At 68.8% G+C, this 57004-nt stretch carries 53 protein-coding genes (2 of these 53 cut by a window edge); 22 read left to right on the forward strand and 31 right to left on the reverse strand.

The window, feature by feature from the left end; genetic code table 11:
* Together ppc and ACFVAV_RS29350 are read right to left on the reverse strand one after the other, a co-directional pair.
* On the reverse strand, positions 1-2202 hold the 5' portion of the coding sequence (gene ppc, locus ACFVAV_RS29345) for a phosphoenolpyruvate carboxylase (protein ID WP_379038792.1). Its footprint begins 570 nt before the window's first position; 2202 of the gene's 2772 nt are visible here — the first part of the coding sequence; its start codon is at positions 2200-2202; the stop codon falls past the left edge of the window.
* A gap of 67 nt (positions 2203-2269) precedes the next feature.
* Complete coding sequence (locus tag ACFVAV_RS29350) at positions 2270-2806, reverse strand: sugar O-acetyltransferase (protein WP_379038864.1); 537 nt, start codon at positions 2804-2806, stop codon at positions 2270-2272.
* Between the two features lie 93 nt (positions 2807-2899).
* On the opposite strand from ACFVAV_RS29350, the gene ACFVAV_RS29355 reads away from it, so the two are divergent.
* The 6 genes from ACFVAV_RS29355 to ACFVAV_RS29380 all read left to right on the forward strand — a co-directional run bounded on the left by ACFVAV_RS29355 (position 2900) and on the right by ACFVAV_RS29380 (position 9111).
* On the forward strand, positions 2900-3544 hold the full coding sequence (locus ACFVAV_RS29355; protein WP_379038865.1) for a LysE family translocator: 645 nt from the start codon (positions 2900-2902) through the stop codon (positions 3542-3544).
* 45 nt (positions 3545-3589) lie between these two features.
* On the forward strand, positions 3590-4231 hold the full coding sequence (locus ACFVAV_RS29360; protein ID WP_379038794.1) for a TetR/AcrR family transcriptional regulator: 642 nt from the start codon (positions 3590-3592) through the stop codon (positions 4229-4231).
* A 79-nt stretch (positions 4232-4310) separates the two neighbouring features.
* Positions 4311-5696: a lipase family protein gene (locus tag ACFVAV_RS29365; protein ID WP_379038796.1), complete on the forward strand. Its 1386-nt coding sequence runs from the start codon at positions 4311-4313 to the stop codon at positions 5694-5696.
* Positions 5697-5857: 161 nt separating this feature from the next.
* Entirely contained in the window at positions 5858-6484 is a 627-nt protein-coding gene (locus ACFVAV_RS29370) for a hypothetical protein (RefSeq protein ID WP_379038798.1), read from the forward strand.
* Positions 6485-6498: 14 nt separating this feature from the next.
* Complete coding sequence (locus tag ACFVAV_RS29375; RefSeq protein ID WP_379038800.1) at positions 6499-8016, forward strand: hypothetical protein; 1518 nt, start codon at positions 6499-6501, stop codon at positions 8014-8016.
* A 597-nt stretch (positions 8017-8613) separates the two neighbouring features.
* On the forward strand, positions 8614-9111 hold the full coding sequence (locus ACFVAV_RS29380; RefSeq protein ID WP_379038801.1) for a hypothetical protein: 498 nt from the start codon (positions 8614-8616) through the stop codon (positions 9109-9111).
* A gap of 10 nt (positions 9112-9121) precedes the next feature.
* Here the strand turns inward: ACFVAV_RS29380 and ACFVAV_RS29385 are convergent, their stop codons facing one another.
* From ACFVAV_RS29385 to ACFVAV_RS29420, 8 genes are all read right to left on the reverse strand, one after another.
* Positions 9122-9667, reverse strand: coding sequence for an ATP/GTP-binding protein (locus tag ACFVAV_RS29385; protein ID WP_379038866.1), 546 nt, complete (start codon positions 9665-9667; stop codon positions 9122-9124).
* A 40-nt stretch (positions 9668-9707) separates the two neighbouring features.
* Positions 9708-10148, reverse strand: a complete 441-nt coding sequence (locus ACFVAV_RS29390) for a DUF742 domain-containing protein (RefSeq protein WP_379038803.1) — start codon at positions 10146-10148, stop codon at positions 9708-9710.
* On the reverse strand, positions 10145-10573 hold the full coding sequence (locus ACFVAV_RS29395; protein WP_379038804.1) for a roadblock/LC7 domain-containing protein: 429 nt from the start codon (positions 10571-10573) through the stop codon (positions 10145-10147). The genes ACFVAV_RS29390 and ACFVAV_RS29395 overlap by 4 nt, the downstream gene beginning before the upstream one ends.
* A gap of 31 nt (positions 10574-10604) precedes the next feature.
* Positions 10605-13346: a nitrate- and nitrite sensing domain-containing protein gene (locus ACFVAV_RS29400; RefSeq protein ID WP_379038805.1), complete on the reverse strand. Its 2742-nt coding sequence runs from the start codon at positions 13344-13346 to the stop codon at positions 10605-10607.
* Between the two features lie 379 nt (positions 13347-13725).
* Entirely contained in the window at positions 13726-14748 is a 1023-nt protein-coding gene (locus ACFVAV_RS29405; protein WP_379038807.1) for a hypothetical protein, read from the reverse strand.
* Between the two features lie 46 nt (positions 14749-14794).
* A complete protein-coding gene (locus tag ACFVAV_RS29410; RefSeq protein WP_379038808.1) occupies positions 14795-15301 on the reverse strand; it encodes a PspA/IM30 family protein in 507 nt (168 codons plus the stop codon).
* Positions 15302-15310: 9 nt separating this feature from the next.
* Positions 15311-16081, reverse strand: coding sequence for an alpha/beta hydrolase (locus ACFVAV_RS29415; RefSeq protein ID WP_379038809.1), 771 nt, complete (start codon positions 16079-16081; stop codon positions 15311-15313).
* Positions 16078-17253, reverse strand: a complete 1176-nt coding sequence (locus tag ACFVAV_RS29420) for a TerD family protein (protein ID WP_379038867.1) — start codon at positions 17251-17253, stop codon at positions 16078-16080. The genes ACFVAV_RS29415 and ACFVAV_RS29420 overlap by 4 nt, the downstream gene beginning before the upstream one ends.
* 147 nt (positions 17254-17400) lie before the next feature.
* On the opposite strand from ACFVAV_RS29420, the gene ACFVAV_RS29425 reads away from it, so the two are divergent.
* Both ACFVAV_RS29425 and ACFVAV_RS29430 read left to right on the forward strand, forming a co-directional pair.
* Positions 17401-18291, forward strand: coding sequence for a ribonuclease Z (locus ACFVAV_RS29425; RefSeq protein ID WP_379038811.1), 891 nt, complete (start codon positions 17401-17403; stop codon positions 18289-18291).
* Positions 18292-18474: 183 nt separating this feature from the next.
* Positions 18475-19323, forward strand: a complete 849-nt coding sequence (locus tag ACFVAV_RS29430; RefSeq protein WP_379038812.1) for a tyrosine-protein phosphatase — start codon at positions 18475-18477, stop codon at positions 19321-19323.
* A 67-nt stretch (positions 19324-19390) separates the two neighbouring features.
* On the opposite strand, the gene pheT is transcribed toward ACFVAV_RS29430, so the two are convergent.
* Positions 19391-21892: a phenylalanine--tRNA ligase subunit beta gene (gene pheT / locus ACFVAV_RS29435; protein WP_379038813.1), complete on the reverse strand. Its 2502-nt coding sequence runs from the start codon at positions 21890-21892 to the stop codon at positions 19391-19393.
* 18 nt (positions 21893-21910) lie between these two features.
* Positions 21911-22972, reverse strand: a complete 1062-nt coding sequence (gene pheS, locus ACFVAV_RS29440) for a phenylalanine--tRNA ligase subunit alpha (protein ID WP_378851818.1) — start codon at positions 22970-22972, stop codon at positions 21911-21913.
* Positions 22973-23461: 489 nt separating this feature from the next.
* Here pheS and ACFVAV_RS29445 point away from each other — a divergent pair, with 489 nt between their 5' ends.
* A complete protein-coding gene (locus ACFVAV_RS29445; protein WP_379038815.1) occupies positions 23462-23899 on the forward strand; it encodes a hypothetical protein in 438 nt (145 codons plus the stop codon).
* Positions 23900-23951: 52 nt separating this feature from the next.
* Here ACFVAV_RS29445 and ACFVAV_RS29450 read toward each other — a convergent pair whose 3' ends face one another.
* A complete protein-coding gene (locus tag ACFVAV_RS29450; RefSeq protein WP_379038816.1) occupies positions 23952-25385 on the reverse strand; it encodes an MFS transporter in 1434 nt (477 codons plus the stop codon).
* A 123-nt stretch (positions 25386-25508) separates the two neighbouring features.
* On the opposite strand from ACFVAV_RS29450, the gene ACFVAV_RS29455 reads away from it, so the two are divergent.
* Positions 25509-26066 (forward strand): TetR/AcrR family transcriptional regulator, encoded by a 558-nt coding sequence (locus ACFVAV_RS29455; RefSeq protein ID WP_379038818.1) that lies wholly within the window; start codon positions 25509-25511, stop codon positions 26064-26066.
* Between the two features lie 7 nt (positions 26067-26073).
* On the opposite strand, the gene ACFVAV_RS29460 is transcribed toward ACFVAV_RS29455, so the two are convergent.
* From ACFVAV_RS29460 to infC, 4 genes are all read right to left on the reverse strand, one after another.
* Positions 26074-26871: a TrmH family RNA methyltransferase gene (locus ACFVAV_RS29460; protein WP_379038820.1), complete on the reverse strand. Its 798-nt coding sequence runs from the start codon at positions 26869-26871 to the stop codon at positions 26074-26076.
* A gap of 35 nt (positions 26872-26906) precedes the next feature.
* Positions 26907-27293, reverse strand: coding sequence for a 50S ribosomal protein L20 (rplT, locus tag ACFVAV_RS29465; protein WP_019046423.1), 387 nt, complete (start codon positions 27291-27293; stop codon positions 26907-26909).
* 111 nt (positions 27294-27404) lie between these two features.
* Positions 27405-27602, reverse strand: coding sequence for a 50S ribosomal protein L35 (gene rpmI / locus ACFVAV_RS29470; protein ID WP_218716546.1), 198 nt, complete (start codon positions 27600-27602; stop codon positions 27405-27407).
* Positions 27603-27634: 32 nt separating this feature from the next.
* Positions 27635-28315, reverse strand: coding sequence for a translation initiation factor IF-3 (gene infC / locus ACFVAV_RS29475; RefSeq protein ID WP_189034132.1), 681 nt, complete (start codon positions 28313-28315; stop codon positions 27635-27637).
* 358 nt (positions 28316-28673) lie between these two features.
* On the opposite strand from infC, the gene ACFVAV_RS29480 reads away from it, so the two are divergent.
* Positions 28674-29015, forward strand: coding sequence for a DUF1844 domain-containing protein (locus tag ACFVAV_RS29480; RefSeq protein WP_379038824.1), 342 nt, complete (start codon positions 28674-28676; stop codon positions 29013-29015).
* 520 nt (positions 29016-29535) lie between these two features.
* Here the strand turns inward: ACFVAV_RS29480 and uvrA are convergent.
* Positions 29536-32511: an excinuclease ABC subunit UvrA gene (uvrA, locus tag ACFVAV_RS29485; protein WP_379038825.1), complete on the reverse strand. Its 2976-nt coding sequence runs from the start codon at positions 32509-32511 to the stop codon at positions 29536-29538.
* Positions 32512-32739: 228 nt separating this feature from the next.
* On the opposite strand from uvrA, the gene ACFVAV_RS29490 reads away from it, so the two are divergent.
* Positions 32740-33372, forward strand: coding sequence for a response regulator (locus tag ACFVAV_RS29490; RefSeq protein ID WP_379038826.1), 633 nt, complete (start codon positions 32740-32742; stop codon positions 33370-33372).
* Positions 33373-33376: 4 nt separating this feature from the next.
* Here ACFVAV_RS29490 and ACFVAV_RS29495 read toward each other — a convergent pair whose 3' ends face one another.
* Positions 33377-34156 carry a sigma 54 modulation/S30EA ribosomal C-terminal domain-containing protein gene (locus ACFVAV_RS29495; RefSeq protein ID WP_379038827.1) on the reverse strand — a complete coding sequence of 260 codons (780 nt, stop codon included), beginning with the start codon at positions 34154-34156 and terminating at the stop codon, positions 33377-33379.
* Between the two features lie 143 nt (positions 34157-34299).
* Between ACFVAV_RS29495 and ACFVAV_RS29500 the strand changes: the two genes are divergently transcribed.
* A complete protein-coding gene (locus tag ACFVAV_RS29500) occupies positions 34300-36126 on the forward strand; it encodes a GAF domain-containing protein (RefSeq protein ID WP_379038828.1) in 1827 nt (608 codons plus the stop codon).
* A 9-nt stretch (positions 36127-36135) separates the two neighbouring features.
* Here ACFVAV_RS29500 and ACFVAV_RS29505 read toward each other — a convergent pair whose 3' ends face one another.
* Positions 36136-37329, reverse strand: coding sequence for a beta-ketoacyl synthase N-terminal-like domain-containing protein (locus ACFVAV_RS29505; protein ID WP_379038830.1), 1194 nt, complete (start codon positions 37327-37329; stop codon positions 36136-36138).
* A gap of 84 nt (positions 37330-37413) precedes the next feature.
* Here ACFVAV_RS29505 and ACFVAV_RS29510 point away from each other — a divergent pair, with 84 nt between their 5' ends.
* The 3 genes from ACFVAV_RS29510 to ACFVAV_RS29520 are packed head-to-tail and all read left to right on the forward strand — an operon-like array spanning position 37414 to position 41380.
* Positions 37414-38751: a diguanylate cyclase domain-containing protein gene (locus ACFVAV_RS29510; RefSeq protein ID WP_379038832.1), complete on the forward strand. Its 1338-nt coding sequence runs from the start codon at positions 37414-37416 to the stop codon at positions 38749-38751.
* 13 nt (positions 38752-38764) lie between these two features.
* A complete protein-coding gene (locus ACFVAV_RS29515; RefSeq protein ID WP_379038833.1) occupies positions 38765-39076 on the forward strand; it encodes an antibiotic biosynthesis monooxygenase family protein in 312 nt (103 codons plus the stop codon).
* A 42-nt stretch (positions 39077-39118) separates the two neighbouring features.
* Entirely contained in the window at positions 39119-41380 is a 2262-nt protein-coding gene (locus ACFVAV_RS29520) for a HelD family protein (RefSeq protein WP_379038835.1), read from the forward strand.
* 61 nt (positions 41381-41441) lie between these two features.
* On the opposite strand, the gene ACFVAV_RS29525 is transcribed toward ACFVAV_RS29520, so the two are convergent.
* The 3 genes from ACFVAV_RS29525 to ACFVAV_RS29535 all read right to left on the reverse strand — a co-directional run bounded on the left by ACFVAV_RS29525 (position 41442) and on the right by ACFVAV_RS29535 (position 43540).
* Entirely contained in the window at positions 41442-41894 is a 453-nt protein-coding gene (locus ACFVAV_RS29525; protein ID WP_379038837.1) for a universal stress protein, read from the reverse strand.
* A 269-nt stretch (positions 41895-42163) separates the two neighbouring features.
* Complete coding sequence (locus tag ACFVAV_RS29530; RefSeq protein WP_379038839.1) at positions 42164-42595, reverse strand: hypothetical protein; 432 nt, start codon at positions 42593-42595, stop codon at positions 42164-42166.
* A 129-nt stretch (positions 42596-42724) separates the two neighbouring features.
* Positions 42725-43540, reverse strand: coding sequence for a DUF6597 domain-containing transcriptional factor (locus tag ACFVAV_RS29535; RefSeq protein ID WP_379038841.1), 816 nt, complete (start codon positions 43538-43540; stop codon positions 42725-42727).
* 80 nt (positions 43541-43620) lie between these two features.
* Between ACFVAV_RS29535 and ACFVAV_RS29540 the strand changes: the two genes are divergently transcribed.
* Positions 43621-44088 (forward strand): VOC family protein, encoded by a 468-nt coding sequence (locus ACFVAV_RS29540; protein WP_379038843.1) that lies wholly within the window; start codon positions 43621-43623, stop codon positions 44086-44088.
* A gap of 128 nt (positions 44089-44216) precedes the next feature.
* On the opposite strand, the gene uvrB is transcribed toward ACFVAV_RS29540, so the two are convergent.
* The gene (uvrB, locus tag ACFVAV_RS29545) at positions 44217-46397 is read right to left on the reverse strand and encodes an excinuclease ABC subunit UvrB (protein WP_379038845.1); all 2181 of its coding nucleotides are present in this window, start codon (positions 46395-46397) and stop codon (positions 44217-44219) included.
* A 402-nt stretch (positions 46398-46799) separates the two neighbouring features.
* On the opposite strand from uvrB, the gene ACFVAV_RS29550 reads away from it, so the two are divergent.
* Together ACFVAV_RS29550 and ACFVAV_RS29555 are read left to right on the forward strand one after the other, a co-directional pair.
* Complete coding sequence (locus ACFVAV_RS29550) at positions 46800-47420, forward strand: DUF402 domain-containing protein (RefSeq protein ID WP_379038847.1); 621 nt, start codon at positions 46800-46802, stop codon at positions 47418-47420.
* A gap of 59 nt (positions 47421-47479) precedes the next feature.
* Complete coding sequence (locus tag ACFVAV_RS29555; protein WP_379038868.1) at positions 47480-47980, forward strand: DUF402 domain-containing protein; 501 nt, start codon at positions 47480-47482, stop codon at positions 47978-47980.
* A 56-nt stretch (positions 47981-48036) separates the two neighbouring features.
* Here the strand turns inward: ACFVAV_RS29555 and ACFVAV_RS29560 are convergent, their stop codons facing one another.
* Both ACFVAV_RS29560 and coaE read right to left on the reverse strand, forming a co-directional pair.
* Positions 48037-48468, reverse strand: coding sequence for a hypothetical protein (locus ACFVAV_RS29560; RefSeq protein ID WP_379038849.1), 432 nt, complete (start codon positions 48466-48468; stop codon positions 48037-48039).
* A gap of 119 nt (positions 48469-48587) precedes the next feature.
* Positions 48588-49793: a dephospho-CoA kinase gene (coaE, locus tag ACFVAV_RS29565; protein WP_379038850.1), complete on the reverse strand. Its 1206-nt coding sequence runs from the start codon at positions 49791-49793 to the stop codon at positions 48588-48590.
* Positions 49794-49953: 160 nt separating this feature from the next.
* Between coaE and ACFVAV_RS29570 the strand changes: the two genes are divergently transcribed.
* The gene (locus ACFVAV_RS29570) at positions 49954-50166 is read left to right on the forward strand and encodes a hypothetical protein (RefSeq protein WP_379038852.1); all 213 of its coding nucleotides are present in this window, start codon (positions 49954-49956) and stop codon (positions 50164-50166) included.
* A gap of 57 nt (positions 50167-50223) precedes the next feature.
* Here ACFVAV_RS29570 and ACFVAV_RS29575 read toward each other — a convergent pair whose 3' ends face one another.
* The gene (locus ACFVAV_RS29575; RefSeq protein ID WP_379038853.1) at positions 50224-51765 is read right to left on the reverse strand and encodes a phospholipase C; all 1542 of its coding nucleotides are present in this window, start codon (positions 51763-51765) and stop codon (positions 50224-50226) included.
* Positions 51766-51891: 126 nt separating this feature from the next.
* Positions 51892-53361 carry a 30S ribosomal protein S1 gene (gene rpsA / locus ACFVAV_RS29580; protein WP_379038854.1) on the reverse strand — a complete coding sequence of 490 codons (1470 nt, stop codon included), beginning with the start codon at positions 53359-53361 and terminating at the stop codon, positions 51892-51894.
* A gap of 285 nt (positions 53362-53646) precedes the next feature.
* Between rpsA and ACFVAV_RS29585 the strand changes: the two genes are divergently transcribed.
* Positions 53647-54501 carry a class I SAM-dependent methyltransferase gene (locus tag ACFVAV_RS29585; RefSeq protein ID WP_379038855.1) on the forward strand — a complete coding sequence of 285 codons (855 nt, stop codon included), beginning with the start codon at positions 53647-53649 and terminating at the stop codon, positions 54499-54501.
* Here the strand turns inward: ACFVAV_RS29585 and ACFVAV_RS29590 are convergent.
* Together ACFVAV_RS29590 and ACFVAV_RS29595 are read right to left on the reverse strand one after the other, a co-directional pair.
* A complete protein-coding gene (locus ACFVAV_RS29590; protein WP_379038856.1) occupies positions 54498-55052 on the reverse strand; it encodes a hypothetical protein in 555 nt (184 codons plus the stop codon). The two genes, ACFVAV_RS29585 and ACFVAV_RS29590, sit on opposite strands and share 4 nt — an antisense overlap.
* Before the next feature lie 87 nt (positions 55053-55139).
* The gene (locus ACFVAV_RS29595; protein WP_379038857.1) at positions 55140-55433 is read right to left on the reverse strand and encodes a hypothetical protein; all 294 of its coding nucleotides are present in this window, start codon (positions 55431-55433) and stop codon (positions 55140-55142) included.
* A 102-nt stretch (positions 55434-55535) separates the two neighbouring features.
* Here ACFVAV_RS29595 and ACFVAV_RS29600 point away from each other — a divergent pair, with 102 nt between their 5' ends.
* Entirely contained in the window at positions 55536-56570 is a 1035-nt protein-coding gene (locus ACFVAV_RS29600) for a response regulator transcription factor (RefSeq protein WP_379038858.1), read from the forward strand.
* A 51-nt stretch (positions 56571-56621) separates the two neighbouring features.
* On the opposite strand, the gene ACFVAV_RS29605 is transcribed toward ACFVAV_RS29600, so the two are convergent.
* Positions 56622-57004: the end of an SDR family NAD(P)-dependent oxidoreductase gene (locus tag ACFVAV_RS29605; RefSeq protein ID WP_379038859.1), read on the reverse strand. Its footprint extends 526 nt past the window's final position; the window shows 383 of its 909 coding nt (coding positions 527-909); its start codon lies off the right edge, out of view — the gene reads right to left on this strand; it ends in the stop codon at positions 56622-56624.

Here is a 57004-nt window from a genome sequence, read left to right on the forward strand (position 1 = left end):
GCCGACCTCGGCGACCGGGGTGGACTGGCGGAAGTACTCGACGAAGCCCGGGGTGTCGTGCACCAGGCGCGCGTAGGCGGCGCGGGCGCGGGCGGCCAGGTCGTCGAGCAGTTCGTAGGCCGGTTCGGCGTCGTCGCCGAGGCCTTCCACATCCAGCAGGGTCGATTCGAGCGTGCCCGCGATCAGTGACTCCAGATTGCGGTGTGCCGCACCCTGTTCGGAGTATTTCGCGGCGATCACCTCGCCCTGTTCGGTGAGCCGCAGCGAACCACGCACCGCGCCGACGGGCTGGGCCAGGATGGCGTCGTAGCTGCGTCCGCCGCCGCGACCGACGGTGCCGCCGCGACCGTGGAACAGCCGCAACCGGATTCCCGACTTGCGGGCCACCTCGACCAGATCCAGTTCCGCCCGGTACAGCGCCCAGTTCGCGGCGAGATACCCGCCGTCCTTGTTCGAATCGGAGTAGCCGAGCATCACTTCTTGCCGCATGCCCGCCGCCGCGACGAGCTCGCGATACACCGGAACCTCCAGCACCTCCGACAGGGTCGCGGCGCCGGCGCCGAGGTCCTCGATGGTCTCGAACAGCGGGACGATGCCGACGGGGCTGCTCGGCGTGCCCTCGGCGGTGCCGGGATCGAGGATGCCCGCTTCCTTGAGCAACAGGGCCGCTTCGAGCATGTCGCTGACCGAGGTGCACATGCTGATGATGTAGTTCGGGATGGCGGCGGCGCCGAAGGTGTCGATCACCTGCTTGGCTGCCCGCAGCACCCCGAGTTCCTTGGTGGCGAGTTCGCTCAGCTGCGCGTGCGGGCCGAGCAGTGGCCTGCGGGTGCGTAGTTCGTTCGCGAGCAGGTCGACGCGGTCGGCCTCGGACAGGCTCGGATAGTCGGCATGCACGCCCGACCAGGCCAGCAGTTCGGTGACGACCTGCTCGTGCACCTCGGAGTTCTGGCGCAGGTCCAGGCTCTGCAGGTGGAACCCGAAGGTCTCGATGGCGTGGCGCAGGGCGGCGAGGCTGTCGTCGGCCAGCAGCGCGTCACCGCTGGCGCGCATCGAGGCGTCGACGGCGTCGAGGTCGTCGAGCACCGCCTGTGGGGTGGCATACGGCGCGGCCGTGGTGGCCAGGCCGCTCTCCGGCAGTTCGCCGAGCGCCAGTTCCGCGGTGGCGCTGAGGCGGGCCCGGATCGCGTGCAGCGCACGGCGATACGGCTCGTCGGCGAATACGGCGGGATCGGGATAGCCCGCCTCGGCGAGCGCGGCGACCGCGGGCGTCACCGGCACGAGCCGGGCGGACAGGGACAGCGTCTTCTCCAGGTCGACCAGCTCGTCCAGATACCGGCCGAAGGCGTAGGCGGACGCCTGCCCGGCCGCGGTGTGCACGACTTCCGCTGTCACATACGGGTTTCCGTCGCGGTCGCCACCGATCCACGAGCCAGGGCGCAGGATCGGGCGCGGCAGCAGCTCGGCATCGGGCCAGCGCGAGCGCAGCGCGGCGCGCACCTGCGCGTTGATCGCCGGGATCACGTCGTAGAGGGTCAGGTCGTAGTAGCGCAGGCCGACCGAGATTTCGTCCTGAATCCGCAAGCGCGCCAACCGGATCAGCGCGGTCCGCCACAGGGTGAGGACTTCGCGGCGGATCTGGCGCTCGGAGTCACCGAATCCGGGGTCGCCCGGCTCGAGCCTGCGCCGCAGCCGCATCAGCTCGGTGATCTTGGCCTGGACATCGAAGACCGTGCGCCTGCGGGTCTCGGTCGGATGCGCGGTGATCACCGGCGAGACGAGGGCGTCGGTGAGCAGCTCGGCCACCGTCGAGCCGTCGAGGGCGGCGGCGTCGAGCTTGTCGTAGGTGGCGGCCAGCGAGGAATCCTGGGGCGGCTCCCCCGCCGACACGTGGGCGGCACGGCGACGGTCACGCTGGATGTCCTCGGCGAGGTTGGCCAGCAGCACGAAGTAGCTGAACGCCCGGATCAGCGGAATCGCGACCTCGGTCGGGGTGCCGTCGAGCATGTCGGCGACCGCGCTGCGCTCGACCTCCTCGCGGCGCACCCGGAAGGCCTCGATACGCACCCGCTCGATCAGGTCGAAGACCTCGGGACCCTCGTGGTCGCGGATGGTGTCGCCCAGGATGCCGCCGAGAAACCGGATGTCCTCGCGCAGCGGCCGGGTCGCTTCCTGCTCCTGCACGGTTCGCGAATCGCCCATGGAAAGACAGTATTGCCGCCGTCCCCGTGGCGCGACCCGGCGACGCGCCCCGCGCGAGTGATCAGGCCTACAGTCGCCGGATCACCCGCGCCGGGTTGCCCGCGGCGAACACCCGGTCCGGCAGGTCGCGGGTGACCACGCTGCCCGCGCCGACCACCACGTCGTCGCCGATGGTCACCCCGGGGCACACGATCACGCCGCCGCCGAACCACGCGTTGTTCCCGATCCGGATCGGCGCCGCGGATTCCCACCGCTGCCTGCGCTTCTCGTGATCGTCCATGGGGTGCAGCGCGGTCAGCAGCTGACAGCGCGGGCCGATCGAACAGTCGTCGCCGATGACGATCGGCGCGCAGTCGAGCAGGATCGCGTCATAGTTGAGGAAGCTGTTGGCGCCGATCTCGATGAGATAGCCGTAGTCGCACTGGAATCGCGGCATGATCCACGACCCCTCCCCCACCTTGCCCAGCAGCTCGCCCAGCAACTCGAACCTGCGCCCGGTCTCGTCGGGACCGGTCCGGTTGAACTCGTCGCACAACCGTTGCGCCCGTTGCCGTTCGGTCACCAGTTCGGGATCGCTGTCCTTGTACAGCTGCCCGCTCAGCATCCGCTGCTTCTGTTCACCCACTGCGCCGAGTGTAGGGCGACCGGTGTCGCCGAGGCGTTGCCTGCCGGTGGTCCGGTGGATACGTTGGTCGGCATGGTGTCGATGACGCATCTCGCGTCCTTCGCGGGACTGTCCTTCCTGCTTGTCGTGGTTCCCGGCCCGAGCGTGCTGTTCACGATCAGCCGGGCGCTGACGGTCGGCAGGCGGGCGGCGCTGTTGACGGTGGCGGGCAATTCGGTCGGGGTATACGTGCAGGTAGTGGCGGTCGCCATCGGGCTCGGCGCCCTCGTCGCCACCTCGGCGGCGGTGTTCACCGCCGTCAAACTGGTCGGCGCGCTCTATCTGGTCTATCTGGGAGTCCAGGCGATCAGGCACCGGGCCGACCTGGCCAGGGCACTCCAGCCCGGCCAGACCACGCCGGGTTTCTCCACCACGGCGGTGCTCCGCGACGGGTTCGTCGTCGGCTTCGCCAATCCGAAGACCATCGTCTTCCTGGCGGCGCTGCTGCCGCAGTTCGTCGACCCCACCCGGGGCTCGGTCCCGCAGCAGATGCTGGTGCTCGGCATCTGCATCCCCCTGTTCGGGATGGTGTTCGATTCGCTGTGGGCGCTCGCGGCGGACTCTGTGCGCAGCTGGATCGCCCGCACTCCGCGCCGCCTCGCCGCGGTGGGCGGCACCAGCGGGCTGGTGATGATCGGTCTCGGGGCCTCGCTGGCCTTCACCGGACGCAAAGACTGAGCACCGTGGACGCGTCGGCGACGGCGTGAAAGTAGGGTCGGAGTGGTGACGACAGCGCGGACCCGACACAACTACACCGGTACCTCGGTCGCCGAACGGCAGATCGAGCGGCGGGCGCTGTTCATCGAGGCGGGGCTGACCGTGTTCGCGGAGAAGTCGTTCGCCAACAGTTCGCTGACCGATGTGTGCGCGGCGGCGGGGTTGTCGCGGCGGCAGTTCTACGAGCAGTTCGGCGGGCGCGAGGAATTGCTCGTCGCGGTGTACGACACGGTGCAGGGCAAGGCCAGGGACGCGGTGGCCACGGCGCTGGCGGCGGCGGAGACCGACGACCTGCGCGCGCTGATCGACGCCGCGGTGCGGGCGTACACGACGGCGATCACCGACGACATCCGGTGCGCCAAGGTCGCTTTCGTGGAGATCGTCGGCGTGAGCCCGGCGATCGAGGCACATCGCGCGCAGGTCAGGGACCGGTGGGGTGAGGTGGTGGCCGCGATCGCCGCCGGGCGGGCGGAAGCGCGGACGCCGCCCGGTGGCTGGCGGGTGTCGATGGCGGCATTCATCGGCGCCGTGAACGGCGCCGTGCACCAGTGGAGCCTGGATGACCCGCGGCCGCCCGTCGACGAACTGGTCGACGTGTTCTCCACCCTGCTCGAAGCCCTGACAACCGCGGAGCCCTCCGGCCACTGATTGCGATCCACGCCACACCCGTGCCATAGTAGCCGTCATTGAGACGAAGGCGTCTCAAATCACGTGAGGACTGTGCACGATGAGATCTCCCCTCGCTCTGCGATGGTTCGCCCTGGCGACCGGCGTGATCGCGGCCGCAACGGTCGTGGTGGCCGGGCCGGTCGCGGCCGAGCCCGCGGCCGTGGCGCCCGCACCGGTGATTCCGCTGCCGCCCGAATTGGATCCGGGCTTCTACCTGCCGCCCGCCGACATCGTGGCGGCCACAGCGCCGGGTGCGATCATCGCGGCTCGCCAGGTGCGGATCGCCGACTTCGGCCTGCTGCCGATCGACGTGGATGCCTGGCAGGTGTCGTATCGCTCCAACAACAGCCGCGACGAGGCGATCCCGGCGGTCGCCACCGTGATCAAGCCGCGCGGGCAGGCGCCCGAGCCGCGCAAGCTGCTGTCGGTGCAGCTGGCCGAGGACTCCACCGCGGGCTACTGCGCGCCGTCCTATGCGCTGCAACATCTTTCGGTCGCGCCCCTGGCCGGCCAGATCGTCGTTCCCGCCGAATTCCTCTTCGCGCAGGCCGCGCTGGCGCAGGGCTGGGCGGTCGTCGTTCCCGATCACCAGGGCCCGAATTCGGCCTATGCGGCGGGGCCGCTGGCCGGCCGGATCACCCTCGACGGCGTTCGCGCGGCGACCTCGTTCGCACCCCTCGAAGTGGGGCCGACCGCGCCGGTCGGGCTCTACGGATACTCCGGCGGCTCGATCGCGACCGGCCACGCCGCCGAACTGCGCGCCTCCTACGCTCCCGAGCTGAATATCGTCGGCGCGGCCGAGGGGGGTGTCGGCGCCGACCTCGGAGCCGCCTTGAGCATGGCGAACAACCAGCTGACCTCGGGCCTGGTCTTCGCCGCCGTCCTCGGACTCACCCGCGAGTACCCCGATTTCGCCGCCTATCTCGATCAGCGGCTCGACCCGCTCGGCAAGGGGCTGTCCGCGATCAAGTCGCCCCTGTGCGTGCAGTACCAGTCGGCGCTGCTGCCGTTCCTCAACCTGACCGGCATGATCGGCTCCGACGGCAACCCGCTCGACGACCCGCCGGTCGCGGCCATGCTCGACGACACCCGCATGGGCAAGTCCGTGCCCGACATGCCCCTGTTCGTCTGGCATTCCGCCTGGGACGAAATCCTGCCGCTGGCCGCCACCGACACCCTGGTCGACAAGTACTGCCGCGACCCGAGCACCTCACTCACCTACACCCGCGACCACGCCAGTGAGCACATCGTCGCCGAGGTCGTCGGCGGCCCGGCCGCGCTGATCTGGCTGCGCGACCGTCTCGACGGCGTCCCCGCCCCCACCGGCTGCACCACGTCCGACGCGGGCACCATGGCGGCCACGCCCGGCGCGCTCGCCTTCCTCGGCGACTCCCTCGCCGCGAAGTTCGCCACCCTCTTCGGCGTGCCGCTGGGCTCCCGCTGATTGTCGCCGACGGTCCGGGGCGTGGTCGATGACCACGCCCCGGTCGTGTTCGCGCGCACACTGATTCAGGATCGACGCCCACTCGGCGATACATATTGACGTTCTGTGTTGATTTGTATCATACTCGCCGGGTTCGTCGATCATGATCAGGAGGTGCCCCGTTGACCGATAACGCACGGGCTGCGCTGGAGTTACTGCGCGATGCGGATCAGTTCAAGTGGTATGTCATTCCGCTCTTACTGATGGTCATCTACATCTATTCCGTCGAGATCGAGCGGCGGAACTGGAATGTGCTGTTCGCGGGGCTCGCGCTGTGGGGCATGGACTGGTTCAACGAGATCTGGAATGCGCTGGTCTTCCACGTCACCGAGCGGGCACCGGTGTGGGCGGCGAGCGGGCCGACGGCGTATCAGATCCTGATCGGGCTGAATATCGAGATCTGCTTCATGTTCGCCATCATGGGGATTGCGGCGGCGAAGATGCTGCCGCCCAAGGAAACCCGGATCTTCGGGCTGCCGAACCGGCCGGTGCTGATCGCGGCGAACTCCGCCGCGGCGGTGGGTGTCGAGGTGCTGCTGAACAAGGCCGGGATGCTCACCTGGGACTGGTCGTGGTGGCAGCCCGGCTTCCCGTTCCTGATCTGGATCATCGGGTACGTGCCGTTCTTCGCGGCCTGCTTCTTCGTGCACGATCTGCCCACCGTGCGCAGCAAGGCGCTCGTGGTCGGCGCGATCTTCGGCATCGACGCCATCGCTCTGCTCGGTTTCGGCGCGGCGGGGTGGCTGTGAGGCGCGGGCACGCCGTGCGGCGTGGGGCCCTGATCGCGGCGGCCGGGCTGGTCTTCGCCGGGGTGACAACGCAATCGGCCACCGTCGCCGATCCGGGATGCCTGCCGGTGGGTACGGTCGGCACCCCGGAAGTGACGGTCGACGAGTCCGCGGCGGGGTTGGCGGATTTCGCCCCGGCGACTGTCGCACTGCCCGAGCAGGTCTACCTCCGGACCACCACCGAGTCGTTCAACCGGCGCTGGAGCTTCGCGACCCGCGACGGCAACGTGTATGTGAAAGAGGCTGCTGCCCAAGGTGGTTGGCGCACCGTGGCGCTGCCCGGCTGCCTGGCGGGCACCATCGCCGGTGTCTCGGCCGACGACGACGAAGTGATGATGATCGACCGCGACGGCCGCTTCATCACGATGGACCACGCGCTCAGCGCGCCCAAGGACTGGAACTGGAGCAGCCGCTACGGCACCCCGCTGTGGACCGGCCCCGGCAACACCCTCCCGCCGGGCGCGCTGACCTGGTCGTGGTCGGTGTTGTCGCCCAACGAAGATCACGTGTGGACCGACACCGCCGGGAACGAGCATCCGGTCGGCGGGGCGAAGGTGTCACACGTGTTCGCCCTGACCCACGGCGGTCAGCGGATCCAGTATGTCGATCCGTGGCTGCCGGTGGATCACAGCTACGAGATGGGACTGCCGTTCGGCGGCCGGTTCCAGGCGGTGGCGCTGTCCACCAGCGCGTCGACCTCGCTGATCGTCAACAGGTTCGGCGACTTCTACACGCGCCTCTACGATTTCGACATCTCCGGCGCGGACAAGGTCTTCTTCCGCTACTCCTACCAGGATCAGCGCGGACTGCCCGAGGCGCCGGACATGCTGTCCGAGCGCATCGACGGCCGCTACGCCGCCATCCAGCTGCCCGCCCCCGACTGGGTCGCGCAGCCGAAGGTCCCCGGTGAGATCACCGACCGCATCTCCCTTCACCGGACCGGTCCCGGTTCCGCGGCCCGGGAGCTGCGGGTCGAAGGCCGTGACGGCGGGCGGACCGGTTTCTGGCGCAAGACACTCACCGACCCGGCATGGACCTTCGTCGCCACCGATCAGCCACTCGCCGGTGCGGCACTGGAGAATTCGCCGGTGAACCGGGCACAGGAAACGCTGGGCCCGCCGTCTCCGTACGACTACCAGGGCACCTCGCCGCAGGGCTGGACCGCCGGCGTGCAGTCCTTCGACCTGGCCGTCTCCCCCACTACCCTGCGCATCCGATTCGACGACGGCACCGGGCTCGACGTCGTCCTGCACACCGTCGACGGCTTGCGGCAGAGTCCACAGCAGCCCGGAATCACCGGTCAGCCACGATACTTCGACGGGACCATCGAGGTGCCGCAGCAGGTGCTGGCCGACCTGGATACCCAACCGGCCACCGTGCGGGATTTCGTGCGAAACACCCTCGGCGGCAACCGCTTCACCGACACCTCGGTCGATGTCACCGACGCGCGCTTTCACCTCGCCCTGTGGGACCTCACGCTGCATCGACGCTGACCGGCATCGACGAAAAACTCTGGAGCACAGGTGGTGACGGGTGTAGGTTGCGACCATGGGGGCCTCCTATTCCAGTCATCACGTGTGCCTGGCGTGCCAAATCTCGTTCAAACTCCGGCCGCGAGAACAGGGCCGCCTGTGCCCACTGTGCCGTGCACCGATGATCAATGCCGGGCGGGTACCTCACAGTGCCCGCACGGCGCGACAAGAGCGGATGGGCGGCATTGACCGCAGTCCTGGAGTCAGGACTGCGGTTCCACCCCAGTTGCTGCCAGGGCTGCGGCCCAGGATTCCGGCCGAGGACGGCAGTTCAGGTCAGGGAGCGGCGCCGGGTCGCCCGTCGGCTCGGCGTGCGGGAACGGACGTTGCTGAGCACCGCCGATCCGTCGAGTGTTATTGCGGCAGTGTCCGGTTCCGCGCGGCACTGATTCCACGCAACGCACACGCCGTCCCCTCGGGCGTTCTGACAGCCGACGGGCGCGCCAGTATCGTTAGCGGGTGAATAATCCAGGGGGACCATCTCATCCGCATGCACCCGGGCCGCAGTACGGACCTAGGGGATACCAGGGAAACGGCGTGCCGGGGCCGGGCTATCCGATGAACAGGCCGTTCGCACCGCAGAGGCCCCTACCGCCCCAGCGCAACAAGGGCCTCATCGTGGCCGCGGTGGCGGGTGGCGGGGCACTGGCAGCGCTGGCGATCGGCGCGATGGTGTATCGCGGAATCACCGATCCGCACGGCAGAAGCCAGATCGACGATCTGACGGCCGGTCGCTGCGTCGATCGGCCGTCGTCGGCAAGCGGCACGATCGTCAGCCTGCCGACTCGATCGTGCACCACACCGCACGACGGCGAGGTGGTCTACGTCGGAGTGCTTGCCGAGTGGGAGAACACGACCGCGGCGCGCGAGGCAGGCCGAACCCTCTGCCTCACCCATGCCACGCCCGTCATCGAGGCCAGTCGAGCGTCCGCGATCGTCGAACTCATGTCCTACGCGCCGGCGGACGCCGCCTCGTGGCGCAAATCCAGCGCCGTGCAGTGCGTGGCATGGGCCACCGGTGGCACGAAGCTGACCGAACAGATCTCCGGTAACTGAGCTGCCCTGGTCAGGACACCTCCCGGTGGCGGGGTTGGACTCGGTGGAGGAGGACTTGTTCGAGGAGGGCTACGAGGACGTCGCGGACGGAGTCGCGGTCGCGGGCGTCGCAGTCGAGGACGGGAATCCAGTCGTCGAGGCCCAGGGCTTCGCGGACCTCGGCGAGGTCGAAGTGGGTGGCGTCGTCGAAGCGGTTGACCACGATGACGAATGGGGTGTTGTGGTCTTCGAAGTAGTCCAGGACCGGGTAGCAGTCTTCGACGCGGCCGGTGTCGACGACGATCACCGCGCCCAGCGCGCCGTCGACCAGGTCGTCCCACAGGAAGACGAAGCGGTCCTGGCCCGGGGTGCCGAACAGGTAGAGGATCAGGGACTGGTCGAGGGTGATCCGGCCGAAGTCCAAAGCGACTGTGGTGGCGGTCTTCTCGGCACGGCGGCCGGGGTCGTCGACGCCGATCGACACCTCGGTCATCGACGCCTCGGTGACCAGTGGCTCGATCTCGGAGATGGCGCCGATGAAGGTGGTCTTGCCGACGCCGAAGCCGCCGCTGACCACGATCTTGACCGATGTCGGCATCGCCGGAGCGGTGCGGAATTCAGAGTGCCCGAACAAGATCCCTGATCCTCTCGATGGCGGCGGTCGACAGTTCCGGCGCGTCGCGGACGGTCACATGCCCCGCCGCCGCCAGATCGCTGACGATCACCTTGGCGATGCCGACCGGAACGCGCAGGGCGACACCGATTTCGGCGATGGAGTGCGGTCGCAGACACAACTGCACGACGGTTCTTTCCTCGAACCGCAGCGGCGCCGACAGCGCGGACGGCGGCGCCTGGACGAGCGTCTCGATGCGCAGACCGTCCAGCACCGGGACGGTGCGGCCCGCGGTGACCACGAACGGACGGACGAAGCGGTCCTCGACGTCCGCGCTGTCGGTGGGCGCCACCGGGACCGGCCCTAGTTCGTCGCGCCAGCCGGTGGGCCGGTTCATCGGGATCATGCGCGGGTCGGGCAGCCGCGGGCGATCGGGATCTCTCATCTGCGCAACGACTCTCGCAGTTCCCCGATCAGCATCGGGTCGAGCAGCGCGCCCGCGCGTTCGGCCAGCACCGCCATCTCGTAGCCGACGAGACCGACATCGCAACCACCGTCGGCGATCACGCCGAGACAGCTGCCGTCGCCCAGCGCCGAGACCAGCAGGAAGCCGCGCTTCATCTCGATCATGATCAGCTTCAGCCCGTCGAAATCGTAACTGCGCGAGGCACTGCGGGCGAGGCTGGACAGGCCGGAGACCATGGCGGCGAGCCGGTCGGCGCCGGTGCGATCCAGGCCGTCGGACATGGCGATGAGCAGCCCGTCGGAGGACACGGCGACGGTGTCGCGCACGCCGTCGGTGTTGCGGACGAAGTTGCCGAGCAACCAGTTGAAGGTGTGGGGGTCGGCGGTCGGTAGATGGGTGGTCACCGGGGGCTCTCCTGAGGTCGGGTCCGATCGGTCAGTGGGTCGGATCGGGCGGGGTGGGCGCGGATCGGGTATCGCCACCGCGTTCGTGGCCGGTGCGGAAGGAGGACAGCATGCTGCGTGTCTGGTCCGGGGTTCGTTCGACGGCGGGTGGACGGTCCTGGCGGGCCGCCGGTTCACGGCGAGGGCGGTCCGGCGAGCCGGTGATCTTGGCGCGTTTGCTGCGCTTCACCAGACCGTTGCGCGTGCGTTCGACGGCGGGGCCACCCGGTTCGACCGCGGGCCGGCCTCGACGGTCCGGGTCGGAGGCTGTGGAGCCGATCCATTCGACCGCCGGCTGGTCGAGATGATCTGCGAGGAGCGCTGCGGAGCCGATCGATTCGGCCACCGGCCGGTCGGGACGGTCCGGGTGGAGCCCGGGCACCGCAGATCCGTTGCTGGTACGGACGGCGACGGAATCCGCGGGTGCGGCCCCGTTGCGGCCGCCGCGGTCACCGACGGAACTCCCTGTGCCGGTGAGGAACTGCGCGTAGGGTGACCCACTCGCCGCATGGTCCGAGGCATGGCCGTTGGCAGTGTGCGGCGGTGCCACATTCCCGTCTGCTGCCGCGCCGCCGTCGGCGGCCTGCCGCCGCCCGGTGCCATCGGTAGCCTCCGGCAGCTGGGTGCCGTTGGTGGTGTGCACCGGCATCTCGACGCGGCTATGTCTGACTCGGCCGCCGGCACCGTTCGACGCCGTTCCGGGGCGCTTCCCCGAGCGCGTGTCCTGAGTGTGGGCACCAGGCGCACCTGCTGGACTCGCCGACACACCGGCCTCGTCCGCGCCGACCCGGTCCCTCGTGGCACCCGATGATGCTGGGCGGGAAGACGTTTCGTCGGCCAGGATGCTCGGCGGGAGCAGCAGCCGCGCGACGATGCCGCTCACCGGCGAGGTGTTGAGCTCCACATCGATGCCGAGCCGACCGGCCAGCCGGCCGACCACGTAGTGCCCGAGATAGCGCGTGGAGGCCACGATGAAGTCCTGCTCACCGCGCAGGCGCGCATTGGCCTCGGCGAGCTGGTCGGGCGCCATGCCGACGCCGTGGTCGACGACCGCGAGCAGGTAGCCGCTCGCCACCTTGCGCCCGTAGACCTCGACCTCGAGGTCGGGCGGGGAGAAGGCGAGGCCGTTCTCGATGAGTTCGGCCAGGACGTGGGCGAGTTCGCTGACGACCGCGCCGGCGATCGCGATGTCGTCGACCCGGCGCAGCACCACCCGGCGGTAGTCGTCGACCTCGGACAGGCCGGCCCGGATGACGTCGGTGAGCGCGATCGGCTCGGCCCACCGGCGCGGGCTGGCCTCGCCGACGAGGACCAGCAGGCTTTCGGCATTGCGGCGCATGCGGGTCGCGAGGTGGTCGAGTTCGAACAGGTTCGACAGCGCCTTCGGGTCGAGTTCCTCGCGCTCGAACTCGCTGATCAGGCCGAGCTGCCTGCGCACGAGATTCTGGTTGCGCCGGGCCAGGTTCGCCATCGACTCGGTGGTGTTGCGCCGCACCAGCGCCTGTTCGGAGGCGAGGTCGAAGGCGGTGGTCTGGACCCGGTCCAGCGCGCCCGCGACAGCGCCGATCTCGGCACTCGCGCCGGACGGGGTGCGCACGGGCGCGGGCGGTTCCGGCTGGGTGTCGGCGGCGCCGCGCCAGGCGGCGATCACCTCGGGCAGCCTGCTGGAGGCGACGTCGTCGGCCTCGGCGGCGAGCCGGGCCAGCGGCCGCACGATGGCCCGGATACTCGCGAACACCAGCGCCACCTCGGCGGCGATCGCGAGCAGGGCGGCCAGGGCGAACCCCGCGAGGATCAGCGCGGCGGTGCGGCGCAGGTCGGCGGCGCGAGCGCGGACGTCGTCGCCGACGGCCTGCTGCACGGTGCGCTGCGCGTCGATCACGTCGGTCATCTGCGACCACCAGACCGCCGGGTCGACCGCGGGGACCACCGGTCCGGCCGTCGACGCGATCGCGATGTTCTCCGATTCGGTGGCCCGCGTGGCACTCTCACCGGCGAGCACCAGGTCGAGGCGGTCCTGCTGGGCTGCGGTGGCGTCGCGGTCGAACTGGGTGAGCGCGGCATTGCGGGCGGCGCGGATGTCGAGGAACTGCACATACTCCCCGGGCGCGAACTCCCCGGCGGCGAATACACCGTTGAGGAAGCCGCGTTCGCGCGCCGTGAACTCCTTCGCGTCACCGAGGGCGTAGAGGGCTTGCAGGCCGTGGCGCACCGCGGGGTCGCGGGCCTGGTCGAGGCCGATAACCAGGCGGTTCATCGCGTCGACGCTGTCGGAGTAGAACTGGAAGGCCGCCTGACGCGAGACCGTGCGGGTGTCGATCTGCGAGCGGAAACTGGGCAGACCGGCCAGGTGGCCCAGGGCCGAGCGCACTTCGCCCGCACCCGGCGGGTCGGTCGCCACGATCGCGCCCAGATTCCGCAGTGCCGCATCGGTGCCCGCGCGCTGGTCGGTGACCGGCTGCAGCAGCCGCTGGTCGCCACCGAGCAGTCCGTTGCTCAGGCCGCGTTCCCGCTGCACCTGGTGCACCAGGTCCTGGGCGGCCAGTGCCACCGCGACCGCGTCCACGGTCTCACCACTGCGGCGGAAGGCGCCGATCTGCGTGGACATCGTCAACCCGAGCAGCGCGAGCACCAGCACCAGCGACACCGCCAGGATCCGGGCGAGCTGGCCGGAGATGGTGCGCGGCCGGATCAGCCTGCCACCCGCGGCCTGCCGACGGGAATGTGAACGCACCACCTGCTCCTTTGTCACGCCGCCGGGTGAATTTCCCGGCGGCCCATGGAAAGTCAGGTGTCAACTTGCACTGCGCGGACCGCGCGGTCAATCCGGGACGGTGTAAGAACGGGTTTCGTGCACTGATCTCAACATGCCGGAAATCAACGGGGGTTTCTGTATCCGAAAGCTCACAGCCCGCAACGCAATTGCGTGACCGGCCCGTTCGATGCCCGATACATAGCCGGGAAATGGAGTCGTGACGCCACCCACATTTCCGGCAGCGCGATTCGCACGGCACCGAGGCAAACGCGGGGCGGGTCAACCAATCAGAAATGAACGATAGCGACCCGACCCGCAAATCCCCGGCATATTCCGGAAATTCGAGACCGGACGGTGATTACTCGCCGCCGAGAATGCCGAGCACCTGCTCGGAGAAGAAGAACGGCTCGAGGCGTTCCCGGATCAGCCCGGCCAGCACACCGTTGCGCTTGGCCGACTCGATGACGGCGGGGCCGTAGCGCAGGATCTCGGCGCCGATGTCGTCGGCGGTCAGGCCGAGCTCGGGCAGCATCGCCGAGAGCGTGTGCTTGCTGTACCTGGCGTAGAACACCTCGACGCATTCGCGCACCAGCATCCCGAAGTATTCCTTCTCCCTGGTCGTCACCGCGATCTCGTAACAGATCTGGACCAGTTCGTTGAGATCCTTCTGGGTGAGGTACTCGCGCAGGCCGGCCACGGGCTCGTCGGCGTGCAGATCCCAGAACTCCATCGCCGCCGAGTGCACCGGCGCGTCGCGCAGCATGTCGCGGATGGCGTTGTTGGTGCGCTTGAGCGCGAACAGGGCGCCCTTGCCCGCGAGGTCGCCGACGAAGGTGCTGTCGGCGACCTTCTTGGCGCGGTTCGCGGCCGACTGACCCAGCGACATCAGCGAGGAGACGCCGGGGATCTTCTCGGCGCGTTCCCGATTGGCCTGCATGAAGTCGCCGATCAGCTTGTCGACGAAACGGGCGGCGACGGTGGCGACGAGCGGGCTCTCGGTGAGCCGGTCCAGGATGCGCTCCTGGGCCTGGTGCATGCCGAAGATCTTCTCCAGCAGCGCTTCCACCGGCTCGCGGTCGACCACATCGCCGAGGGTGTACTCGGTGTTGGACGCGATGTGGTCGTAGATCGCGTCGGAGAAGATGCCGACGGTGTCGGCGATGACGGGGCTGCCGCCGATGCGGTCGAACACCGTGGCCACGGTCTGTTCGCCCTGCTCGAGCGAGACGACGTCACCGAACACGATGGTGTCGCCGACGGCCAGCACGGCGGCCACGTCCCGCGCGATCACCTCGGCGAACCGGTCGCCGGTCACCTCGGCGAGCAGGAAGTCCACCTGCGCGTCGAGCAGTCGTTCGGCGATCTGGCGCGCCTGTGTCATCTGGGTCCACCCATCACGGTCGTTGCTCGGACGGGAGGCCTTGCGGCTACTTGTCGTCGGCGCCGGAATCGTTGCCCTGCATCGATTTCCGGATCTGAGCCAGACGCTCGCGCGCGGCTTTCTCCCGCGCCTCCCACTGTTCGTCGACGCTGCGACCCGCCGGGGTCTGCTGGTCGAGCTCACCCATTCCCTGCGCGGTGCCGAAACGCTGCTCGACCTTATCGCGAACCGCGTCGAATGTCGGTACTCCGGAAGTGGAATAGCCGCCGGTCACAGTGGGTGCGGCGGCGCCGGGCAGGCCATGCGGTACCGGCGGTACCGGCATAGTGCCCCCGACCTGGTCGGATGCGACGGACACCACATCGGCGTCCACCACGTCCGTGTCCAGAGTCACAGGTGATTCCGTCTCCGTATGACCGGCTTCGACCTGGGCGAGTGCGGCGGCGACAGCGCCGAGCCTGGGCCGTCCGGCGACCGCGGCACGCAGCACCGACACCAGCTCGGCGTCGGGCAGCACGGCCAGGCGGCCGAGGATCTCGCTCGTTTCGCTCATACCGCCAGGCTACGCAGGCAGGAAGCCGCCCGACCACTCCGTGATGCGCTGCGGCCAGCGCGGGCCGAGCGCGTCGATGACATCGTTGTGGCCGGCGCCGGGCACCACGACCAGCTCTTTCGGTCCCTGCGCCGCCGCGAAGAGGCGTTCGGCATGGCGCAGCGGGAGCAGTTCGTCGCGGTCGCCGTGGAACATGAGCACCGGGGCCCGCAGTGCCGCGATCCGGCGCAGGCTCGGATAGGCGTTCGGGATCAGCGGCGTGGGCAGGAACGGATAGACCGAGCGGGCAGCGGCGCGCATGCTGCTGAATGTCGACATCAGGATCATGCCCGCGGGCGGGTGCTCGGTGGCCAGCTCGAGCAGGACACCGCCACCGAGCGACTTACCGAGGTACAGCACCCGATCCGGGTCGACGCCGGGCTGGTCGAGCAGGGTCGCCCGGACCGCCCTGGCATCGCGATAGGTGCCCTGCTCCCCCGGCGATCCCGTGCTGTGGCCGAAACCGCGGTAGTCGAAGGCGAGGACGTCGAAACCCGCCCGGACCAGCAGCGCGATGATCGGCACGCGGTCGCCGATGGTGCCTGCGTTGCCGTGCGCGTAGAGGATGTGCCCGCGTGGGCGGTCGGCGCGCACGAACCAGCCGTGCAGGTCGACGCCGTCGGCGGTGCGCGGGTGCACGTCGCGGTAGTCGAGGCCGTAGGCGGCGGGCGTCTGGGCCACGTGCTTGTCCGGGTGGTAGACCAGCGCGTTCAGCGCCCTGGTCGCGGGGTGTCGTATCACTTGCCGCGGCCCGCCTGGAAGCCGAAGTCCCAGTGGTACAACCGGGCGATCTCCATGACACCGCCACCCGGCTGACCGGCGGGCGGCCGGACGAAGGTGCCCTCGCGCCGGACCACCAGCTCGCCGTTGACGTTCTCCAGCACGGCGAGGACGGCGTCGCGGGAATTGTCGGTGCAGCCGTCGAGGGTCATCTCGATCGGCGGTGAGTTCACCGGGTTCAGGGTGACGGTGGCGTGCACGCCACGGAAGTCGCTCGCGCCGTCGTAGATCGAGGCGAAGACCAGGATGCGGCGGAAGAACTGGGTGTAGTCCAGGTTGATCGAGAGGTTCTCGCCGGTGATGCTGGCGCCGGTGCGGTCGTCCTGGTCGAGGTGGATGAACGGCGGCTCGTACAGTGCGCCGAACCGGCGGTCGAGGGCGCGGACCGAGCCGATCGCGCCGTTGACCAGTTCGAAGAAGCAGCACAGGTCGAGGTCGATGTTCTTGCCGCGCAACTTGCCGAACAGGCGGCCGGTCGCGGCCATCGAAGTCCAGTTGAGGTTCACCCGCATGACGCCGCCGGTCGCGCCGTGCTTGGTGAGCGAGACCGAGGGTGATTCCTTGGTCAGCGAGATCTTGGACAGGTTCACCGGAGGCGCGGAAGGCGGGGCGGCGGGTGCGTCGTCGACCGAGATGCCGAAATCTGTTGCCAATCCTGCCAATCCGGAGTCGTAGCCCTGGCCGACCGCGCGGAACTTCCACGCACCCTGGCGGCGGTACAACTCACCGAGGACGAACGCGGTCTCGGTGGTGGCGCCGGTGCTGTCGAAGCGGGCGACCTGGGCACCGCCGGCGGCGTCGATCACCCGGATGTAGAGGCCGTGGAACTGGCCGAAGGTGCCGCCGTCCGCGGAGGCGGCGAGCACGATCGTCTCGATCTGCGACTCCACCTGGGCCAGGTTCACCGACAGGGCATCGATGACGATGTGGCCCTGCTGTTTTCCTTCGTGGCGAACCGCGCCCGAGGGGTGTACCGCCTGGTTGTAGAAGACGAAGTCGTCGTCGGAGCGCACCTTCGTACCGGCGAGGAGCAGGGCGGAGACGTCGGCATCGGGCACCCCCGCACCCGACTGCCAACCCACTTCGACGCGGACCGCGGAGGCAGGCACCGCAACATTGGCGCCTTTCATCATCGACACACGTGCCAACCTATCCCGCCCCGCGCGGTACCCGAGCCGTCGCCCCTGCTCGGGCGAGCCGACTACCTGGTCCGGATGCCGGTCGAACCGCGAGCCGGAAATCGACCTGACACCACCGCCACGACCCGCGAGGATGGGCTCATGTCGACCCGGGAACTCATCGTGCTGGGCACAGCCGGGGCTGTGCCCACCCGCCGCCGCAATCACAACGGCTATCTGTTGCGCTGGGACGGCCAGGGCATCCTGTTCGACCCGGGCGAGGGTACCCAGCGGCAGATGGCGCACGCGGGCGCTTCCGCGACCGAACTGCAGTGGGTCTGCATCACCCATTTCCACGGGGATCACGCCCTCGGCGTCCCCGGCATCGTGCAGCGGCTCGGTCGCGACGGAGTACCGCATGCTGTCCACGCCGTGTTCCCCGCCGACGGCGCCGAGTATTGGGAGCGCCTGAAGTTCGCGACCAGCTACTACGGTTCGCCCACGCTTGTCGAGCACCCCGTCAGCGGCCCGGGTGCGACGTTGCCGGGTGACGGCTTCACGCTCACCGCGCTGCCCTTGGACCACAGCATCCCCACCTACGGCTACCGCATCGCCGAGCCGGACGGCCGGACATTTCTGCCCGAACGGCTGCGCGCGCACGGCATCTCCGGCGCGGCCGTCCGCGAGCTGTCGGGCGCGCTGCTGGAGGAATGCACGGTGCCCAGGCCCGGCCAGAAGGTCGCCTTCGTCATGGATACCCGCCTGTGCGACAGCGTCTTCGCCCTGGCCGAGGGCGTGGACATGCTCATCATCGAGTCCACGTTTCTCGACTCCGAGACCGGCCAGGCCGCCGAGCGGGGCCACCTGACGGCGCGGCAGGCGGGCGAGGTGGCGCGGGCCTGCGGGGTGCGAACCCTGGTCCTGACCCACTTCTCCGAACGCTATGCCGAAGCCGACGACCCCCTGTTCCTGGAGCAGGCGGACTTCCCCGGCGCCGTGCTCGCCCACGACCTGGACCGCGTCCCACTCCCACCCCGCCGCGTGGCTCACTGAGAGGACGCGGTGCGGCGGGATGAAACGCTCGATCTCGGTGACCGAGTAGCGAGTCCTGCTGGGCGGTGCCGCGTTCGGGAATCGGCGGCTGGGTAGCAGGTCGGCCATAACGTCTCGCGGATGAGTAATTCATGTGTTTCGCGGAAGCGGAAATCATTGTTGTCGTTGGTGTCCGTGCCGCTGATGGCTGTCGGATTGGTGGCTGCGGGGTTGGCGGGTACCGCCGGCGCAGCCCCTGCCGCGGGGGGACCCACCAAGATCGACCTGCAGGGTGCTGCCAACGTTCGGGATCTGGGTGGGTACATCACCTATGACGGAGCCAAGGTCAAGACGGGCAAGCTTGTTCGGGCCGACGCGCTCGCCAAGCTGACCGACGCCGATCTGCAGAAGCTGGCGGCGTTGAAGCTCCAGACTGTGATCGACCTCAGGACGCCGTCCGAGGTGCAGGCGATGGGGGCGGACAAGTTGCCCGCGGGAGTTCCGTTGGTGGCGCGTCCGATCGACGACGGCGGCATGTTCACCAAGATGTTCCAGGCGATTTCGTCGAAGGATCCGGTGCAGCAGCAGGCAATGCTGGGCGACGGCAAAGCCGAGCAGATCATGCAGAACGTGTACCTCAACTTCTTCACCCCCGACGCGCTGGGGAAGTTCGGGCAGTCGGTCAAGGATCTCGCGAATACCGCGAACGCCACGCTGTACCACTGCACCGCAGGCAAGGATCGGACGGGATGGCTGTCCTACGTGACACTGCGGGCCGTCGGCGTGCCGGAGTCGGTGGCTCGGCAGGACTACCTGCTGTCGAATCAGTATCGGGCGGCGGCGGATGCCGCACTGCGGGCCCAGCTGAAGCAGGCAGGCATCATGCAGAATCCGGACCTGCTGATTCCCCTGCAGGAAGTACGGGTCGCGTACCTCGACGTGGCGCTGGAGCAGATCGACGAGAAGTACGGGGACTTCGGCAAGTACCTCACCGACGGACTCGGACTCGACGGCTGGACCCTGATGAAACTGCGGAAGAACCTGGTTTCCTGATCTGAGGGACAGCGGAAGACGACGAAGGCCGCCCGGCGGGATGCCGGGCGGCCTTGTGGGATGCGGATCAGCCGCGCAGTTCGGCGCCCACCGCGGTGGTGGCCGAGGCGACGGCGGCGTCGCGGGCGGCGCTGGCCTCGTCCTCGGTGAGGGTGCGGTCGGTGGCGCGGAAACGCAGGGCGTAGGTGAGGGACTTGCGGCCCTCACCGGCCTGCGCGCCCTCGTAGACGTCGAACAGGGCGATGTCCTCGAGCAGGTCGCCACCACCGGTACGCAGCGCCGATTCGACGCTCGCGGCGGGCACGGCCTTCTCGACGCTGATCGACACGTCCTGCAGGACGGCGGGGAACGCCGACACCGTGGGCGCCGGACGGGCCTCGGTCAGCGGCAGGGCGTCGAGGTCCAGTTCGAGCGCACAGGTGCGCGGCGGCAGACCGGCACGCTCCAGCACGGCCGGGTGCAGCTCGCCCGCGTGACCGACCACGACACCGTCGACGACCAGTTCGGCGCAGCGGCCGGGATGCCACGGCAGGTAGGCGGCGGCCCGGCGTTCGATGGTGACACCCGCCGCGTCGGCGACGGCGTCGACCAGCGCGAACGTGTCGGCGGCCTCGGCCTGGCGGCCCGCGCCCCACGGACCGCGCGGGTCCCGCTTGCCGCTGAGCACCGCGGCCACATGGACCGGCTGGGCGGGCAGCGAGGCGTTCAGCTCGGCGATCTGCTCGTCGGTGGGACGACGATCCACCGGCAGCGCCGCGACCGCGTGGGTCTCCGCGCCGGGCTGCACGACCTGGGCGATGCCGTAGATCGTCAGGTCGCGGGCGCCGCGCGAGATATTGCGGGTGGCCACTTCCAGCAGACCGGGCAGCAACGTGGTCGCCAGCTCGGGGCGCTCGGTGTCGAGCGGGTTCAGCACGCGGGTGGTGTTGCGGCGCGCGTCGTCGACGTCGAGACCCCAGACGTCGAACACACCGGCGGGCAGGAACACCGGCGCGGGCACCTCGACACCACCGGCGAACGCCAGCGCCCGGCTCACGGCGCGGCGCCGCTTCTGGGTGGCGGTCAGGCCGCGACCGGCGGGCGCCGACGGCAGGACCGACGGGATCTGCTCGAGACCCTCCAGCCGCAGCACCTCTTCGACCAGGTCGGCGGGCTGGGACAGGTCCGGGCGCCAGCTCGGCGGGGTCACCAGCAGCTGGGTCTTGCCCGCGTCGTTGACCTCGATCTCGACCCCGGCGCCGATCTGGGCGAGCCTGCGCACGGCGGTGCCCGCCGGGTAGGTTACGCCGGCGACGCGGTCGGGCAGGTCGATATCCATCGCGATCGGCGCGACCGGCGCCAGCGGAACGCGGATGTCGGTGAGCGCGGATTCGATGGTGCCGCCGGTGATCTCGGCCAGCAGGGTGGCCGCCCGGTCGAGCGCGGCGATATTGATCTCCGGGTCGACGACGCGCTCGTAGCGCTTGCCCGCCTCCGAGACCAGCTTGTGCCTGCGCGCGGTCCGGTACACCCGCAGCGGGTTCCAGGTCGCGGCCTCGAGCACCACATCGGTGGTCCCGGGGCCGACCTCGGTGCTGCCGCCGCCCATCACGCCGGCCAGCGAGACTACACCGGAGTCGTCGGCGATCACCACGTCCTCGGCGTCGAGAGTGCGCTCGACATCGTCGAGGGTACGCAGGGTCTCACCGGTGTTGGCCGAGCGAACGACCAAGCCGCCGTTGAGCTTCGCGGCGTCGAAGGCGTGCAGCGGCTGACCCAGTTCGAGCATCACGTAGTTGGTGACGTCGACGGCGGGCGAGATCGGGCGCATGCCCGACAGCATCAGCCTGCGCTGCAGCCACAGCGGGCTCACCGCGTCCGGATTCATCCCCGTGACCCGGCGCACGCCGAAACGGGTGCACTCCGAATCGGCCTCGAGCCGCACCGGCCACGCCTCCGCGTCGCCCTCGGCCAGCGTCCGCACGGCCGGATCGGCGTACTCGAGATCGAAGCCGCAGGCCAGTTCACGGGCCAGGCCGCGGACCGAGAAGCAGTAGCCGCGGTCGGGGGTGATGTTGAGTTCGATGATCGTGTCGTCGGTGCCCAGCAGCACATTCGCGTCGTCACCCGGCTGCGCCGAGCCGGGCTCGAGCACGAGGATGCCGTCGTGGTCCTTGCCGATGCCGAGTTCGGCGACCGAGCAGATCATGCCGTGGGAGGTGTGCCCGTAGGTCTTGCGCGCGGAGATCTTGAACCCACCGGGCAGCACGCCGCCGGGCAGCACGACGACAACGAGGTCGCCCACCGCGAAATTGCGGGCGCCGCAGACGATTTCCTGCAGCTCGGGGTTGCCGACATCGACTTTGCAGAAGCGGATCGGCTTCTTGAACTCGGTGAGCTCGGTGATCTCGGCGACGCGGCCGACGACCAGCGGCTTGTCGATGTCACCGCCGATCGGCTGGAGCTCGTCGACCTCCTCGACCTCCAGGCCGACACGGACGAAACCGGCATCGAGCTCGTCCGCGGACACCGACCATTCCGGGGTGGTGCGCTGCAGGATCTCGGTCAGCCAGGACTGCGCTACTCGCACGTGACTTTTCGCTCTCTCTCAGGACCGGATACCGAAGGGCAGGGTGAACCGCACGTCGCCCTCGACGATGTCGCGCATATCGGGGATGCCGTTGCGGAACTGCAGGGTGCGCTCCATGCCCATGCCGAACGCGAACCCGGAGTACACCTCGGGGTCGATGCCGCTGGCGATCAGCACCTTCGGGTTGACCATGCCGCAGCCGCCCCACTCGACCCAGCCCGCGCCGCCCTTCTTGTCCGGGAACCACACGTCGACCTCGGCCGACGGCTCGGTGAAGGGGAAGTAGTTGGGGCGCATCCGGGTTCGGGTGTCCGGGCCGAACAGGGCGCGCGCGAACGCGTCCAGGGTGCCGCGCAGGTGGGCCATGGTCAGGCCCTTGTCGATCGCCAGACCCTCCACCTGGGAGAACACCGGGGTGTGGGTGGCGTCGAGTTCGTCGGTGCGGAAGGTGCGGCCCGGGCACACGACATAGATCGGCAGCTCGCGTTCCAGCATCGAACGCACCTGCACCGGGGAGGTGTGCGTGCGCAGCACCTGGCGCGAACCCTCCGGGGCGATGTGGAAGGTGTCCTGCATGGTGCGCGCCGGGTGATCGGGCAGGAAGTTCAGCGCGTCGAAGTTGAAGTGCTCGGTCTCGACCTCGGGACCCTCGGCGACCTCCCAGCCCATACCGACGAACACGTCGGCGATCTGCTCGGAGATGACGGTGATGGGGTGCCTCGCGCCGACCGGCTGACGGCGCGCGGGCAGGGTGACGTCGATCTTCTCCGCCACCAGCACGGCCTGATCGCGCTCTTCCAGCAGCGCGGCGCGGCGGGCCTCGAACGCGTCGGAGACGCGCTTACGGGCGACGTTGACCCGCTTGCCCGCGTCGGCCTTCTCCTCCTTGGGCAGCGCGCCCAGTCCCCGCTGTGCGAGCGCGATCGGCGACTTGCCGCCGATGTAGTCGGTCTTGGCGACCGCCAGCGCATCCAGATCAGCCGCAGCGGCGAACGCCTTCTCGGCCTCCGCTGCCGCTGCCGCGAGTGCCTCCTCGGTCAGCAAGGCGTTCTGCTCGACTCCACTGTTGTCGTCGGCCACGATCGTTCGACTCTCCCCTGGGGATCGGTTCACGGGTGCGTCATTGCCTACCCGTATCGGTGCTGCATAAATCCTATGGGATCGGGTTCACGCGATTCATCCGGATTACCGGCGGGCGGGTCGCGACCGTGCTACGGCCCGCCGGAAGGTCGCGGTGCGGACCGACAAGTCCAGGTCAGGCCGGTTCTCCCCACGTTCGCGGACCCACCGGAAATTCGAGGGAACCGAATGGGCTCGCGCCCCGTCCAACTGTTCAAACACTTCAGCGTGTTCGACTCGAGAACAGGACGACGCGATGCCTGAACAGACTTGCGACTCGACCCCTCCGCAAGACCGGCGCACCCGCCTGACGGCTCCGGGCAGCGGTTTGGCACTGTGTGGACTCGGCATCCGGCCCACCGGCCGGCGCCCCTTCCCGCGCGCGGCCGGGTTGTGCGAACGGCCGGAGACTGCTCCCGAGCCTGGACCCCGCCGATCGGAAGGCCTCGAATGAGACAACTTCCGGAGCGTCGGTCGGAACCCCCGGTGCGGCGGCTGTACGTGCGGTTCCAAGCCGCCCAGCCCACGCGGCACGGGCGATTCCCCGGCGTGTTCGCCCTGGTCAACGGTCTGTCGTCGGAGGGTCGGCTGACCGTCGAACAGGAGCGGTTCCGGCGCAGCGGCAACGACTGGTTCGCCGATCATCTGGTGAATCCGTACGAGGTGGATCGGCGGGTCTACGACCGCGACCGGCATCCGGGCGCGGCGGCGTGGTTCAAGTCGACGGCGCTGCTGATGATCGACCGGGTCAGTGGCTACCTCGACATCCTCGACGCGCACGGGATCGCCTGGGAGCGGCTGGATTCCGATACACCGGGGATCATCCTGTACGAGGATCCACAGCAGATCGTCGCCCTGCCGGAGGTGATCGCCGCGGTGGGCTCGTAGGAGACAGCAATGGCCCGCGCGCCGAGCCGGCACGCGGACCATCCGACCCGGATCAGGCGGACTGCCGGGTATGGCGCGGCAGGAATGCCGCTACCACCGCCGCGACGGCGACCAGTGCCGCGCCCACCCAGACAGCGGGGATCAGGCCGTCGACGTAGGCCTGGGGGTCGGTGTAGGAGCCGTGCGAGGCGAAGACCGAGGCGAGCACGGCGATGCCCATGGCCACGCCCACTTCGCGGACGGTGCTGTTGATACCCGAGGCCATGCCCTGGTCGGCCGGGGAGGCGCTGGCCATGACGATGGTGGAGGACGGGGCGAAGGTCAGGCCCATGCCGATGCCACCGAGGACGAAGGGGGCGACGAAGGCGACATAGGCCACATCGGTGCTGGTGATCAGTGCCATCCAGGCCAGCGAGACCGCCAGGCAGACCTGTCCGGTGGCGATGAGGACGCGCGGACCGACGCGGTCGACGACCAGCCCGGCCAGCGGCGCGACGACCATCGGGACCATGGTCCACGGCATGGTGCGGATACCGGATTCCAGCGGCGAATAGCCCTGCACGACCTGGAAGAACTGAGCGAGCAGGAAGATCGCGCCGAAGACACCGGCGGAGAAACCGAAGGAGACGATGTAGCTCAGGCTCAGTCCGCGCGAGGCGAACATGCGCAGCGGGAGCATCGGGTCGGTGACGTAGCGTTCCCAGGCGACGAACGCCACGAGCAGCGCCCCGCCACCGATCAGCGCGGTGAGCACGCGCGGTGCGGTCCAGCCGTCGTCGGCGCCGTGGATGACGCCCCACACCAACGCGAGCACGCCACCGGCCGAGAGCGCCAGCCCGAGCAGGTCCAATCGCCGTGCGGTGCCGCGGGATTCGGCGAGAATGCGCGCGGCGAACGGCAGCGCCAGCAGGCCGATCGGGACATTGAGCCAGAAGATCCACTGCCAGTTCAGCCCGTCGACGACCGCGCCGCCGACCACCGGACCGACCGCGACACCCAGCCCGGCCAGGCCGCCCCAGATGCCGATCGCGGCACTGCGCATCCGTTCGGGGACCGCCGCGGCGAGCAGGGTCAGCGACAGCGGCATCACCGCGGCGCCGCCCGCACCTTGGATCGCGCGGGCGAGGATCAGCATCCACGGTTCGGTCGCGAGCGCGCAGGCCGCCGACGCGGCGACGAAGACGGCGATGCCGGCGAGGAACATCCGCCGGCGGCCGATCCGGTCACCCAGCGCCGAAGCGGTCAGCAGCAGCGAGGCGAACGACAGCGTGTAGGCGTTGATGAACCACTGCAGATCCGAAAGGGACGCTCCCAGTTCGGTTTTGATCACCGGCAGCGCGTTCGTCACGACGAGGTTGTCCAGCGTCACCATGAACATCGGGATGCCGACGGCGGCGATCACCGCGCCGAGCGGAGCGGTTTTCGGGCCGCCGGGAGGCTGCGTGTCGGCGAGAACGGCATCGCCGGGTTCGAGTATCTGAGTCATGTCCAACCCTGTTGTTATTCACTGATAACTAATACCGACCATGGTTATGCATCGACTGATAACATGTCAAGAGGCGACCGAACTCCGAGGAGGAACACACTCATGGGCGGCACGAGAACCCGGATGACCGCATCCGAGCGCAGCGCGCAGGTGCTCGAGGCCGCGGTACACGCCTTCGCCGAATCTGGTTACGCCGCAACGAAAACCGACGAGATCGCCCGGCTGGCCGGTGTCTCGCAGCCCTATGTGATCCGGCTGTTCGGCACCAAGCAGCAACTGTTCCTCGCCGCGCTGCACGAGGTGTGCGAGCGGATCGAGGAGGTGTTCCGCGGGGCCGAGATCTCCCCGGGCGCCGATACCGCCGACGCGCTACGCACCCTGGGGCAGGGCTTCGACGTCTTCCTGGCCGAACGCGAACTCCCGCTCATGCTCCTGCACGGCGCCGCCGCCAGCGCCGATCCCGCGATCGGCGATCCCATGCGCGAGCGGTTCGGCCGGATCTATCGCCTGATCGGCGAGCTCACCGGCGCCGACACCCTCGAATCACGCCGTTTCGTGGCCACCGGCATGCTGCTGACGATCATGACGGCCATGCAGGTCGCCGGGAGCGAGGCGATCCCGCTCCCCTGGGCCACCGAAATCCTCGACGATCTGCAAAACTCCGACGCGCCGGGATGCTGACCGCCCGCTACTTCGCGTGCTGGACGCGGGCGCTCGCGTAGAGGCAGATCGCCGCCGCCGCAGCCAGATTCAGGCTTTCGGCGCGGCCGTGGATGGGGATGCGGATGCGATGGTCGGCGCGGGCGGAGACGGCAGGGTCGAGGCCGTGCGCCTCGTTGCCGAAGAGCCAGGCGACCGGGCCGGCGAGGATCTCGTCGGCATCGTCGAGATCGACCTCGCCGGTAGCCGCGGTGGCCAGGATCGTGACACCCGCCGCGGAGATCGCGTCGAGGGTGGCGGTGATATCGCGGCTCCGCGCGATCGGCACATGGAAGACGCTGCCCGCGCTGGCCCGGACGCATTTGCCGTTGTGCGGGTCGACGGTCTCCCCCGCGAGGATCACGCCGTCGGCGCCGACCGCGTCGGCGACCCGGATCAGGGTGCCCGCATTACCGGGCTCGGCGATCTCGACGGGGACGGCGAGCATGCGCGGGCCGCGGTCGAGGACCTCGCCGAGCGGCACATCGAGCAGCTCGCACACCGCGACCAGACCGGGCGCGGTGACGGTTTCGCCGAGATGTTCGGCGGCGCGATCGCTGACCAACGTGGTGCGCACGCCGTCGGCGGCGGCACCGGCGATCAGCGCGGTCTCGCGCTCGGCCGCGGCGAGCGAATAGAACAGCTCACGGACGCGACCGGTCTCCAGCGCGGCGGTCACGGCATTGGCGCCCTCGGCGAGGAACTGGCCGGACTTGCGGCGTTGCGCGGCGCGCTGGAGCTTGACAGCGGAAACGACCCGCGGATTGCGCTCGGAGAGCGCGTCCACGGGTCGTTCCGACAGCTCGCTGTGTGTTGTCAAGCTCAGGCAGCGGTGGCCGGGGCGTTGACGTCGGCGGGCAGCGCGGCCTTGGCGACAGCGACGAGACCGGCGAAGGCCTCGGCGTCGGAGACGGCGAGCTCGGCGAGGATCTTGCGGTCGACCTCGACACCAGCGGCCTTGAGGCCCTGGATGAAGCGGTTGTAGGTGATGTCGTTCAGACGCGCGGCGGCGTTGATACGAGCGATCCACAGCTTGCGGAAGTCACCCTTGCGCGCCTTGCGGTCGCGGTAGGCGTAGGTCAGCGAGTGGAGCTGCTGTTCCTTGGCCTTGCGGTACAGGCGCGAGCGCTGGCCCCGGTAGCCCTTGGAGGCCTCGAGGATGGAACGGCGCTTCTTCTGAGCGTTGACGGCCCTTTTGACGCGTGCCACTTTTTCAGTCCTTGATCATCTGGGGGCGCGGCGGCGCCCGAGTTCGGTAGTTGTCGGCGTCCGGTTACCCGGCCGCGGAATCGTCAGGTTGCGACGGTCTTTACCTGAAAATCAGGCGAGACCGAGCAGCCGCTTCACGCGGGGGGCGTCGACGGCAGCGACGGACTCCGTGCCTTCCAGACGACGAGTCCGGCGGGTGGCCTTGTGCTCCAGGAGGTGGCGACGGTTCGCCTGCTCGCGAAGCAGCTTGCCACTGCCGGTCACCTTGAATCGCTTCTTGGCGCCGCTGTGGGTCTTGTTCTTCGGCATGGATTCCTCTATCTGTGTCGGTGAAATCGGTGTTACTGCGGGTCGGCCGGCGCAGCCTGCTCGGCGGGCGCCGGGGTTTCGACCAGCGCAGCCGGGTCGGCGCTCGCGGGACCGGTCGGCAGCGGACGTGCCGCCGGCGCCGATTCCTGCTGTGCCTTCACCCGCGTCTTCGCGCCCTTGTGGGGAGCGAGGACCATGGTCATGTTGCGGCCGTCCTGCTTGGCCGAGGTCTCGACGAAACCGAGTTCGGCGACGTCGGAGGCCAGGCGCTGAAGCAACCGGAAACCGAGCTCGGGCCGCGACTGCTCACGACCACGGAACATGATCGTGACCTTGACCTTGGACCCGGCTTCGAGGAAGCGCACCACATTGCGCTTCTTGGTCTCGTAGTCGTGGTCGTCGATCTTCGGGCGGAGCTTCTGCTCCTTGATCACGGTCTGGACCTGGTTCTTCCGGGACTCGCGCGCCTTCTGCGCCGTCTCGTACTTGAACTTGCCGTAGTCCATGATCTTGCAGACCGGCGGACGGGCATCGGGTGCCACCTCGACGAGGTCGAGGTCGGCTTCGAGCGCGACGCGAAGTGCATCTTCAACACGCACGATCCCAACCTGTTCGCCGCCGGGTCCGATGAGACGGACCTCGGGAACACGGATGCGATCGTTGATGCGGGTCTCAGTGCTGATGGGGCCTCCTAGGTCAAGCGGTGTCGTCATAACGACCGCGCGCAATAACTGCAACCCCTGTTTCAACACGAAAGCCCCGTTGCGGTATTTCTCCGCCACGGGGCCCGATGTCGACCGATCGCCCACAGCCGATGCCCTCACGAGCTCGGTGTCGACCCCTGCGTGCCAGGCACACAGGAAACCCGTCACATCGGACGGGTGACCGGGACCGTTTGTCCAGTACGATTGCTCGCCGGTAACGGTGGGAGTCGGGCTCCACTTATCTGCCCCAGGCTTGCATGACACAACCAGGGGCGGTCGTCAGCGGAAAGTCTAGCATCGCATTCCGCTATCGCCGAATCGGCCTGGCGCGAACGGGCCCGAACAGCCCCGATATAGCCTTGTCGCCATGACTGAGGAGCTCGATCCCCCCGTGCGCGACCTGGCCGACATCCCTGCCGTCGAAGTGATCAGCCGGGCCGCCGTGATGCTGATGAGTTCGGCCGCGGAGAAGCTGGGGCTGGCCGCCGAGGACCCGGATTACGGGACGCACGTCGACCTCGACGAGGCGCGCCGGGTGATCACCGCGCTGGCCGGCCTGGTCACCGCGTCGGTGGAGTACCTGGGCCCGCACGCGGGACCGATCCGCGACGGCCTGCAGGCGCTGCAGCGCGCGTTCCGCGAGGCCTCCTCGGTACCCGACGCACCGGGCATGGGCCCTGGCGAGAAGTACACCGGCCCGGTGTACTGACCGGACCCGCGACCGGAGAAACGAAAAGATCCGCCGACGCGCACGTCGGCGGATCTTCGCGTCTACGGGCCAGGGCGGCCGCTACGTCGTCGGACTCAGGCCGCGGGGGGCGGCGTGACCGGCGGGGTGCCCGGCGTGACCGAGAGGGCCGAGCCGGAGGAGATCATGTTGGCGATGGCGGTGAACAGCGCCGCGCTTCCGGTATCCATTACTCAGGTGTTCCTTTCGATTCTGCCGCGTCAGACAGTCGGCTTGGTGGGCTCGTAGGCCACCGAGGACCCGCCACTGAGGAAAGACAGAATCTGGCCGATGAGCGCCGTGGTGGCTTCATCCATGGGGACGTTCCTTTCAAACTGCACGACATCCGCGATCGCGCCGCCCACGGGCGCGAGACACCACGGGATGCCGGTTCGACTAACCGCTACTGTCCGGTACTCCGGCAACGGTGAGGCGAATGCTACCCACCCGTGTTTCACTTTGTCGCGTTTTCGGAAAGTCCCGTCAGGCAGGCTATCCGCCCTCAGCGCAGCGCGGCCGCCTTTCGCGCCAGCCGCTTGGCCGCGGCCGTCTCGGCAGGCGCCTTCTTCGCGGCGGGGGCCGCTTTCTTGGCCGCCTTCTTCGCCGCGGGCCGCACCGGCGCCGGGGCGGCGAGCACCTCCTTGAGGAACTGTCCCGTGTAGCTGTCCGACACCTGGGCCACGTCCTCCGGTGTGCCCGTCGCGACCACGGTGCCACCGCCGGAGCCGCCCTCGGGACCCATGTCGACGACCCAGTCCGAGGTCTTGATGACATCGAGGTTGTGCTCGATGACGATCACCGTGTTGCCCTTGTCGACCAGCCCGTTGATCACCTTGAGCAGCTTGCGGATGTCCTCGAAGTGCAGGCCGGTGGTCGGCTCGTCGAGGATGTAGACGGTCCGGCCGGTGGACCGCTTCTGCAGCTCGGCGGCCAGCTTCACGCGCTGAGCCTCACCACCGGACAGGGTCGGCGCGCTCTGGCCGAGGCGCACGTAGCCGAGGCCGACCTCGACGAGGGTCGCGAGATAGCGGTGGATCGAGGTGACCGGTTCGAAGAACACGGCGGCCTCGTCGATCGGCATGTCCAGCACCTCGGCGATGGTCTTGCCCTTGTAGTGCACCTCGAGGGTTTCCCGGTTGTAGCGGGCGCCGTGGCACACCTCGCACGGGACGTAGACGTCGGGCAGGAAGTTCATCTCGATCTTGAGCGTGCCGTCGCCCGAGCACGCCTCGCAGCGGCCGCCCTTGACGTTGAACGAGAACCGGCCCGGCTGGTAGCCGCGGACCTTGGCCTCGGTGGTCGAGGCGAACAGGGTGCGGATCTTGTCGAAGACGCCGGTGTAGGTGGCCGGGTTCGAGCGCGGGGTGCGGCCGATCGGCGACTGGTCGACCTGGACCAGCTTGTCCAGGTGGTCGAGGCCGTTGATCCTGGTGTGCCTGCCCGGCACCTGGCGGGCGCCGTTGAGCTTGTTCGCCAGCACCGTCGCCAGGATGTCGTTGACCAGGGTCGACTTGCCCGAGCCGGAGACGCCGGTGACCGAGGTGAGCACGCCGAGCGGGAAGGCCACGTCGATGCCGGCCAGATTGTGTTCGGTGGCGCCGACGACGGTGAGCTTGCGCTTCTTGTCGACCGGACGGCGCACCATCGGCACCTCGATCTGCTCCCGGCCGGAAAGGTAAGCGCCGGTGAGTGATTCGGGTTCGGAGAGCAGCTCGGTGTAGGGACCGCTGTGCACCACCCGGCCACCGTGCTCGCCGGCCAGCGGGCCGATGTCGACCACCCAGTCCGAGGCACGGATGGTGTCCTCGTCGTGCTCGACGACGATCAGGGTGTTGCCCAGCTTCTTCAGGCGCAGCAGCGTCTCGATGAGCCTGCGGTTGTCGCGCTGGTGCAGGCCGATCGACGGCTCGTCGAGCACGTAGAGGACGCCGACCAGACCGGATCCGATCTGGGTGGCGAGCCGGATGCGCTGCGCCTCGCCGCCGGACAGCGTCGCCGCCGCACGCGAGAGCGTCAGGTATTCCAGGCCGACGTCGAGCAGGAAGCCGAGCCGTGCCTGGATCTCCTTGAGCACCTGACCGGCGATCGCGGCCTCGCGCTCCCCCAGCGTCAGCGAGTTCAGGAAGTGCGCGCAGTCGCCGATGGACAGATCGCTGACATCGGCGATCGACTTGTCCGTGCCGTCGGCGGCCAGGGTGACGGCCAGAATCTCCGGGCGCAGCCGGGCGCCGTGGCAGACCGGGCACGGCACGTCCCGCATGTAGCCGTCGTAGTGCTCTTTCATCTGCTCGGACTCGGTGTTGTCCATGCGCCGGTGCAGGAACGGCATCACGCCTTCGAAATCGGCGTAGTAGGAGCGCTTGCGGCCGTAGCGGTTGACGTAGGACACGTGCACCTGGTCGGAGCTGCCCTCGAGCACCGCCTTGCGCGCCTTCGCGGGCAGGTCCTGCCACGGGGTGTCCATCGAGAAGCCGATCGACTCGGCCAAGCCCGACAGCAGCCGGTTGAAGTACTCGGCGGTCTGGCCGCGCGACCACGGCGCGATCGCGCCGTCGGCCAGGCTCAGCTCCGGATCGGGCACCACCAGTTCCGGGTCGACCTCCTTGCGGATGCCGAGGCCGGTGCAGTCGGGGCAGGCGCCGTAGGGCGAGTTGAAGGAGAACGAGCGCGGCTCGAGGTCTTCGATGTCGAGCGCGTGGCCGTTCGGGCAGGCCAGGCGTTCGGAGAAGCGGCGCTCCCGGTCGTGGGCGTGCTCGTCGCGGTCGACGAAGTCCAGCACCACGATGCCGTCGGCCAGCCGCAGCGCCGTCTCGATGGAGTCGGTGAGCCGCTGCTTGGACGCGGACTTCACCGCGAGCCGGTCGACGACGACCTCGACGTCGTGCTTCTCCTGCTTCTTCAGCTTCGGCGGATCGGTGAGCGGGTACACCACGCCGTCGACCCGCACGCGCGAATAACCCTGGGTCTTGAGCTGGTCGAACAGGTCGACGAACTCGCCCTTGCGGGTACGCACGACCGGCGCGAGGACCTGGAACTTGAGCCCCTCCTCCATCGCCAGCACCTGGTCGACGATCTGCTGCGGTGTCTGCTTGGCGATCAGCTCACCGCAGACCGGGCAGTGCGGCGTGCCCGCGCGGGCATAGAGCAGGCGCAGGTAGTCGTAGACCTCGGTGATGGTGCCGACCGTCGACCGCGGGTTGCGGTTGGTCGACTTCTGGTCGATCGACACCGCGGGCGAGAGGCCCTCGATGAAATCGACGTCAGGCTTGTCCATCTGTCCGAGGAACTGACGCGCGTAGGCCGACAGCGACTCGACGTAGCGGCGCTGCCCCTCGGCGAAGATCGTGTCGAACGCCAGGCTCGACTTCCCTGAACCGGACAGACCGGTGAACACGATCAGGCTGTCACGAGGCAGATCGAGATCGACACCCTTGAGATTGTGTTCCCGAGCTCCGCGCACAGTGAGGCGTTCCGCCACCTGGTGAATCCCTTCTCCATCGTCATCCGCCGACCGGACATGAACCCCCGCTCGCCATGCTAGGCCGCCCCACCGACAAGTTTCGGCGCGCAACCAGGCACCCCCGTCGGCGGGCACCGCGTGCAGGGGGCGTGACGAATGTCGTGCGCCGTCCGGGCCCCATGACGCGGGTGCGCGGATTATGTTGAACGGCAAGGGTGGAACGATCGACATGATGAAGGAGCCGGCGTGCTCGAGGTGTTCCTGGTCGACGACCACGAGATCGTGCGGCGCGGCCTGATCGACCTGCTCGAAGGTGATCCAGAACTCACGGTGATCGGTCAGGCGGGTGGTGTCGCCGAGGCGATGGTGCGCATTCGCGAGGCCCGTCCCGACGTCGCGGTCCTGGATGTGCGCCTGCCCGACGGCAACGGCATCGAGCTGTGCCGCAATCTGCTGGCCGAGTTCGACGACCTGCACTGCCTGATCCTCACCTCGTTCTCCGACGAGCACGCCATGCTCGACGCGATCCTCGCCGGCGCCAGCGGCTATGTGGTGAAGAACATCGACGGGATGAAGCTGGCCGACGCGATCAAGCAGGTCGGCGCCGGGCACTCCCTGCTCGACACCCGCGCGGCCGACGCACTGCGCGCCCGGCTGCGCCGCAGCACCGGACCCTCCGGCGCACTGGCCGGGCTCACCGAGCAGGAACGCCGATTACTCGAGCTGCTCGGCGAGGGACTCACCAACCGGCAGATCGCCGCGCGGATGTTCCTGGCCGAGAAGACGGTGAAGAACTACGTCTCCCGCCTGCTGGCCAAGCTCGGCGTCGAACGCCGCACCCAGGCCGCCGTCCTGGCGACCAAGCTGCGCGAGCCGTAAGGGCTCAGGAGGGGACGACGATGGTGAGGTCGCCGTCGTAGCGGCGGTAGAGCAGGTTGCCGCGGCCGGTGTGGCTGTCGGTGAAGAACAGATACGGTAGGCCGCCGGTGCACAGCACGTCGGAAGCCTCGTCCTCGGCGTAGACCGGCGCGGCGTCCTGTACGACGCGGACCGGCATCGCGCTGGCGGTGAGCGGCAGCTCGGCCGACTCCCCCGCCGCGGCGGTGTGCCGCTGCCTGGCCAGGCTGACGCCGTGCGGATCGGCCCAGGTGACGATCGCGTCCTCGCCGGTCTGGGCGTCGGTGAACAGGTAGGCGTCGTAGTCCATCGCGTCGAGCACGGTGCTGGCTTCCAGCGGGGTGCCGGTCATCAGCGCACAGTCCTTGCGCCGGATGATCGGCCTGGTCTCGGTGATCTGGGCCAGCGGGCGCCGCGCCGGGTCCGGCCATGCGCCGCGTGCTTCCTTGCCCGCGCGGCGGGCGAGCTGACGGTCGAGCCGCTCGGCGGCGAAGGTGACGGCGAAGCCGCCCGGTCCGGTGACCTGCACGCGGGTGAGCGTGTCGTTGGTCCGGATATTGGCCTGCACCAAGGTCGGCTCGTCGCAGCCCTGCGGCGCGGTGACGCGCACGCGGGCCGGACTGTCCAGGTGGTGCCTGCGCATCACGCGGGTGATGGCGCGGACCGCGCGGGTGACGTCCTGGGGTGGTACCTCGCCGCGGGTGGTCACCGCGAGCTCCGGGTCCGCGGCGGTCGTCCAGTGCTGGGTCGTCGACAACGAATTCATCTCTTGCCCCACTTCTCGATCCCTTTTCCCGGTGCCCTATGCCACCATTCCCCTCCTTAGTGGGTGAAGGGCCGAAAGTCCCCAACCTTGCGGACTAGACTTTGCGTTCGACGGTTGGGGTGATGCGGCGACGGGATACGGCGATGGCGAATGACGGTCGGAATGGCCGCTATTCGATGGGCCGGACCGTGTCGCAGCAGCGGTTACGTGCCCTGCTGGGCGAGGTGGCCGACCGGGTCGAGGTGATGATCGGCTCGCGCGATCGGATGGACGGTCTGGTCGAGGCCATGCTGACGGTCACCGCGGGCCTTGACCTGGACGAAACGCTGCGCACGATCGTGCGCACGGCGATGAACCTCGTCGACGCCCGCTACGGCGCGCTGGCGGTGCGCGGGCACGATCGGCAGGTCTCGCAGTTCATCGACGAGGGCATGCCCGACCAGATCCGGAACCGGATCGAGCGATTACCCGCGGGCCACGGCGTGCTCGGTGCGGTGTTCGCGCAGAAGGCGCCGCTGCGGCTGGACGATCTCACCGAGCATTCCTCGTCGGTGGGTTTCCCGGCGGGCCATCCGCCGATGCACACGTTTCTCGGTGTGCCCGTCCGCATTCGGGACGAGGTCTTCGGCAGCCTGTATCTGACCGAGAAATTCGACGGTCAGCCGTTCACCGAGGAGGACGAGGTCCTCGTCCTGGCGCTGGCGGCCGCGGCGGGGATCGCGGTCGACAACGCGCGCCTGTACGAGCAGGCGCGCACCCGGCAGGCGTGGATCGAGGCGACCCGCGATATCGCCACGGAGTTCCTGGCCGGAACCGAATCGGATCGGGTGCTGGCGCACGTGGTCGATCACGCCCGCGGCCTGACCGGATCGCATCAGGCGTTCCTGGCCTCGGTGCCGGTGCCGGACGAATTACCCAGCGAGATCTCGGAATTGGTGATCACGCAGTGGACCGGGCCCGACGCCGGACAGGACTGGCAGACCGTCCCGATCGCGGGCACCGCCCTGGGTGACGCGTTCAGCAGGCGCACGCCGCTGCGCTTCGACGACATGTCGACGGTGACGCTCGGCGTGGAGTTCCCCGGCGCCGAATCACCCGGCGCCGGACCGGCTCTCGTGTTGCCGCTGTGTACACCCGACGCGACACTCGGTGTCCTGGTGACGATCCGGCCACCTGGCTTCGCCCCGTATTCCGACGAGATGATGGAGCTGACGGCCGCGTTCTGCGATCAGGCCGCGCTCGCGGTCCGGCTGGCCGACGCCCAGCGGCGGATGCGCGAACTCGATATCGTCGCCGATCGCGACCGCATCGCCCGCGATCTGCACGACCACGTGATCCAGCGCTTGTTCGCGATCGGCCTGACGATGCAGGCGACGCTGCCCAAGACGGTGGTTCCCGAAGTGCGGCAACGCCTGTCGACGGTCATCATGGATCTGCAGGAAGTGGTGCAGGAGATCAGGACCTCCATCTTCGACCTGCACGCCAGCGGCCCCGGCCACAGCGCGGGCCTGCAGCAGCGACTCGAGCTGGCGATCCGGCGACAGACCGCCGACATCGCGATGCGGGCCACGATCCAGGTGTCGGGTCCCCTGTCGGTACTCGATCCGCAGCTGGCCGACCATGCCGAGGCCGTGGTCCGCGAGGCGGTGAGCAACGCGGCGCGGCATTCCGGGGCCGATACGGTCGCGATCGTCATCGACGTGGCCGACGATCTGACGATCACCGTCAGCGACAACGGCTGGGGCATCCCCAATCACGTCATCCGCAGTGGGCTGCGCAATCTCGAGCAGCGCGCCCAGGAGGCGGGCGGACACTTCGACATCGGGCCTGCGCAGCGCCCCGACGCGGACGGCAATCACCCGGAGATGCCGGGGACCCAGCTGCGCTGGGCGGTGCCGCTGCCCCAGGATTCGCCGACCACCGGCGGGTACGCGCTGGCCGGCGGCCCGGAGGCGGGCGAGGGCGACTAGCTCGGCGGTTCAGGCGGGCCCGAGGACGACGGCGGCGTTGTTGCCGCCCATGCCCATCGACAGTTTCACCGTGAGACCGCCGGTCATCGGAGACGGCCCGTCGAGCAGCCGTGGGTGCGCGGGCCCCATGATCGGCGCCGACACGGCGACCCCGCGCTGGTAGGACAGCGCGATCACCGCGACCTCGACGGCCGCGGACGCGCCCTGGCAGTGCCCGGTGAGCGGCTTGAGCGCGGTGATCGCGGGACGGTCGCCGAACACGGTGGTCAGCACGGCGCGTTCGGCGGCGTCGCATTGCCTGGTGCCGGTGGCGTGGGCGTTGACGTAATGCACGTCGGCGGCATCGATCCCGGCCACGGACAGCGCGCGCTGGGCGCAGGCGATGAGCTGGGTGTGGGTGGGCTCGACCGAAACGACGTGGAAGGCATCGTTGGTCATCGCGCCGCCCAGGATCCGGGCATAGGGCGTGTCGACGGCATCGGAGAGCAGGAAGGCCACCGAGGCCTCCGCGATGGTGAAGCCGAGCGTGTCGTCCTGGAACGGTCTGCACGCGGTGAACGGGTCGGCGTCGGCGACCGCGGCGCCCAGCCGGACGAAGTGCTCGAGCATGTCGGGCGTCGCCGAGATGTCGGTGGCGATGCACAGCACGTCGTCGACCAGGCCCGCGTCCCGCCACATCTTCGCGGTGAGCAGTCCGGCGGTCCCCGAACTGCACGCGGCGGACACGTTCATCGCGGGACCGTGGAAACCGAACTCCTGCATCACCACCGAGATGGGGGTCGACGGCAGCAGACGCAGGTAGTCACGGGAACGCCGGTGGCCCTGATCGACCAGGTAGAAATCGCGCCAATCGGCGACATCGCCCAGGGTGAACGCGTGCACCAGGCCGACCGTCCTGCCGTCCCGGCGCCAGCCGCCGGCCTCGGCGTCCGCCACCGCCTCCACCGCTGCCGCGTGGACGGCACGCCCGAACAGGCTTCGCCCGTGAGCAGGATCACCGCCGTCGGGCACCCGGCCCACCCAGGCGTGCTGATCGCGTTCGGGGCCGTAACCGGGGTACAAACGGGCGGCCGGTTTCCCGCCCATTACCCCCTGCCACAATTGTTCGCGGCCCCAGCCGTAGCCGGAGACAACACCTATGCCTGCGATCGACATAGAATCGAGACGGTGGACCATGCCGCCGGGAAGCACGTCCGATTTCACATCGCTCCTCGCGGATCGAATCGAGGGTCCTCACAATAGTCCTGTCCGCCGTCGCCAGACCAGGTCGAGATCGGGGGTATCGCAGTGGGAGAAGCCAATACCGACGCGGCGAGCGCCGAGCAGCTCGCGCAGCGGTACCGCTCGCTGGTCGAACACACGCCCGACGCGATCTGTGTGCACGAGGCGGGCACCGTCGTCTTCGTCAATCCCGCGATGGTGCGACTGCTCGGCGCGGGCTCGGCCGCCGACCTGCTCGGAATGCCGATCGTCCGGTTCGTCGATCCCGATTCGATCCCCGCGATGCTCGAGCGGATCGATCAGCTGACCGCCGAGGGCGCGGCCTCGCCGCCCACCGAGATGGACCTGGTCCGCATGGACGGCCGCACGGTGCCGGTCCAGACGGTGTCGGTGCTCACCGCGTGGCAGGACAAACTCGCCTACCAGGTGGTCGTGCACGATCTGACCGCCCAGCGGGCCGCCGAGGCGTCGGCGCGGCGGGCCGAAGCGCACTTCACCACGGTGGTGTCGCAGCTGGAGGAGGGCGTGCTCGTCATCGATCGGCGCGGTCGGCTGGAGTCGATCAATCCGGCGGGCAAACGGATACTCGGCATCGACGACGCGACGCCGTTGGTCGGCCGCAGCATCGACGAACTGCCCGTGACCTTGATCGACCGCAACGGGCAGCCGCTGCCGAAGGCCCGGCATCCGATGGCGCACACCCTCGCGACCGGCGAGGCCGTCACCCAGTTCATCTTCGGCGTCGAACGCACCGACGGTCAGCAGGTGTGGTTGTCGTGTAACTGCCGGCTGCTCAACCCGGACAGCCCGGATTCCTCCGGGGTGTCCTCGTTCGCCGACATCACCGAGTTCAGGGCCAGCCGACGCCAGCTCGAATACCAGGCCACCCACGACGCGCTGACCGGGCTGGCCAACCGCTCGCTCATCCTGTCGCAGCTCTCGGCGGCGCTGGCCGACGAGGGCGGCAGCCTGGTCACCACGGTGCTGTTCATCGATCTCGACGGCTTCAAGGCAATCAACGACACCCTCGGCCACGCGATCGGCGACACGGTGCTGCAGATCGTCGCCCAGCGGTTGCAGCGCGCGCTGCGCGCCGAGGACCTGGTCGGCAGGCTCGGCGGCGACGAATTCCTGGTCCTGCTCGCCGGTCATCCGCAGCGTGCCGACCTGCCCGGGCTGATCGAGCGGCTGCGCACCACGATGGCCGAGCCGATCATCGCCCGCGGGCACCGGCTCGAAGTGAGCGCCTCGATCGGCATCACCGAGCTCGGCCCGCACGAGCACCGCACCCCCGAGGCCGTCCTGCACGACGCCGACCTGGCGATGTACCAGGACAAGCCCTCGGGCCATCGTGACCTCGGTCTCGGTCAGAATCGACGCTCGAACAACACCCACGCCTCCTGACAGACTGGTCGGCGTGATCGTCGAACACGCCGTGCTGCCCGTGCGCCCCGGACTCGCCGATGCCTTCGAGGCCGCGTTCGCGCAGGCGTATCCGATCATCGCGTCGATGCCGGGTTTCGGCGGGCTGTCGCTGTCGAGGTGCGTCGAACGGCCGGACAGCTATCTGCTGCTGGTGCGCTGGGCACAGCTGACCGACCACACCGTCGGTTTCCGCGATTCGCCGGAATATCAGCGCTGGCGCGCGCTGTTGCACCACTTCTACGATCCGTTTCCCGTGGTCGAGCACTTCACGCCGATCGTCGGTGACGATCTCTTCGCCGAGTAGACTCGACAACTCTGTTCTCGCCGGTGACAAAGGAGTCCTGTTTTGCCCGACCGCCTCGCCGATGATCGCGCCGCGGAACAGCAGTACCTCTCGGTGCTCTACGACCGGCTCGACGGCATGCGCGACTACGCGCAGAACCGGCTGAAGACCGTGCTGCTGGAGTCCGGCGGCACCCCGCAGGCACGCAGTGAACGCGAGTCGTTCACCCAGCTCTACAGCGAGGACCTGGCCAAATACGATGCCGCCGAGCACGGCCTGTGCTTCGGCCGGATCGACCTGGACGGCAGCGAGCCCGAGTCCCGCTACATCGGCAGGCTCGGCATCCTCGACGAGGACAACGACTACGAGCCGCTGCTGCTGGACTGGCGCGCTCCCCTGGCCCGCCCGTTCTACCTGGCGACCACCGCCAACCCCGAGGACGTGGTCCGCCGCAGGCACATCCGCTCACGCAATCGCGCGGTCACCGCGATCAACGACGAGTACCTGGATCTGGGCGCCGCCGAGCGTGACGGTGTGGTCGGCGCCGACGACGGCGTCGGCGGCGAGAGCGCGCTGCTGTCGGCGCTCAACGCCGCTCGCACCGGGCACATGAACGACATCGTCGAGACGATCCAGAGCGAGCAGGACGCGATCATCCGCTCCGAGCACAAGAGTGTGCTCGTCGTGCAGGGCGGGCCGGGCACCGGCAAGACCGCGGTCGCGCTGCATCGCGCCGCCTACCTGCTCTACACCTACCGCCAGCAGCTGGCCAAGAGCGGCGTGCTGATCATCGGCCCGAACGCCACCTTCCTCGACTACATCGGCCAGGTGCTGCCCTCCCTCGGTGAGACCGGTGTGCTGCTGTCCACCATCGGCGACCTGTATCCCGGTGTGAAGGCGGTCAGGGAGGACTCGCTGCGCGCGGGCGAGGTCAAGGGCTCGCTCGACATGCTCGAGGTGCTCAAGCAGGCGGTGCGTGATCGGCAGGAAGTGCCGGCGGAGCCGGTCCGGCTCACCTTCGACGGCTACCCGGTCACGCTGGACCGCAAGATCGCGTCCAAGGCCCGCGGCCGGGCCAGGTCCTCGCGCCGCCCGCACAATCTGGCCAGGCCGATCTTCGCGTCCTCGGTGATCGACGCGCTCACCGATCAGCTGGCTGCGACCATGGGCGCCGACCTGTCCGGCGGGACGAGCCTGCTCAGCTCGGCCGACCTCAGCGAGATCGGTGACGAGATGCGCGCCGACCCGCAGGTCCAGGCCGCGATCAGCGCGCTGTGGCCGATCCTGTCGCCGCAGGAGGTGCTGGCCGACCTGCTCGCCGACCCCGCCCGTCTCGACCGCGCCGCGAAGAACCTCGGCCCGGAGGACCGGGCCGAGCTGGTGCGCACCGACGACGGCACGTTCGGCGCCGCCGACGCACCGCTGCTCGACGAGCTGGCCGAACTGCTCGGCGTGGACGACACCGAGGAACGCGAACGCTCCCGCCGCCGCTGGCGCGCCCAGCTCGCCGAGGCGCAGGACGCCCTCGACATCCTCACCGGATCCGCCCCGCAGGACATCGAGGACGAGCTCGACCCCGAGATCCTCATGGCTTACGACCTCATCGACGCCTCCCAGCTGGCCCAGCGCCAGGAATTCGGCAACCGGCAGACCACCGCCGAGCGTGCCGCGGGCGACCGCACCTGGACCTACGGGCACGTGATCGTCGACGAGGCGCAGGAACTGTCGGAGATGGCGTGGCGGATGGTGATGCGGCGCATCCCGAACCGGTGGATCACCGTGGTCGGCGATGTCGCCCAGACCGGTGACCCGGCGGGCGCGTCGTCGTGGCAGCGGGTGCTGGAACCGTATGTGGCGCAACGCTGGAAGCTCACCGAGCTCACCGTGAACTACCGCACCCCGGCCGAGATCATGACCGTCGCCGCCGATGTCCTGGCCACGATCGATCCGGGCGTGCAGGTGCCTCGATCGGTCCGCGAGTCCGGCAATCCCCCGCGCGCACACCGGGTTCGGCCCGACGAGGTGGCCGGCGCACTGGCGCGGCTGCTCGAGGCCGAACACGGGCCGGGCACCAGCGCGGTGCTCGCACCCGCCGCGCTGGTGCCCGCGTTGTCCGCGCTGGCCGGTGAATCGGTGCAGGTACTGACCGTGCACGACGCGAAAGGCCTCGAGTTCGACCGGGTGTATCTGGCGGAACCGCAGGCGATCCTGACCGAATCACCGCGCGGGCTCAACGATCTCTACGTGGCGCTGACCCGTGCGACCCAGCGGCTGGCGGTGGTGCATACCGAGGACCTACCCGAGGTGCTGTCCGCGCTGGCGTAGGCCCGGAAATACTTCGAGGGCGCCACGATCGCGGCGCCCTCGAAGTCGTACGGGAACTGATCTACCGCACGGTGTGCACGATCAGCACGTCCGAGCGCGACTTGCGGGCCACATCCGAGGGCACCGAGCCGAGCAGACGGCCGGTGAGGGTGTTCAGGCCCCGGTTACCGACGACCAGCAGGTCGGCTTTGGTCTCCTTGATCAGGTCGAGCAGCGAATCGACCGGCTCGCCGACGATCGCGCGCTCGACGATGTTCTTCGCACCGGCGGCTACAGCCTTCTCCCGGGCGACGTGCAGGATCTCGTTGGTCGGCGCCGAGCCACGCACCTGGTAGGCCTCGTCCTTGAGCACGTCCGCCGCGGCGGCGACGTCGCGATCATCGGTCGGGAAGTAGGCACAGGCCAGCACGAGGGTCGCGTCCGCGTCGCCGGCGAGCGCTGCGGCCTTCTCCACGGCGACGTACGACGAATCCGAGCCATCAGTACCGACGACAATGGTCCGGTAGGCGGTCATCTCTCCTCCAACTTGGTCGGTGCCAGCGTCGAGCGACCCGGGAATCGAGCGTCAGCGCGGCAATTGGGTCGACCCTAACGCCAAAACACGCCGATTTATCGACAAATCGCAACAGATCACATCGGAAGTGTTGGCGCCGGTGCGCGCCGTACCGGTGGTCTTCGCGACAGTCGCGAAGATTCACCTGCGACGATCAGACCGCGAGTCACAGAAATTGTGGTCGATCACAACACAATCAACAGGACTGCGCGACTGGGACTTTGCTCACATCAGCCGGAAAAACTGGGCAGGCCGCAGGCGGCACTCCCGGTTCCGGTCGACGGCGAAACGGTCACCGTGGTGGGGACGATCCACCGGGTGCTGATGCTGACAACTTTCGCGGTCAATTCATGCTGACCCGCGGCACCGGGCCGCCAGGTCGTCGTGGTGGTGCCGATGGCCGGGACCTCGACGGTGCCGATCGCCACGCCGTTGTCGTAGAAGGTCACGTCGGCGCCGGAGTCACTGCTGCTGTAGCCGACGACGCCGACCGCGGTGATCGTGTACGAGCAGCCGGCCTGGTGATCGGCGCCCTCGACGGCGACGTGCTGGTTCCCGTCGGCGTGCGCGAGTGGCGCGGCGAGAGCGGCCGTGGCCAAGACCGTCGCGATGCCGGAACCGACCAGGCCGAGCCGCGAGTTGCGGCGGAAAGATGTTGTCACCGTTGATGTCCTCACTCCCACGCAGCACCGACCGCTGCGCATGCGGTGACACTATCCACGGACACCGCCGCACCCAGTAGAAACGCCAATATTTCAGATACCCGAGTTCCAGGGGCTCGACACGCTGGTCTATCTCGGCGTAGGCGTGGTGTTCGCCCGCTGCGCCGTGCGCGCGTATTCCCACGGCGGCATCCCGATCTCCGCGGTGAATTCCCTGCTGAAATGCGCCTGATCGAAATATCCGAGCTCGGCGGCCAACGCCGCCAGGTCCGGTCGGCGACCGTGCGCGAGCAGGTCGGCGGCGTCCTGCAACCGGAATCGGCACAGCACCCATTTCGGGCCGGCGCCGACATACCGCCGGAACAGCCGTTGCAGGGTGCGGATCGGGATCGCGAAGCGGGCGGTGACCTGGTCGACCCTGGTCAGGTCCGCATCGGCGGCCATCGCCGCGACGATATCCGCCACCAGCGCGTACTGCGGGTCCTCGGATCGGCCGCGACCGGCGAAGAATTCCTCCACGACGACCGCCCGCGCCGCGTCGGAAGGTTCCGCCAGCACCCGCTCGGCCAGGCCCGCAGCAGACGGCAGGACATCGGCCAAGGGAGCCGAATCATCGCGCAGCGCACCGACATCCATACCGGTGAACGCGCCGAACCCGCCGGGCCGGAACCGGATACCGAATGTCTCCCCTTCGCCGTCGAGTTCGCGCACATATTTCGTGGTGCACACGCCGTTGACGAATCCACCCGTGCGGGTGCTGCTGCGTTCGAAGGTGACATTCACACACGGGAACGACAGCACTTCGGCGCGATAAGCAGGCTTGCCGCGTAGATCCCAGCGCACGACCCAATACCGGTCGGCGAATTCGGCCAGTGCGGGCCCGACCGCCAGCCGGTCCAGCGTTCGGTGCCTGGCCTGCTCTCGCGGATGCAGAATGCCTTTCATATCACCCGGATCCGGCACAGTCATCGGATCTGTCGCTTTCTTACAAGATCGGCGGACCCCGACCGACCACGATCGAAGACATGACCAATCCCGTTGCGCCCATTCCGGAGGGCTACCACTCCATCACCTGTTTCCTGGCCGTGCCGGACGGCAACGCGGCCATCGGCTTCTACACCGAGGTCTTCGGCGCGAAGGTGCTCAGCCGGGCCGACCGGCCCGACGGGCAGCCCGCGCACGCCGAACTGCTCATCGGCGATTCGACCATCCAGCTCGGCATGCCCATCCCCGACAACAACGTTCGGGCGCCCGAGGACTGGGTGCACACCTCGATCGTGCACTACTGCCCCGACGTCGACGCCGTGATCGCCCGCGCGGTCGCGCACGGCGCCCGCACCGCCGAGGAGCCGCAGACCTTCGTCAACGGCGAGCGGTTCGGTGTGGTCATCGATCCGTTCGGCCATCGGTGGGCGGTGATCACCCGGATCGAGGACATCTCCCGCGAGGAAGCCGATCGCCGGATCGCCGCGTGGATGGCAGAGTCGAACTAGCGGCTGGCGCCGCGGGGTTTTCGGCCCCTTGTGCCTCGCGTCCGAGGAGCGATACTGCGCCTGCGGCGTTACGTCTCGCTCCTCGGACGCGAGGCGGCCGAAAACCCGTGGTGGTCCGGTGAGCATGTTCAGCTCAGACCAGCGGCGTCCATGCCGCGTAGTTCCTTCTTCAGGTCGGCGATCTCGTCGCGCAGGCGGCCCGCCAGCTCGAACTGGAGCTCCCGCGCCGCGTTCATCATCTGGTCGGTGAGCGAGGCGACCAGATCGGCCAGTTCCGCGCGCGGCATGGACTTCACATCACGTTCGGCGTAGATGCCCGCGCTGACCGCGCGACCGGGCTCGCCCTGGGCGCGCCTGCCGCGGCTGACATTGCGGCCCGAACCACCGACGGCCACTTCGTCGTCGGCCTCCAGGTACACCTGGTCCAGGATGTCGGCGATCTTCTTGCGCAGCGGCTGCGGGTCGATGCCGTTGGCCTCGTTGTAGGCGACCTGCTTGGCGCGACGGCGGTCGGTCTCGTCGATCGCGTGCCGCATCGAGTCGGTGATCTTGTCCGCGTACATGTGCACTTCGCCGGAGACGTTGCGCGCCGCACGGCCGATGGTCTGGATGAGGCTGGTGCTCGACCGCAGGAAGCCTTCCTTGTCGGCGTCGAGGATCGCCACCAGCGACACCTCGGGCAGGTCGAGACCCTCACGCAGCAGGTTGATGCCGACCAGCACGTCGTATTCGCCCAGGCGCAGCTGCCGCAGCAGCTCCACCCGGCGCAGGGTGTCGATCTCGGAGTGCAGGTAGCGCACCCGCACGCCGAGGCCGAGCAGATAGTCGGTGAGATCCTCGGCCATCTTCTTGGTGAGCGTGGTGACCAGCACGCGCTCGTCACGTTCGGTGCGCTGACGGATCTCGTGCACCAGATCGTCGATCTGGCCCTTGGTCGGCTTCACCACGACCTGCGGGTCGACCAGGCCGGTCGGGCGGATCACCTGCTCGACGACCTCACCGCCCACCTGACCGAGCTCGTACGGACCCGGCGTCGCGGACAGATACACCGCCTGACCGATCCGGCCGGCGAACTCTTCCCAGGTCAGCGGGCGGTTGTCGACCGCGGACGGCAGCCGGAAACCGAATTCGACCAGATTGCGCTTGCGCGACATGTCGCCTTCGAACATGCCGCCGATCTGCGGCACGGTGACGTGCGACTCGTCGATGACGAGCAGGAAATCATCGGGGAAGTAGTCGATCAGGGTGGCGGGCGCCGAGCCGGCCGGGCGGCCGTCGATGTGGCGCGAGTAGTTCTCGATGCCGGAGCAGAACCCGACCTGGCGGATCATCTCGAGGTCGTATTCGGTGCGCATGCGCAACCGCTGCGCCTCGAGCAGCTTGCCCTGCTTCTCCAGCTCGGCCAGCCGCTCGGCCAATTCGGCCTCGATGTCGGCGACCGCGCGCTCCATCCGCTCCGGGCCTGCCACATAGTGGGTGGCCGGGAAGATGCGCAGCGAGTCGACCTGGCGCACCACGTCGCCGGTCAGCGGGTGCAGGTAGTAGAGGGCCTCGATCTCGTCGCCGAAGAACTCGATGCGCACCGCGAGCTCCTCGTAGGAGGGGATGATCTCGACGGTGTCGCCACGCACCCGGAACGAGCCGCGGGTGAACGCCATGTCGTTGCGGGTGTACTGCACGTCGACCAGCAGGCGCAGCAGCGCGTCGCGGTCGATCTCGGAGCCGACCTCGAGCTGCACCGAACGATCCAGGTACGACTGCGGCGTACCGAGGCCGTAGATGCACGAGACCGAGGCGACCACGACGACGTCGCGGCGCGAGAGCAGGCTCGAGGTCGCCGAGTGCCGCAGCCGCTCGACATCGTCGTTGATCGAGCTGTCCTTCTCGATATAGGTATCGGTCTGGGCGATGTAGGCCTCGGGCTGGTAGTAGTCGTAGTACGAGACGAAGTACTCGACCGCGTTGTGCGGCAGCATCTCCCGCAGTTCGTTGGCCAGCTGCGCCGCGAGGGTCTTGTTCGGCGCCATCACCAGCGTCGGCCGTTGCAGCTTCTCGATCAGCCACGCGGTGGTCGCCGACTTGCCGGTACCCGTGGCGCCGAGCAGGACGACGTCCTTCTCCCCCGCGGTGATCCGCCGCTCCAGCTCGGCGATGGCGGCAGGCTGGTCACCGGCGGGGTTGTGCTCGCTGACCACCTCGAACTGTCCGCCCGCACGCTCGATGGTGCCGACGGGCCGGTGCTCGGAATGAGCCAGCGGGTGCCCCCGCTCCTCATACCCTTCCGTCGGAATCTCGGTTGCGAATGCCATGCACACCAGGTTAGGCCCGACCACCGACAAGTCGCGCGGACAGCCTGCTCACCGGCCCCGATCCGGCGACACACCTGCGCCACGCCGAGCCACCGCCCGCCGCCAGGGTGTCTTTCCGGTGAACTTCTGCTCATCGAGAAATCCGCTCACCTGCGCGAACGCCGCGTCACTCGTGGCCCGCAGCATCGTGGCGACCACGCGCTCGCGACCGCATCGCCTGGTCCGGCCCGTACCGGCGATCGCCCAGCCGCGCCCTGGCTACTTCGGAGCATTCCGGGGCGATGTCTGAAAAATCCCATGTCCCAACGATATTCACAGCGATGTGGTTCAGCGGACACGGTGCGCGACGCACATCCGGGCGTACCCTGAGCTGATCATCGGCACGTGGTGAAGGACAAGGCCATGAGCGCACTTCTTCCTCTGCTCGTCGCGGCTCCGGCGGTCACCGGATTCGCCGGATACTTCGCGCGGGAGATCCGCGGCCAGCAGCCGCCGCCCGCCGCGACTCCCACCGCGCCGCCGCCCGGTCGCCTCCGGGTCGAGTACTTCGACGTGGCGGAGCTCACCAGCACCGATGCCAAGGGCTACATCCGGCCCGTCGACCGGTACGAGGTGCAGCCGTGGGGCATGTACCTCGCCCGCACCGTCGACCGGCCGCGTGGCCGCTACGAGGAGTCATGGCTACTCCCTGGCCCCGCCGTACGCGCCACCATCGCGCACGATCGCCGCGGCGACCACCGCAGCCACGACTATGTCCTCGACATCGTCGAGTTCGTCCAGGTCGGCCCCAAACGCTGGAAGGCCACCGACTACTTCCTCGACATCGCCGTCCGCCGCGGCCGGTCGGCGACTCTGCGGGGCACGGCCGAGCTGCTGTCGGCTCACGCCGCGGGCCACGTCGACACCGCCCAGGCCGATCGCGCTTTCGAGCGGGCCGCGGCCGCCCTCGACGGCCTCGCCGCCAATGACCACGATGTCGAGCAGTGGCTGCGCTCGCGGGAGATCACCCTGACCTGGATGTGAGCGGGCAGGCCGGGTCACCGGTAGATTTTCCGGTCATGACGCAGGCATCCACCGTGCACGTGCATCCACCCAAGGTCGAGTACTTCGATATCGCGGCGCGGACGAACACCGATCCGAAGGGGTTCGTCCGGCCGGTCGAGGTCTACCGGGAGGAACCGTGGGGTCTGTACATGGGCCGCCACTCCGATCATCCGAACTTCCACTACCTGCAATCGTGGGTGCTGCCGGAGCTGTCCCTGCGCGCGACGAAGTTCCACTACAACCCGGGCGTCGACCAGTGGCAGGACGTCTACGTCGATGTCGGCACGTTCACCAGGGAATCGGCCACCCTGTGGAAGTCGGTCGACCACTACCTGGATCTGCTGGTGCGCACGGGACGCGAGGTCGAACTGGTCGATGTCGACGAATTGCTGGCCGCCCACGCCGACGGCGTGCTCGGCGCGGCGGACTGCCAGGCCGCGATCGAACACGCGACCACGGCGATCGCCGGGATGGCCGCGCACGGGCATTCGCTCGAGGCCTGGCTGGCGACTCTGGGTATGACCCTGACCTGGCGCTGAAACGACGAACCGCCCGGACCCTCGGTGCAGGTCCGGGCGGTCGCCGTGCGCTGGGATCAGCCCGCCGACAGGCTCGGGAGCAGATCCGCCAGGCCCCCGCCGCAGCCCGCGCTGCCGGTCACGGCGGCCTCACCCACGGTGACGGTGATCGAGTCGCTGATCAGCAGCTGACGCGCCTCGAGCTTGTGTTGACCCGCCGTGGTCGGCTTCCAGGTGATGCTCACCGTGCCCGAGAGCAGCGATGGCGACACCGGGCTGCCCGGAATGTCGACACCGTTGTCGGTGAACTTCACCGAGGTCAGCCGATCGACCTCGACGCTGGCGGTCAGCTTGTAGCTGCAGCCGACCTTGTGGTCGCTGCCCGCCACATTCAGGTTGCCGACCCAGGCCGAGGCCTGCGGGGCGGCCAGTACGAGGCTGGCGGCGACGGCGCCGAATGCGGTGATACCGAAGCCCGCACGGCCGAACCGACGATGATGTGTTGTCATACGCGCTACAACTTCCCTGTGAACCGAGTCACCGCCTGGTGACTCGGCACAATGTACACAGCACGCGACGCCGCTAGACCACTTTCTGAAACATTGATGTTTAACAGATTGATCTCGGGTCAGACGCGCGCGCGAGCCCACTCGGTGACCACCGGATAGACGGCGTCGAACCACGGTTCCTTCACCGCGTAGTACACCTCGCCCGCCGCCGCGCCGGTCTTGTCCGCGGCCGCCTGTTCGGCCTCGAGCTTGACCGCCAGGTACGCCTCCCTGGCGTCCTCCTCGGCGCGCAGCCAGTCCCGCAGGTCGAGCGCGAACCGCTGTCCGGGCGAATCCTGTACGCGCAGATGGATGTTCGCCGGGCGCGCGGGGTCGGCGTTGCCGTGCAGGCGCTTTCCCCAACGGGCCAGGTCCGTGCCGTCGGGGTCACCGGGTGTCGGCTTCGGGTTGTCGTGGGTGACCTGGGGTGCGAGCGGGAACCCGGCGCCGGCGAGCGCATCGGCCAGCGACTCGGCCGCGGTCATGTCGGCCACCGTCACCTGGATGTCGATGACGTCCTTGGCAGGCAGGCCGTGCACCGCGGTGGACCCGACGTGGTCGATCCGCACCGCCGACGCGCCGCACACCAGATGCAGCCGGGCGATGATCCGCCGCGCCTGTGCCCCCCATTCCGGGTCCGCGGGCATCAGCCGGTAGTCGGCCCTGGCACGCACGCCTTCGCGCTGATTGCGTTCGAACGGCACCAGCCGCTCGTCCCACAGCGCCCGGACCTGCGCCTCGACGACCTCGGGGGCGCCGTTGTTGTCCAGCCAGACATCGGCGACCGCGTGCCGCTGCTCGTCGGTGGCCTGCGCGGCGATCCTGGTCCGCGCGTCGGCCTCGGCGACCCCGCGCTGTTCCACCAGCCTGCGCAGCCGGGTCTCGACCTCGGCGCCGACCACCAGCACCAGCTGCATCAGCGGCGCGAGCCCGTTCTCCACCAGCAGCGGAATGTCCTGCACGACAATCGCGTCCGCGGGCGCGGCGCCGATCAGCTCGGCGGTGCGGGCACCCACCAGCGGATGGGTGATGGCGTTGAGTGTGCCCCTGGACTCGTCGTCGGCGAAGGCCACCGCGGCCAGCGCGGGCCGGTCCAGGCTGCCGTCGGCGGCGAGGATGCCCGTGCCGAACGCCTCGACCAGCGCGGCCAGACCCGGCGTGCCGGGCGCGACGACCTCGCGGGCGATCGCGTCGGAGTCGATCAGCACCGCCCCGCACTCGACCAGGGTCCGCGCCACTGTGGATTTACCCGCTCCCATGCCTCCGGTGAGGCCGATCCGCAACATGGCGCCCAGTCTCGCAGACGGCGTCACGCCACGGTCCGGTCCGTCGGATTCTTTCCGACACGCCCATGCGCCGACCGCCGCAAAATCCGAGGCCGGGCGCGCCGGGTGGATTAATGTTCGCCGAGGCGAGAAGGCCAGCTCCAGCTACCGAAGGATGATCATGGGCACCAGAGACCACCGGACGGCTCGCCACCGCCTCGGCATGCCGGGCGGTGTGCACTGCATCGAATACCCCGCTGTCGCGGCGACTCTCGCCGAATACCGCCGATCCTGGTTCACCGCCCTGGTCTCCCCCGCCAGACACAGTTTCGCTGCGATGCGCAAACGCCCCAGTGTGGCCACCGGCTACTGGGTGCCCGCCGCCGCGAGCTGATCCCCTTCGCGGACAGCGCGGAGCGGGCCCGGCGATCATCGCCGGGCCCGCTCCGGTTCAGACCCCGACCAGCCCGCTCGGCGCGCGCCTGCTCCCCGGCTGCTGCGACGGCATCGCATTCGGCGGCACGGGATAGGGCGCGCCGTGACCGAGGGTGCCCGCCGCGATATTCGGACCGCACTGCACCGCCGCCGCGTCCGCCTTGGGGCGCGGATCGGGCAGCATCGGCTTGGCGGCGTTCGGTGCCGCCGCGAAATCGAAGGTCGAGGTCATGTCGCCGGTGACGCCGCGCCGCCACGCGGTCAGGTTCGGTACGTCGGCCCCGAACCGGGTTTCCAGCAACCGCAGCTGCGAAGTGTGGTCGAAGGTCTGCGAGGCGACCAGCCCGCCGCGGCTGTAGGGCGAGACCACCAGGCACGGCACCCGGTAACCGAGGCCGATCGGCCCGGCGATGCCGCCCGCCGCGGGCACCCGGTCCAGTGGCACGGTCAGGAACTCCCCCGCCGTGCCCGGCGGCGGTGTCGGCGGGACGACGTGATCGAAGAAGCCGCCGTTCTCGTCGTAGCTGATGATCAGCGCGGTCTTCTCCCACACCGCCGGATTCGAGGTCAGGATGTCGAGCAGCTGCACGATCCCGACCGCGCCGAACGCCGCGGGCAGTGCCGGATGCTCGCAGTGCAGCACCGATGGCACCACCCACGACACCGCGGGCAACGTGTTGTTCGCGACGTCGGCCTGGAAATCGTTGGGGTACACCGGCGCGATACCGCGCCGGGACAGTTCGGAATTCGGATCGGCGGCCTGGGTGAAGCAGCCGATCATGCCGTCGAGGATCATCGACGACGCCGGGCCGACATCGCGGTTGCTGTAGACCTTCCAGCTCACGCCCGCCTCGGACAGGTTCTCCGGGTAGGTGCGCCAGCTGTAGACGTTCTTCGGGATGAACGTCGGCGTCTCCACCAGCGGGCCGCCGGCCAGACCGTCGGGGTCGATGGTGGCGCTGACCCAGTACAGCCGGTTGGGGTCGGTCGGGCCGAGTACCGAGCAGTGGTAGTTGTCGCACAGGGTGAACGCCTGCGCCAGCTCGGTGTGGATCGGAATGTCTTCGGGCAGGTAGTAACCCATCGCGGCGGGGGCATTGGCCGGACCGACCGAAGCCACCGACATCGGCATCCAGCCGTCGTTGCGTCCGTCGTTGAAGGCCTTGTGCATGCCCGGCCAGGTGTGGTCGGGGTCGTTGATGCACTCGCCGTCGAGCGTGGCGCCCCGGGTGGTGTCGAGCCGGAACGGTTCGACGAAACCCTCTGCGGTAGGACCGATTCCGGGCGACCAGCCGTACTGGCGCCACGACGCGGACGCCTCACCGAACCCGCGCACCCCCGGCAGCGTGCCGAAATAGTGGTCGAAGGACCGGTTCTCCTGCATGAGCAGAACGAAGTGCTCGATGTCGCCGAGCCCGCCCATCCCGGCCGGGTCGGCGGCGAAGGCGCGGTCGATGATCGGATTCGCCCAGCTGGCAAGCGTTCCCACGGCGCCGGCGGCCATCGCCTTGGCGAGGAACTGTCGCCGGTTGAGGCCGGCGAAGGGACCAGAACTCATGTCGATGGAGCACCTTTCCCAAGGAGGGGATGGAGCAATCGGCGCCGACACTACCCCACCGACCTGGGAAAAGGCCGAAGGCCCCGGTCCGTGTGGACCAGGGCCTTCGGTACTGCTCTACCCGAATCAGGCGTTGCCGGAGAGCTTCTCCCGCAGAGCCGCGAGCTGCGCGTCGCTGGCGAGCGAACCGCCGGTCGACTCGGCCGCACCCGAGGAAGCCTGCGAGCCGCTCTCGGAGGAGTAGTTGCCCGAGGTGGCACCGCCGTTGGCGGCCTCGGCGGCGGCGTCGGCCGCCATCTTCTCCATCTGAGCGGTGTGCATCTTGTGGCGACGCTCGGCCTCGGCGTAGCGGCCTTCCCACTCTTCCCGGACCTTGTCCGAGCCCTCGAGCCATTCGTTGGTCTCGGGATCGAAGCCCTCGGGGAAGATGTAGTTGCCCGCATCGTCGTAGCTGTCGGCCATGCCGTACTTCGACGGGTCGAACTCGGCGTGGTAGTCCTCGTTCGCCTGCTTCAGCGACAGCGAGATCCGGCGACGCTCCAGGTCGATGTCGATGACCTTGACCATCGCGTCGTCGCCGACGGCGACAACCTGGTCCGGGACCTCGACGTGGCGCTCGGCCAGCTCGGAGATGTGCACCAGGCCCTCGATGCCCTCTTCGACGCGCACGAACGCACCGAACGGAACCAGCTTGGTGACCTTGCCCGGCACGATCTGACCGATCGCGTGGGTGCGGGCGAACTGACGCCACGGGTCTTCCTGGGTGGCCTTGAGCGACAGGGAGACGCGCTCGCGGTCCAGGTCGACGTCGAGAACCTCGACGGTGACCTCGTTGCCGACCTCGACGACCTCGGACGGGTGGTCGATGTGCTTCCAGGACAGCTCGGAGACGTGCACCAGGCCGTCGACGCCGCCCAGGTCCACGAAGGCACCGAAGTTGACGATCGAGGAGACCACACCCTTGCGGACCTGGCCCTTCTGCAGCTGGTGCAGGAACTCGCTGCGGACCTCGGACTGGGTCTGCTCGAGCCAGGCGCGACGCGACAGGACCACGTTGTTGCGGTTCTTGTCGAGCTCGATGATCTTGGCCTCGATCTCCTTGCCGACGTACGGCTGGAGGTCGCGGACACGACGCATCTCGACGAGCGAGGCGGGCAGGAAGCCACGGAGGCCGATGTCGAGGATCAGGCCGCCCTTGACGACCTCGATGACGGTGCCCTTGACGGCCTCGTCCTTCTCCTTGAGCTCCTCGATCGTGCCCCACGCGCGCTCGTACTGCGCCCGCTTCTTCGACAGGATCAGGCGGCCTTCCTTGTCCTCCTTGGTGAGAACCAGGGCCTCGACCGCATCGCCCACGGAAACGACCTCGTTGGGGTCGACATCGTGCTTGATGGAGAGTTCGCGGGAGGGGATGACGCCTTCGGTCTTGTAACCGATGTCGAGCAGGACCTCGTCACGATCGACCTTGACGATGGTTCCCTCGACGATGTCGCCATCGTTGAAGTACTTGATCGTGGCGTCGATGGCGGCGAGGAAATCCTCGGCGGAGCCGATGTCGTTGACGGCTACCTGCGGCGAGGTGACGGTGGTGGGCATATGTGGATTTGCTCCGGACGGATTGTGGTCGGTTGCGGACATTGGAACTTTCGGTACGCTGCGAGATCACCGCGACGAGGCGACGAAGGATACTGAGAAAGTATCGCACGGACCGCCGCACTTGCTGCTGATCAAACTCAGCACGGGCGACTCCGTCATCGGATACTGTACGCATTCAACCCCGGCGCACAGCGTTCCTCGAAAGACACTCGCGTGCCTCAGCGTACGCGACCTGAGTCCAGCCGGGCAAACCACCCCCGATACCACGCCGATACCCTGGTCGCCGTGTCCGATGACGAACGCCACGCGCAGGCCAACGCGCTGCTGGGAACCACAGCGACCACCCGAACCAAGATCGGTTCCGCGGCCAGCGAGCGGGCGAGCAGGCGCTGGTGGGACGCCGATGCCGACCAGTACCACCAGACCCACGCCGACTTCCTCGGCGTCGACTCCCCCGGCGGCGAGTTCGTGTGGTGTCCCGAGGGCCTGCACGAGGGCGATATGGGCTTCCTCGGCGACGTGACCGGCAAGTCCGTGCTGGAGATCGGCTGCGGTTCCGCGCCGTGTTCGCGCTGGCTGGCGGGCCGCGGCGCCCATCCGGTCGGGCTGGATGTGTCGATGGGCATGCTCGAACGCGGGGTGGCCGCGATGAATCAGGGTGGGCCCCGGGTGCCGCTGGTCCAGGCGGGCGCGGAGGCGCTGCCGTTCGCCGGCGAGTCCTTCGACCTGGCCTGTTCGGCCTTCGGCGGCGTCCCGTTCGTCGCCGACTCGGCGCTGGTGATGCGCGAGGTCGCCCGGGTGCTGCGACCGGGCGGGCGCTGGGTGTTCTCGGTGAACCATCCGATGCGCTGGATCTTCCCCGACGATCCGGGCGAGGACGGCCTCGTCGCCCGGATCCCCTATTTCGACCGCACGCCCTATGTAGAGGTCGACGGCGACGGCGTCCCCACCTATGTCGAGCACCACCGCACCATCGGCGACCGGGTCCGCGAGATCGTCGGGGCAGGCCTGACCCTGCTCGACATCGTCGAACCCGACTGGCCGGAGTGGCTGGACCGCGAATGGGGTCAGTGGTCGCCGCTGCGCGGGGAGATCTTCCCCGGCACCGCCATCTTCATCACCGAGAAGCCGGCCGCCTAGAACTCGGGCAGGGCCGCGAAGGCCGGGTCGACGCGCACCTTGGGTACCGTGTCGGCGATCCAGCGCCGGGCCCTGGTCAGAGGGTGTTCGGGAAACACCTCGTCGAAGCGGATGTCGTCGGACAGGGAGTAGGGCAGCCTGCCGCGCAGCCCCGGCGCGTAGGGATGCGCCGGGTACATCTCGGCCGGGCGAACCCGGCTGCCGATCACCGCCTCGCGCACCCCGGGTGCGCCCGTCTCGGGACAGATGATCTGGAATACCGCGCTGCACCGGTCCTTGGGCACCACGATGGATGCGGCGAAGACGAGCCCGACCGGCGAGCCGGGCATGCGCGTCTTCTCCACCCGCAGCAGCGCGGGGAGCCCGTCGACCCACACCACGAACGCCTCGATCAGACACCCGGTGCGGGCGTGATGTTCGGCCAGCCGCCTGCGCAGCCGCGGCAGATCGTGCAGCCGGGCCGGCAGGTCGGGCGTGCCGTTGACATAGGTCAACGCGACGACATCACGAGTGGCCGGATTCCCCCAGGTCGTGTTGTCCAACTGCTGCATTCCAGGAATGTCGAACGAGATGGGCACCGATTCAACTTACCGGCGCGGACCAGTTCGGTTGTCCCAGTATGCGGTAGGGCGCGTCGTTCAGGCGGAAACGCGCTCTTCGACCAAGTCGGCCAGCCATGATTCGTGACTGATCACCACCGCGCGGCTGCGCGGGGTGGCCAGGACGGCGGCCAGTGCGGTGCGGAACGCCTCGGCGGCGGCGCGGTCGTCGAAATCGAGGTCGATGAGGACGCGGACAGGTTCTCCGTCGACGCGCCCGATCCGGTAGGTGCGCACGCCGTGGTCGGCGCGGAACCGCTCGTACCGGTCGAACGCGGCCTTCCAGGTGTCGTAGTCGCGCACGGTGTTGTCGATGTGCAGGGTGGTGGTCATGATCGCCTCCGTTGCCGGGCCGAATGGGATACTTCGAGTGTCGGCCCGGCCGATGCGCTGCCGACATCCCTGATCCTGGGGATTTCGCCGTAGACTGGGCCGGTGCCGAGCGCCCTGGCCGACCGGGTGAGCCGCCTGGCCCGCGTGGATCATTCCGCCAAACGACTTCGTGAGCTCGTCTTGGCCGAGATACGGCTGTCGATGCCCTTCACCGGCCATGTCTTCGCACTCACCGACCCGGTCACCGCGGTCGCGACGGCACCGCTCGCCGATATCCCCGGGCTCGCCATGTCCCGGCTGCCGGAGCTGATCCGGGCTCGCTATCTCACCCCACTCAATCGCTGGGACACCCTGCGCGGCACCGGCGCTCACTCCCTGCTCGACGCCACCGAAGGCGATCCGGACCGTTCGCTCCTGTGGCGCACCGCCCAGCGCGAGCTCGGCATCACCGACTCGGCCACCGTCACCTTCGCCGATCGCTACGGCTGCTGGGGGTTTCTCGAACTGCTCCGCGTCGGCGAATCCCCGTTCACCAGAACCGAACTCACCGCCCTCACCGCGCTGACCGCCATCGTCACCACCGCCCTGCGCCGCACCATCGGCGCCACCTTCGTCGAATCCGATGCCCAGCTCCGCCCGCCCGGTCCCGCGGTGGTACTCCTCGACGACACCCTGCGCGTGCGCTCGCACACCGCGGCCGCCGCCGAATCCCTGCTCCGCCTGCTCCCACCCGACGAGCCGATCCCCCCGGTCCCCGCCTCGGTCTACAACGCGGGCGCCGCCCTCCTGGCCGCCGAAGCGGGCACCCCGATCGGCCCCGCCACCTCCCGCATCCACCTCGGCGGCAACCGCTGGATCACGGTGAAAGCCGACCGCATCGGCGACCACGACATCGCCGTAGCCCTGGAACCGAGCACCGCCGCCGAACGCCTGGATCTGTTCGCCCGAGCCCACGGCCTGTCCACCCGCGAATCCCAGGTCCTCACCCTCCTCGCCACCGGCCTGGACTCCCGCGAACTGGCCGCCGAACTCGTCCTCTCCGAATACACGGTCAACGACCACGTGAAAGCCATCCTCGCCAAGTCCGCCACCCGCACCCGCCACCGCCTCCTCTCCCGCGTCCTCGGCGTCAGCTGACGCCGACCGGTGCTCTCTCGCGGCCGGCGCCCGCCGCGCGGCGGTCTTCGGTCAGCGCTTCTGCACCAGCAGCTCCGAGGCTGTCCACAATTCGCGAGCACGGTCGGCGTCGTAGGACTCCGGAGCGCTCGGCACTTTGTTCCGGCCGGTGAAGTAGCTTCCGGTGCACTCTGCCAGCTCGGGCGCGGTGGCCAGCCACGCCAGATCGTCAGCGGATTGCGCAAGCGGTCGAGCAACCGGCACCATCAACCGGATGAGTGGGGCCATCAGCTGAAACCCTCGCCGCATCACCGTCGGATAGTTCCTGGACAGTTGGGTTTCGGGCATCAAGCCCGGATCGAACGCGTTGACGGTGATCCCCCGTTGCTCCACGCGCCGTGCGAGTTCGTACGCGAAATACACATTGGCCAGTTTGGACGTCGCGTAGCGGACGC

Origin of the sequence: Nocardia sp. NPDC057663 (genome assembly GCF_042799895.1) — a bacterium.
GTDB lineage: Bacteria > Actinomycetota > Actinomycetes > Mycobacteriales > Mycobacteriaceae > Nocardia.

Coding starts and splice junctions, on each gene's coding strand:
- ACFVAV_RS29350 (WP_379038864.1), bottom strand. CDS start 2,806: ATGCTGAGCGGGCAGCTGTACAAGGACAGCGATCCCGAACTGGTGACC.
- ACFVAV_RS29355 (WP_379038865.1), top strand. CDS start 2,900: ATGGTGTCGATGACGCATCTCGCGTCCTTCGCGGGACTGTCCTTCCTG.
- ACFVAV_RS29365 (WP_379038796.1), top strand. CDS start 4,311: ATGAGATCTCCCCTCGCTCTGCGATGGTTCGCCCTGGCGACCGGCGTG.
- ACFVAV_RS29380 (WP_379038801.1), top strand. CDS start 8,614: ATGAACAGGCCGTTCGCACCGCAGAGGCCCCTACCGCCCCAGCGCAAC.
- ACFVAV_RS29390 (WP_379038803.1), bottom strand. CDS start 10,148: ATGAGAGATCCCGATCGCCCGCGGCTGCCCGACCCGCGCATGATCCCG.
- ACFVAV_RS29405 (WP_379038807.1), bottom strand. CDS start 14,748: ATGACACAGGCGCGCCAGATCGCCGAACGACTGCTCGACGCGCAGGTG.
- ACFVAV_RS29410 (WP_379038808.1), bottom strand. CDS start 15,301: ATGAGCGAAACGAGCGAGATCCTCGGCCGCCTGGCCGTGCTGCCCGAC.
- ACFVAV_RS29420 (WP_379038867.1), bottom strand. CDS start 17,253: ATGATGAAAGGCGCCAATGTTGCGGTGCCTGCCTCCGCGGTCCGCGTC.
- ACFVAV_RS29425 (WP_379038811.1), top strand. CDS start 17,401: ATGTCGACCCGGGAACTCATCGTGCTGGGCACAGCCGGGGCTGTGCCC.
- ACFVAV_RS29430 (WP_379038812.1), top strand. CDS start 18,475: ATGGCTGTCGGATTGGTGGCTGCGGGGTTGGCGGGTACCGCCGGCGCA.
- ACFVAV_RS29445 (WP_379038815.1), top strand. CDS start 23,462: ATGAGACAACTTCCGGAGCGTCGGTCGGAACCCCCGGTGCGGCGGCTG.
- ACFVAV_RS29450 (WP_379038816.1), bottom strand. CDS start 25,385: ATGACTCAGATACTCGAACCCGGCGATGCCGTTCTCGCCGACACGCAG.
- ACFVAV_RS29455 (WP_379038818.1), top strand. CDS start 25,509: ATGACCGCATCCGAGCGCAGCGCGCAGGTGCTCGAGGCCGCGGTACAC.
- rpmI (WP_218716546.1), bottom strand. CDS start 27,602: ATGCCGAAGAACAAGACCCACAGCGGCGCCAAGAAGCGATTCAAGGTG.
- infC (WP_189034132.1), bottom strand. CDS start 28,315: ATGACGACACCGCTTGACCTAGGAGGCCCCATCAGCACTGAGACCCGC.
- ACFVAV_RS29480 (WP_379038824.1), top strand. CDS start 28,674: ATGACTGAGGAGCTCGATCCCCCCGTGCGCGACCTGGCCGACATCCCT.
- ACFVAV_RS29495 (WP_379038827.1), bottom strand. CDS start 34,156: ATGAATTCGTTGTCGACGACCCAGCACTGGACGACCGCCGCGGACCCG.
- ACFVAV_RS29500 (WP_379038828.1), top strand. CDS start 34,300: ATGGCGAATGACGGTCGGAATGGCCGCTATTCGATGGGCCGGACCGTG.
- ACFVAV_RS29525 (WP_379038837.1), bottom strand. CDS start 41,894: ATGACCGCCTACCGGACCATTGTCGTCGGTACTGATGGCTCGGATTCG.
- ACFVAV_RS29535 (WP_379038841.1), bottom strand. CDS start 43,540: ATGAAAGGCATTCTGCATCCGCGAGAGCAGGCCAGGCACCGAACGCTG.
- ACFVAV_RS29540 (WP_379038843.1), top strand. CDS start 43,621: ATGACCAATCCCGTTGCGCCCATTCCGGAGGGCTACCACTCCATCACC.
- uvrB (WP_379038845.1), bottom strand. CDS start 46,397: ATGGCATTCGCAACCGAGATTCCGACGGAAGGGTATGAGGAGCGGGGG.
- ACFVAV_RS29550 (WP_379038847.1), top strand. CDS start 46,800: ATGAGCGCACTTCTTCCTCTGCTCGTCGCGGCTCCGGCGGTCACCGGA.
- ACFVAV_RS29560 (WP_379038849.1), bottom strand. CDS start 48,468: ATGACAACACATCATCGTCGGTTCGGCCGTGCGGGCTTCGGTATCACC.
- coaE (WP_379038850.1), bottom strand. CDS start 49,793: ATGTTGCGGATCGGCCTCACCGGAGGCATGGGAGCGGGTAAATCCACA.
- ACFVAV_RS29570 (WP_379038852.1), top strand. CDS start 49,954: ATGGGCACCAGAGACCACCGGACGGCTCGCCACCGCCTCGGCATGCCG.
- ACFVAV_RS29575 (WP_379038853.1), bottom strand. CDS start 51,765: ATGAGTTCTGGTCCCTTCGCCGGCCTCAACCGGCGACAGTTCCTCGCC.
- rpsA (WP_379038854.1), bottom strand. CDS start 53,361: ATGCCCACCACCGTCACCTCGCCGCAGGTAGCCGTCAACGACATCGGC.
- ACFVAV_RS29590 (WP_379038856.1), bottom strand. CDS start 55,052: ATGCAGCAGTTGGACAACACGACCTGGGGGAATCCGGCCACTCGTGAT.
- ACFVAV_RS29595 (WP_379038857.1), bottom strand. CDS start 55,433: ATGACCACCACCCTGCACATCGACAACACCGTGCGCGACTACGACACC.